General features: G+C 52.4%; 48 protein-coding genes, 1 tRNA gene and 1 riboswitch (1 of these 50 running past the window's edge). Of the genes, 19 read left to right on the forward strand and 30 right to left on the reverse strand.

Annotation, left to right across the window (positions count from 1 at the left end):
- The 7 genes from BIT28_RS10565 to lptD all read right to left on the reverse strand — a co-directional run.
- Positions 1-237: helix-turn-helix domain-containing protein (locus BIT28_RS10565; protein ID WP_139310457.1), on the reverse strand; the 237-nt coding region annotated here is incomplete at its 3' end.
- Between the two features lie 215 nt (positions 238-452).
- Entirely contained in the window at positions 453-1,274 is an 822-nt protein-coding gene (locus tag BIT28_RS10570) for a symmetrical bis(5'-nucleosyl)-tetraphosphatase (protein ID WP_075763520.1), read from the reverse strand.
- Between the two features lie 8 nt (positions 1,275-1,282).
- Positions 1,283-1,666 carry a Co2+/Mg2+ efflux protein ApaG gene (gene apaG, locus BIT28_RS10575; RefSeq protein ID WP_075763521.1) on the reverse strand — a complete coding sequence of 128 codons (384 nt, stop codon included), beginning with the start codon at positions 1,664-1,666 and terminating at the stop codon, positions 1,283-1,285.
- Between the two features lie 74 nt (positions 1,667-1,740).
- Positions 1,741-2,559: a 16S rRNA (adenine(1518)-N(6)/adenine(1519)-N(6))-dimethyltransferase RsmA gene (rsmA, locus tag BIT28_RS10580; RefSeq protein ID WP_075763522.1), complete on the reverse strand. Its 819-nt coding sequence runs from the start codon at positions 2,557-2,559 to the stop codon at positions 1,741-1,743.
- Complete coding sequence (pdxA, locus tag BIT28_RS10585) at positions 2,556-3,548, reverse strand: 4-hydroxythreonine-4-phosphate dehydrogenase PdxA (protein ID WP_075763523.1); 993 nt, start codon at positions 3,546-3,548, stop codon at positions 2,556-2,558. The genes rsmA and pdxA overlap by 4 nt, the downstream gene beginning before the upstream one ends.
- Positions 3,535-4,839, reverse strand: a complete 1,305-nt coding sequence (gene surA, locus BIT28_RS10590; protein ID WP_075763524.1) for a peptidylprolyl isomerase SurA — start codon at positions 4,837-4,839, stop codon at positions 3,535-3,537. The genes pdxA and surA overlap by 14 nt, the downstream gene beginning before the upstream one ends.
- Before the next feature lie 68 nt (positions 4,840-4,907).
- The gene (gene lptD, locus BIT28_RS10595; protein ID WP_075763525.1) at positions 4,908-7,265 is read right to left on the reverse strand and encodes an LPS assembly protein LptD; all 2,358 of its coding nucleotides are present in this window, start codon (positions 7,263-7,265) and stop codon (positions 4,908-4,910) included.
- Between the two features lie 192 nt (positions 7,266-7,457).
- Here lptD and djlA point away from each other — a divergent pair, with 192 nt between their 5' ends.
- Positions 7,458-8,303, forward strand: coding sequence for a co-chaperone DjlA (gene djlA, locus BIT28_RS10600; RefSeq protein ID WP_075763526.1), 846 nt, complete (start codon positions 7,458-7,460; stop codon positions 8,301-8,303).
- 73 nt (positions 8,304-8,376) lie between these two features.
- Here the strand turns inward: djlA and BIT28_RS10605 are convergent, their stop codons facing one another.
- From BIT28_RS10605 to rapA, 3 genes are all read right to left on the reverse strand, one after another.
- The gene (locus BIT28_RS10605) at positions 8,377-9,330 is read right to left on the reverse strand and encodes a D-2-hydroxyacid dehydrogenase (RefSeq protein WP_075763527.1); all 954 of its coding nucleotides are present in this window, start codon (positions 9,328-9,330) and stop codon (positions 8,377-8,379) included.
- An 83-nt stretch (positions 9,331-9,413) separates the two neighbouring features.
- Complete coding sequence (gene rluA, locus BIT28_RS10610) at positions 9,414-10,121, reverse strand: bifunctional tRNA pseudouridine(32) synthase/23S rRNA pseudouridine(746) synthase RluA (protein ID WP_075763528.1); 708 nt, start codon at positions 10,119-10,121, stop codon at positions 9,414-9,416.
- Between the two features lie 161 nt (positions 10,122-10,282).
- A complete protein-coding gene (gene rapA / locus BIT28_RS10615; RefSeq protein ID WP_075763529.1) occupies positions 10,283-13,201 on the reverse strand; it encodes an RNA polymerase-associated protein RapA in 2,919 nt (972 codons plus the stop codon).
- 308 nt (positions 13,202-13,509) lie between these two features.
- On the opposite strand from rapA, the gene BIT28_RS10620 reads away from it, so the two are divergent.
- Positions 13,510-14,886: a PhoH family protein gene (locus tag BIT28_RS10620; protein WP_075763530.1), complete on the forward strand. Its 1,377-nt coding sequence runs from the start codon at positions 13,510-13,512 to the stop codon at positions 14,884-14,886.
- Positions 14,887-14,933: 47 nt separating this feature from the next.
- On the opposite strand, the gene thiQ is transcribed toward BIT28_RS10620, so the two are convergent.
- The 8 genes from thiQ to leuA form a co-directional block, all read right to left on the reverse strand.
- Positions 14,934-15,659 carry a thiamine ABC transporter ATP-binding protein gene (gene thiQ / locus BIT28_RS10625; protein ID WP_075763531.1) on the reverse strand — a complete coding sequence of 242 codons (726 nt, stop codon included), beginning with the start codon at positions 15,657-15,659 and terminating at the stop codon, positions 14,934-14,936.
- Complete coding sequence (gene thiP / locus BIT28_RS10630; protein ID WP_175577517.1) at positions 15,659-17,215, reverse strand: thiamine/thiamine pyrophosphate ABC transporter permease ThiP; 1,557 nt, start codon at positions 17,213-17,215, stop codon at positions 15,659-15,661. The genes thiQ and thiP overlap by 1 nt, the downstream gene beginning before the upstream one ends.
- 46 nt (positions 17,216-17,261) lie before the next feature.
- Positions 17,262-18,215, reverse strand: a complete 954-nt coding sequence (gene thiB / locus BIT28_RS10635) for a thiamine ABC transporter substrate binding subunit (protein WP_217696625.1) — start codon at positions 18,213-18,215, stop codon at positions 17,262-17,264.
- 140 nt (positions 18,216-18,355) lie between these two features.
- Positions 18,356-18,459: riboswitch (TPP riboswitch) on the reverse strand.
- A 74-nt stretch (positions 18,460-18,533) separates the two neighbouring features.
- Positions 18,534-19,316: a DUF547 domain-containing protein gene (locus BIT28_RS10640; protein WP_075763534.1), complete on the reverse strand. Its 783-nt coding sequence runs from the start codon at positions 19,314-19,316 to the stop codon at positions 18,534-18,536.
- 150 nt (positions 19,317-19,466) lie between these two features.
- Entirely contained in the window at positions 19,467-20,069 is a 603-nt protein-coding gene (gene leuD / locus BIT28_RS10645) for a 3-isopropylmalate dehydratase small subunit (protein ID WP_075763535.1), read from the reverse strand.
- A 15-nt stretch (positions 20,070-20,084) separates the two neighbouring features.
- Positions 20,085-21,524 carry a 3-isopropylmalate dehydratase large subunit gene (gene leuC / locus BIT28_RS10650; RefSeq protein WP_075763536.1) on the reverse strand — a complete coding sequence of 480 codons (1,440 nt, stop codon included), beginning with the start codon at positions 21,522-21,524 and terminating at the stop codon, positions 20,085-20,087.
- A 23-nt stretch (positions 21,525-21,547) separates the two neighbouring features.
- On the reverse strand, positions 21,548-22,636 hold the full coding sequence (leuB, locus tag BIT28_RS10655; RefSeq protein WP_075763537.1) for a 3-isopropylmalate dehydrogenase: 1,089 nt from the start codon (positions 22,634-22,636) through the stop codon (positions 21,548-21,550).
- Between the two features lie 2 nt (positions 22,637-22,638).
- A complete protein-coding gene (leuA, locus tag BIT28_RS10660) occupies positions 22,639-24,189 on the reverse strand; it encodes a 2-isopropylmalate synthase (protein ID WP_075763538.1) in 1,551 nt (516 codons plus the stop codon).
- A 583-nt stretch (positions 24,190-24,772) separates the two neighbouring features.
- Here leuA and BIT28_RS10670 point away from each other — a divergent pair.
- The 10 genes from BIT28_RS10670 to BIT28_RS30185 all read left to right on the forward strand — a co-directional run bounded on the left by BIT28_RS10670 (position 24,773) and on the right by BIT28_RS30185 (position 38,363).
- Complete coding sequence (locus BIT28_RS10670) at positions 24,773-25,423, forward strand: TetR/AcrR family transcriptional regulator (RefSeq protein ID WP_075763539.1); 651 nt, start codon at positions 24,773-24,775, stop codon at positions 25,421-25,423.
- A complete protein-coding gene (locus BIT28_RS10675; protein ID WP_075763567.1) occupies positions 25,413-26,783 on the forward strand; it encodes an efflux RND transporter periplasmic adaptor subunit in 1,371 nt (456 codons plus the stop codon). The genes BIT28_RS10670 and BIT28_RS10675 overlap by 11 nt, the downstream gene beginning before the upstream one ends.
- Positions 26,780-29,902 (forward strand): efflux RND transporter permease subunit, encoded by a 3,123-nt coding sequence (locus BIT28_RS10680; RefSeq protein WP_075763540.1) that lies wholly within the window; start codon positions 26,780-26,782, stop codon positions 29,900-29,902. Before BIT28_RS10675 ends, BIT28_RS10680 begins: the two co-directional genes overlap by 4 nt.
- Before the next feature lie 174 nt (positions 29,903-30,076).
- A complete protein-coding gene (locus tag BIT28_RS10685; protein ID WP_075763541.1) occupies positions 30,077-30,586 on the forward strand; it encodes a phosphatase PAP2 family protein in 510 nt (169 codons plus the stop codon).
- The gene (locus tag BIT28_RS10690; protein ID WP_075763542.1) at positions 30,583-31,695 is read left to right on the forward strand and encodes an MJ1255/VC2487 family glycosyltransferase; all 1,113 of its coding nucleotides are present in this window, start codon (positions 30,583-30,585) and stop codon (positions 31,693-31,695) included. Before BIT28_RS10685 ends, BIT28_RS10690 begins: the two co-directional genes overlap by 4 nt.
- A 345-nt stretch (positions 31,696-32,040) precedes the next feature.
- Positions 32,041-32,997 carry a transcriptional regulator LeuO gene (gene leuO, locus BIT28_RS10695; RefSeq protein WP_075763543.1) on the forward strand — a complete coding sequence of 319 codons (957 nt, stop codon included), beginning with the start codon at positions 32,041-32,043 and terminating at the stop codon, positions 32,995-32,997.
- Between the two features lie 270 nt (positions 32,998-33,267).
- Positions 33,268-35,100 carry an AMP-dependent synthetase/ligase gene (locus tag BIT28_RS10700; RefSeq protein WP_075763544.1) on the forward strand — a complete coding sequence of 611 codons (1,833 nt, stop codon included), beginning with the start codon at positions 33,268-33,270 and terminating at the stop codon, positions 35,098-35,100.
- Positions 35,101-35,702: 602 nt separating this feature from the next.
- Positions 35,703-37,421, forward strand: a complete 1,719-nt coding sequence (locus BIT28_RS10705) for an acetolactate synthase 3 large subunit (RefSeq protein WP_075763545.1) — start codon at positions 35,703-35,705, stop codon at positions 37,419-37,421.
- Positions 37,421-37,918, forward strand: coding sequence for an acetolactate synthase small subunit (gene ilvN / locus BIT28_RS10710; RefSeq protein WP_075763546.1), 498 nt, complete (start codon positions 37,421-37,423; stop codon positions 37,916-37,918). Before BIT28_RS10705 ends, ilvN begins: the two co-directional genes overlap by 1 nt.
- Positions 37,919-38,234: 316 nt before the next feature.
- Positions 38,235-38,363 carry a hypothetical protein gene (locus BIT28_RS30185; protein WP_255724956.1) on the forward strand — a complete coding sequence of 43 codons (129 nt, stop codon included), beginning with the start codon at positions 38,235-38,237 and terminating at the stop codon, positions 38,361-38,363.
- Positions 38,364-38,417: 54 nt separating this feature from the next.
- On the opposite strand, the gene BIT28_RS10715 is transcribed toward BIT28_RS30185, so the two are convergent.
- Positions 38,418-39,083, reverse strand: coding sequence for a GntR family transcriptional regulator (locus tag BIT28_RS10715; protein ID WP_175577516.1), 666 nt, complete (start codon positions 39,081-39,083; stop codon positions 38,418-38,420).
- Between the two features lie 422 nt (positions 39,084-39,505).
- Entirely contained in the window at positions 39,506-40,918 is a 1,413-nt protein-coding gene (pykF, locus tag BIT28_RS10720) for a pyruvate kinase PykF (RefSeq protein ID WP_075763548.1), read from the reverse strand.
- A 1,012-nt stretch (positions 40,919-41,930) separates the two neighbouring features.
- Here pykF and BIT28_RS10725 point away from each other — a divergent pair.
- Positions 41,931-42,788, forward strand: a complete 858-nt coding sequence (locus tag BIT28_RS10725) for a DUF2608 domain-containing protein (RefSeq protein WP_075763549.1) — start codon at positions 41,931-41,933, stop codon at positions 42,786-42,788.
- Positions 42,789-42,865: 77 nt separating this feature from the next.
- Here the strand turns inward: BIT28_RS10725 and BIT28_RS10730 are convergent.
- The 5 genes from BIT28_RS10730 to rpsU form a co-directional block, all read right to left on the reverse strand.
- A tRNA-Ile gene (locus BIT28_RS10730) sits at positions 42,866-42,941 on the reverse strand.
- A gap of 201 nt (positions 42,942-43,142) precedes the next feature.
- Positions 43,143-44,987 carry an RNA polymerase sigma factor RpoD gene (rpoD, locus tag BIT28_RS10735; RefSeq protein WP_075763550.1) on the reverse strand — a complete coding sequence of 615 codons (1,845 nt, stop codon included), beginning with the start codon at positions 44,985-44,987 and terminating at the stop codon, positions 43,143-43,145.
- A 92-nt stretch (positions 44,988-45,079) separates the two neighbouring features.
- Entirely contained in the window at positions 45,080-46,834 is a 1,755-nt protein-coding gene (gene dnaG, locus BIT28_RS10740; protein WP_075763551.1) for a DNA primase, read from the reverse strand.
- Positions 46,835-46,951: 117 nt separating this feature from the next.
- On the reverse strand, positions 46,952-47,395 hold the full coding sequence (locus BIT28_RS10745; RefSeq protein WP_075763552.1) for a GatB/YqeY domain-containing protein: 444 nt from the start codon (positions 47,393-47,395) through the stop codon (positions 46,952-46,954).
- A gap of 27 nt (positions 47,396-47,422) precedes the next feature.
- A complete protein-coding gene (rpsU, locus tag BIT28_RS10750) occupies positions 47,423-47,638 on the reverse strand; it encodes a 30S ribosomal protein S21 (RefSeq protein WP_005301411.1) in 216 nt (71 codons plus the stop codon).
- Positions 47,639-47,820: 182 nt separating this feature from the next.
- On the opposite strand from rpsU, the gene tsaD reads away from it, so the two are divergent.
- A complete protein-coding gene (gene tsaD / locus BIT28_RS10755; protein WP_075763553.1) occupies positions 47,821-48,840 on the forward strand; it encodes a tRNA (adenosine(37)-N6)-threonylcarbamoyltransferase complex transferase subunit TsaD in 1,020 nt (339 codons plus the stop codon).
- Positions 48,841-48,885: 45 nt separating this feature from the next.
- On the opposite strand, the gene plsY is transcribed toward tsaD, so the two are convergent.
- A complete protein-coding gene (gene plsY, locus BIT28_RS10760; protein WP_075763568.1) occupies positions 48,886-49,509 on the reverse strand; it encodes a glycerol-3-phosphate 1-O-acyltransferase PlsY in 624 nt (207 codons plus the stop codon).
- A 239-nt stretch (positions 49,510-49,748) separates the two neighbouring features.
- Between plsY and folB the strand changes: the two genes are divergently transcribed.
- The 3 genes from folB to BIT28_RS10775 are packed head-to-tail and all read left to right on the forward strand — an operon-like array spanning position 49,749 to position 51,398.
- Positions 49,749-50,102 carry a dihydroneopterin aldolase gene (gene folB / locus BIT28_RS10765; protein ID WP_075763554.1) on the forward strand — a complete coding sequence of 118 codons (354 nt, stop codon included), beginning with the start codon at positions 49,749-49,751 and terminating at the stop codon, positions 50,100-50,102.
- Entirely contained in the window at positions 50,099-50,584 is a 486-nt protein-coding gene (folK, locus tag BIT28_RS10770) for a 2-amino-4-hydroxy-6-hydroxymethyldihydropteridine diphosphokinase (RefSeq protein ID WP_075763555.1), read from the forward strand. The genes folB and folK overlap by 4 nt, the downstream gene beginning before the upstream one ends.
- A 10-nt stretch (positions 50,585-50,594) precedes the next feature.
- On the forward strand, positions 50,595-51,398 hold the full coding sequence (locus BIT28_RS10775) for an undecaprenyl-diphosphate phosphatase (protein WP_075763556.1): 804 nt from the start codon (positions 50,595-50,597) through the stop codon (positions 51,396-51,398).
- Between the two features lie 112 nt (positions 51,399-51,510).
- Here BIT28_RS10775 and BIT28_RS10780 read toward each other — a convergent pair whose 3' ends face one another.
- The gene (locus BIT28_RS10780; RefSeq protein WP_075763557.1) at positions 51,511-52,737 is read right to left on the reverse strand and encodes a multifunctional CCA addition/repair protein; all 1,227 of its coding nucleotides are present in this window, start codon (positions 52,735-52,737) and stop codon (positions 51,511-51,513) included.
- A gap of 164 nt (positions 52,738-52,901) precedes the next feature.
- Here BIT28_RS10780 and BIT28_RS10785 point away from each other — a divergent pair, with 164 nt between their 5' ends.
- Together BIT28_RS10785 and BIT28_RS10790 are read left to right on the forward strand one after the other, a co-directional pair.
- On the forward strand, positions 52,902-54,578 hold the full coding sequence (locus tag BIT28_RS10785) for an ExeA family protein (protein ID WP_083651786.1): 1,677 nt from the start codon (positions 52,902-52,904) through the stop codon (positions 54,576-54,578).
- The gene (locus BIT28_RS10790; RefSeq protein ID WP_075763558.1) at positions 54,578-55,498 is read left to right on the forward strand and encodes a general secretion pathway protein GspB; all 921 of its coding nucleotides are present in this window, start codon (positions 54,578-54,580) and stop codon (positions 55,496-55,498) included. Before BIT28_RS10785 ends, BIT28_RS10790 begins: the two co-directional genes overlap by 1 nt.
- 65 nt (positions 55,499-55,563) lie before the next feature.
- Here the strand turns inward: BIT28_RS10790 and BIT28_RS10795 are convergent, their stop codons facing one another.
- The 3 genes from BIT28_RS10795 to BIT28_RS10805 form a co-directional block, all read right to left on the reverse strand.
- Complete coding sequence (locus BIT28_RS10795; RefSeq protein WP_075763559.1) at positions 55,564-56,181, reverse strand: TIGR04211 family SH3 domain-containing protein; 618 nt, start codon at positions 56,179-56,181, stop codon at positions 55,564-55,566.
- Between the two features lie 114 nt (positions 56,182-56,295).
- Entirely contained in the window at positions 56,296-57,564 is a 1,269-nt protein-coding gene (locus BIT28_RS10800) for an inorganic phosphate transporter (protein WP_075763560.1), read from the reverse strand.
- Positions 57,565-57,596: 32 nt separating this feature from the next.
- Positions 57,597-57,671, reverse strand: the final stretch of a protein-coding gene (locus BIT28_RS10805; protein ID WP_075763561.1) for a TIGR00153 family protein. It continues 606 nt past the right edge of the window; 75 of the gene's 681 nt are visible here — the last part of the coding sequence; its start codon lies beyond the right edge, outside the window; it ends in the stop codon at positions 57,597-57,599.

The raw sequence follows: 57,671 nt of genomic DNA on the forward strand, positions 1-57,671 counted from the left end.
GGCAGGTGTTTCTTTGGATTTAGACATTGGAGAGTGCTCTATTGGCTTCGACCAATCCAACTTACCATGCTTTCTGAGCCAGACAAGAACGGTACTTCGCCCTTGAATGCCATAGTGAGCCTGGGCCTGCTTGTATGTCATCTCGCCCTTTTCAACTTGGGCAACAACAGCTAATTTAAAGCCCATTGTGTAATCTCGCTGAGAGCGCTTTGCGACTGTTTTATTTGAAGAGTTCATTGATAAGTCTCCAAAGTGTCAACTTATCTCAGGACGGCACANTTGGGCAACAACAGCTAATTTAAAGCCCATTGTGTAATCTCGCTGAGAGCGCTTTGCGACTGTTTTATTTGAAGAGTTCATTGATAAGTCTCCAAAGTGTCAACTTATCTCAGGACGGCACATTATTAATAACTAAAAAGGCCTGGTGGTAACCAGGCCTTTTAATATGTCGTTTATTCAGCGTGAACCGGGCAGGGTTTGACGAACCTGGCTCCGTCTTCCCAGCGCAGCAGTGTCATGCTGTTACCCCAGACACAGCCTGTATCCAGCCCTATGACTTGCTGGTCCTCATGACCCATAAGCGCCGCCCAGTGGCCGAAGATCACCTTTTTGCCGAGTGGTTGCTGTCTTGGTAGTTCAAACCAAGGCTGAAGCGGTCCGGTTTCAGGGTGATCCGGCGAGAGCTTGCAGTCCATATCGAGTCTGCCGTCCGGATAGCAAAAACGCATCCGGGTAAAGGCATTGATCGTGTAGCGGTACTGTTCGATCCCGCTAAGATCCGGTGTCCAGTAATCAGGACCGTTACCGTACATGTTTCTCAGCAGCCATAGATAGTCATCGCTTCGCAGGCAGGCCTCGACCTCTCTGGCTTGTTGGCGGGCTGTCGTCAGATCCCATTGGGGAGAAATACCGGCATGGGCCATGGCCAAAGGGTGTTGCGGGTGCTCGGCAAGCAAGGGCTGCCGGCGTAACCACTCGAGGAGCTCTTCGCAGTCCGGTGCATCTAGGATCGGTTGGACTTTATCCCGGTTCTTTACCTTGGCAAGACCATTGGCGGCGGCAAGCAGGTGAAGATCATGGTTGCCGAGAACGGTGGTTGCCCTGTCGCCCAGTTCTTTGACAAAGCGTAGTGTTTCCAGTGATTTTGGGCCTCGGGCGACGAGATCGCCTGACAGCCATAATTCATCCTGTTGCGGGTTAAACTTGGCCTGTTCAAGTAGATCGCAGAGATCGTCAAAGCAGCCTTGAATATCACCGACAAGGTAGGTCGACATAGCAAACCTCAGTGAAGAAGATTGGGAATAGAGAGTCTAAATGGCGATATTTCGGCCTTGAACTCGTCTCCCTGTTCATTGACCATGCCGTAGTGACCTTGCATGACCCCGAGTGGGGTTTCGATAATGGTACCGCTGGTATAGGTATATTCTTCATTGGCCGCAATTTTCGGCTGCTCGCCAACAACGCCTTCACCGTCAATAACCAGTTTTTTGCCATTGGCGTCCGTGATCAGCCAGTGGCGATTGAGTAGCTGTGCCTCACCATTACCCAGGTTTCGGATAGTAATGGTATATGAGAACACATAGCGCTGGTTTTCTGGTTCTGATTGATCTTCGATGTAGTGGGTCACTACTCTGCACTTGATTGTGGGGATAGCCTTGGTCGTCAATGTCTTGCTTCCTTTCGTAGGCAGCTCGTCAGGGCCCGCCTAGTATTACAGCCAAGCCCTGATGATCTAATCAATTATTTTGATGGGGTGTGATTGGCATCCAGCCAATTTGCCATAGCAACAAACTGCTCCAAGGTGAGATTTTCAGGACGCATACCCGGATTAATCCCCAACTCTTCCAGTTGCTCAACACTCATTAGTGCTTTGTAACAGTTGCGAATTGTCTTACGACGCTGGTTGAAGCCTTCACGGCAAACACGGTCTAACCACTTAAGGTTAGTACATGGATGCGGCAAGGTTTCATATGGTGTTAGACGGACTACTGCTGAATCTACTTTTGGTGCAGGCTTGAATGACTCAGGCGGCACTTCCAGTACAGGCATAACACGGCAGTAGTATTGGGTCATCACAGTTAGACGACCATACGCCTTACTGCCCGGACCGGCTGCCAGACGGTTAACCACTTCTTTTTGTAGCATGAAGTGCATGTCTTCAACGTGCTGGTGGAATGACAGCAGGTGAAAGATCAGTGGTGTCGAGATGTTGTACGGCAGGTTACCAAAAATACGTAGCTTATTGTTTTCCTTGATCAGCTGCGTGAAATCGAAACGCATCGCATCGCCTTCGTGGATAGTTAGCTTATCTGCTAGATCCGGGTGATTACGAAGACGTTCTGCCAAGTCGCGGTCAAGCTCGATCACAGAGAATTTATCAACCAGTTTACCTACTGGCTCTGTGATGGCACCAAGACCTGGGCCGATCTCAATCAGGTTTTGACCTGGTCGAGGATTGATAGCCGATACAATGCCATCAATGATGTATGGGTCGTTCAAAAAGTTCTGGCCAAAGCGCTTACGGGCGCGGTGACCTAGGTGGACTTGATCGCTGCTCATGCTTGTTTTTCTACCAATTCGAGGGCGTGTGATAGCGCTGTCCAAAGGCTACCCGTGTCCGCCTGTCCAGTACCTGCGAGTTCCAGTGCGGTACCATGATCTACTGAGGTTCTGATAAAGGGCAGGCCTAACGTAATGTTGACTGACTTGCCAAAGCCTTTGAATTTAAGCACTGGCAGCCCCTGATCGTGATACATGGCCAACACTGTATCAGCATCGGCCAGATATTTTTCCTGGAAGATAGTATCTGCTGGCAAGGGGCCGACAAGATCCATACCTTCCTGTTGGCGAAGTTGCTCAAGAGCTGGCGAGATCACGTCTATCTCTTCCGTTCCCAAACAGCCATCTTCGCCTGCATGCGGGTTGAGGCCGCAGACATAAATTTTAGGTTGTTCTATACCGAATTTGCTGACCAAGTCGGCGTGCAGAATACGAATAACCTGCTGCAGCCGTGCCTCTGTGACGGCCTTGGACACATAAGCCAGCGGGATGTGAGTCGTCACAAGTGCCACTCGGAGCCCTTCGGTTGCCAGCATCATGACGACCTGAGCGGTATCTGAACGCTGAGCAAAAAATTCGGTATGACCGCTGAAGGCAACCCCGGCACGGTTGATGACTCCTTTATGCACAGGACCGGTCACTACCGCAGAAAATTCGCCGCTCATACAACCATCGGCTGCCAGGCCTAGAGTCTCAAGGACATAGTGGCCATTGAGCTCATTCAGCTCTCCGGCCTTGACTGGAGCCTTTAGCTCATGATTGGCGATAACCAGGGTCCCGGCCTTGTGAGGCTGGGCCGGTTGCGCCGGATCATAGTCAACAACAGTCAGTGGCAATCCCAACTGGGCTGCACGTTCTACCATAAGCTGGGCGTTAGCACAAATAACCAGTTCATGGGGCCAGTCATGCTGGGCGAGGGCAAGCACCAGATCGGGACCAATTCCCGCAGGCTCACCAGGAGTTATTGCTATACGTTTAACCTTGGTCATTGGCGTTTTCCGGTTGTTCGATATAGGCACCGGCGCGAAGTTCTTGCAACCAGGCCTGAGCTTCTTCGTTAAATTTACGGCTGAAGAGGATACGGTATGCTCGGTTCTTGACAGCAGCATCAGTACGATCGACATCACGGCGTTCAATCACTTCCACAATGTGCCAGCCGTGAACGGTCTTGAACGGCTCGCTGATCATGCCTGTTGGGAGTGTTTCCACTTTATCTTTAAATTCAGGAACATAAATATCAGGTGTTTGCCAGCCCAGCTCACCGCCGTTTGCGGCCGAGCCCGGATCGACGCTGAGTGCCTGTGCCGCATCAGCAAAGCTCTGTTCCCCGGCAAGGATGGCGCGGCGCGCTTTTTCTAACTGGCGCTGGGCCCCTTCGTCGCTCATGATCACAGAAGTTTTCACCAGAATATGGCGTGCATTCACCTCGGTAACAGAAATGGTTTCCAGCCCCTGAACGTCGTTGATTTTCAGAATGTGGTAGCCCACACCGCTGCGGAACGGACCGATAATGGCGCCTTTTCCGCCGGATTTGATTTGGTCGGCAAAGATGGTCGGCATCTCTTCCTTGCGCATCCAGCCCCATTCACCACCCTGCAGAGCCTTAGGCCCCTTGGAATAGCTATAGGCAAGGTTGGCAAAGTCAGCGCCGTTGTTGAGCTCTTTGACTAGCTGGGTCGCCTGAGACAATGCCTCGCTCTTCTCGGCCGAACTGGCATCTTCGCTTACGCGTAGCTGAATATGGCTGATGTTAAAGCTGACGCCTTGCTGGGTCTGCTTTTCGAGCTGCTCGGCTAGGGTATCGACTTCCTGTGGCAAGATATTAATCCGTCGGCGAACCTGAATGGTTCTCGCCTCGCTGGCGGTAATATCACGTCGCATCTGCTCGCGGAATACGGCAAAGCTAATTCCATTGTCGACAAGCATTTGCTGTAATTGGGCTACGGTCATATTGCGCTCAGCGGCGATTTGATTGATAGCCTGATCAAGGCGGGTATCATCAATTCGGATCCCGAACTGCTGTGCCTGCTGAAGCTGAAGCGTCTCGATGATCAGCTTTTCCATGACCTGTTCAGACAGGATATCGCTCGACGGCAACGGCTGGTTTTGACGGGCTGCATTCATCTGGACGGTTTTGAGCATCGCATCAACGTCACTTTGCAGGATCACACTGTCGTTGACGATAGTCACAACCTTGTCAAGTTCTCGCGGGGCAGCAATGCTGCCGGCAGCCAGGCTCCATAGGGTCAGGCCTAGCAGTGAAGACTTCCACTTTTTCATACATCTTTCCATTATGCGCTGAGGCGCGTTAAATCGGCTTACATCGTGGCCAAATGCCACGACGCCTGTTAGTTGTTGAGATAGAACGGTCTACCGTACGCAATTGCGTTACCGCTGGCTGTTGCTGCGCCTACTGCAGGAACACCGGCTAGTCCCAGCAGGCTGAACGAGATACTGAAGTTTTGCTCATATTCAGCCGGAGCAGTATTTACGTTGCTGCGCGACATCAGGTATTCGTTATAGCCAAGGCTGATCATCCAGCAGGCAGAGCGGTAGTTCAGAGTGATCTGGCCTTCCAGCATCTGGTTCTCAGTCAAGTCATGGTAATAGTCACCACGCAGGCTCAGGCCACCATAGACAGGGAAGCCAGCCGAGAAACCGAGCTGCGAGATCCCGTCTTCAGTGTAGTTATCTATCTGGTTATTATCAGGCAGGCTTTGCTTGATATAATCTTTCGAGACATAGCGATAGTTTAGCTGACTAAAGAGTGCGTTCTCGCGATATTCCATAGCCGCATTGGCTAGCTGCATTTCCCGCTTGCTGGCATCATATTGAAGCCCGCCATGGAAGAAGAGCCAGTCATCGTAGTTAAAATCAGATTCGAAGGCTGTCGCCGAATAGTTCGGTGTTGACTCACTGTCTTCGGTCAGGTTACGGCCAGCGTCATTGAGGTAGAAAATCTGACCGAATGACAGGTTGAAGCGCTCGACAAAATCTTCGTCAAAGAAGCGGGTGCTGGCCCCGACGGTAAACTGGTTGGCCGCGGCAATGCGATCGACGCTGGAGTAGCGTTTATCACGGAACAGGCCGTAATAGTCTGTCTGTAGCAGCGTTGTATCATAGCTGCCAAAGATATCCTGTTGTTCGACATCTTTGACAAACAGGTACTGCACTTGAGGCTCCAGGCTCTGGGTGTAGTTCTCGCCCCATAACAGGGCATCGCGTTCCAGATAGAGGCCACTGTGGATCCGTATACTTGGTATAGAACGCGTTGCGGTTTCTTCGAGTGTTTCCAGGCCGGCTACGCTGCTGTCGAAGTCCTGATTATAGTAGGTATACATCAGTTTGGCCTCGGAGGTGATAGACCACCAAGGGGTTGAATACGGCAGAGTTAACGTTGGCTCGAGGTGAACACGATCGGCAGAGGGTTTCTCTGCGGCATCGTTTTCAAAACGGCTGACATGGCTGTGTAGATTGAAATCCAGCCCATAGCCCATATTCGGGCGATAATAGTTAAACTCCAGCTGTGGCATCAGGCGATAGTTGGAAGACACCCCCAGCGTCAAAGGCTGGAAGTCACGTACTCGCAATGTCGAGTCCCAGTACAGGTCACGATAGGAAACCTCGCCCTTTTGAAGCAAGTTGTTGTCTTCGCGCTCGCCAATGCTGGAGTCGATATCGGAGAAGTAGGTGACATCACTGACCTTGCTATAGTCGATATCAAACAGCCAGTGTCGGTTATATGTACCGCCGTGCGACCAGTTGAAAGCCCAACGAGCATCTTTGTCTGCGGCATTTTTATCATCACCAAGATATTCGCCACTTAAGCTGCCACTGCCCGCTTCGGTCAGGTAACGAAACTCCGAATTAAGCTGCAGGCCCCGGTTACTCATGTACTTTGGGGTAATGGTCATGTCGTAGTTGGGGGCGATGTTCCAGTAAAACGGCGTTTCCAGCTCAAAACCATCGCGAGAGCCATAACTCAGTGACGGATAGAGGAAACCGGTCAGACGTTCGTCACCGACGGGTACCCGCAAGTATGGCATATAAAATACCGGCACATCAGCGACTTCAAAGCGGGCATTATATAAATCGGCAAACGGCGAGTCGCTTTCACGTTCGATGCTGGTAGCCGAGAACTGCCAGCTCTTGTCGCCAGGCGGGCAGGTGGTGTAGGTGCCATTTTTCAGTCGGTAGTAGGAGATACCGTTTTTAGTAATTCGCTCGGCCTCGCCACGTCCTGCTTCACAGGTCATGTTGTACACCGCGTTATCCATTTCAGAGTCTTCGGTGTCGAGGTTACTTTGAATACGGTCGGAATAGACCTCTACCGTGCCGTCATGGAAGTAGACGTTGCCTTCAGCCGTAACGATATTTTCTGGCTGGTGCAAAGTTGCGGTATCGGCAGCGACGGTACGATTGCCTTGCTGCAGTACGACATCACCCGAGTAGGTGAGCTTCTGGTTCGGTTTGGCTTCTGCTTTGTCGGCTGAGACCTTGATGGGCTCGTTGTTGACATCCTCTGGCATATCCTGAGGCGCAATACAGACGCCTCTAACCATTTCCAGTTCGCTATTTTTGCCATTGACAGCCGCAGACTCATCATTGACATCTTCGCTTGGTGCGGGGTTTTCGTAAGCCATTGCGGGACCATAAAGCGCAAGGCTGATCATGGTGGCCAATAAGCTGCGGGAGGTTAATGACATCTAATTAAACTTTCCTGTATTCAAGTTTCAGCGCATATCAGAAACGAATCGGTGGCGCTTTTTACAAGCTTTCCCGATAAATGACAGCTATCATAATGCAAATTCTGTCCGACGGCATCTTTTCGCGTTATTGTGTCGGGGATATATCAGAAAAAAATTTTCTAAATTTAGCAAATTACCAGAGAGTAGAGAATGCAGGTTTGGGGTAAGATTTTAGGCGCATTTTTTGGTTTCCTTCTTGGTGGGCCGTTCGGTTTGTTGTTAGGCCTCTTTTTGGGCCATAAGTTCGATAAAGCCAGATCAAAAATTTACACTCGCGGCGGATTTGGCGGTTTCGGTAGCAGCCAGGCAGGTAGTGCCGAGCGACAGGCGGAATTTTTCCATGCCGGTTTTGCCGTTATGGGCCATATGGCCAAGGCCAAGGGCCGGGTTACCGAAGACGAAATCCGGGTTGCCAGTGCAATTATGGACCGCATGAGCCTGCATGGCGAATCTCGCCGGCAGGCCCAAAACGCTTTCCGGGAAGGCAAGGAGGAAGACTTTCCGCTGGAGGAAACCCTGGCAAAAGTGCGGATGAGCTGTGCTGGCAGGGCTGATCTTCTGCAGTTCTTTCTTGAGCTGCAAATCCAGGCAGCATTTGCCGATGGCAGCCTGCATTCGAGCGAGCGTCAACTGCTGTATGTGATTGCCCGTAGTCTTGGCTTCTCTGAGCGTCAGCTTGAGCAGCGTTTGCATATGCAGGAAGCGGCTTTCCGTTTTCAGCAGGGGGGCTTCAACCAGCAATATCAGCAACAGGGCGCGTTCCGGCAGGCACCTACCAAGGATCAGCTTGCTGATGCCTATGAATTGCTGGGAGTCTCTGAGTCAGCCTCGGCGCAGGAGCTAAAGCGGGCATACCGTAAGCAAATGAACGAACACCATCCTGACAAGCTGGCCGCCAAGGGGCTGCCGCCGGAAATGATGGAGCTGGCTAAGGAGAAAACCCAGCAACTGCAGGCCGCCTATGATCTGATCCGCAAAGAGAAAGGGTTAAAGTAAGAATATTGGCCCCCTTCCCCCCTTGAAAAAAAGGGGGGGGGATTTTGAGCCCATACAGGAAGTTGTGTGTTTCTTAAACCACGTTCTGTGGCTTCCCTTCAACGAACCGGTTTAGGTTGTCGATAAGCTGATTGGCAAGAGTCTGAATGGCTGAATCAGATCCCCAGGCTACATGGGGAGTGAGTAGCAGATTTGGCAAATGGGCGTGGGCAACCAGCGGGTTACTGTCATCGGCTGGTTCTTCGGTAAAGACATCGACACCGGCACCGCCAATTTCTCCCTGCTGAAGCGCATTGACCAGCGCCTGTTCGTCAACGAGGCCGCCTCGCCCGGTGTTGATTAACAGGCTAGATGGTTTCATTTGCCTCAGTTCTTGCCGGCCTATCAGGTTGGCTGTCTCTGCCGTCAAAGGACAGTGCAGCGTCAGGATATCAGCCTGTTCCACAACGTCTGAAAACGGGGTGTAGCCCTCTCGGCACTTCGATTGACCTTTGCGTTCGGCAAACAGTACTTTCATTCCTAGCGCTTGTGCCAGCTTTGCGACTGCCTGTCCCAGGCTACCGCTGCCGATGATCCCCAATGTCGAGCCATTGATGTCGCCGATTGGGTGGGTGAAAAAGCAAAACTGTTTTTTCTGTTGCCAAACGCCTGCCTGGATATCCTGATGGTAGCCCATCAGGTTCCGTCGCAGGGCAAACATCATGGCAATGACATGTTCCGGTACCGAGTCGCAGGCGTAGCCGCGGATATTGCTGACGGTAATGCCGTGCTGGTGGCAGTAGTCCAGATCGACATTGTTGGTGCCGGTGGCCGCAATGGCGACCATCTTCAGGCGAGGAAGCTGGCTCAGTATATTGGTATCAAGCACGACTTTATTGCTGATGGCAATGGTGGCCTGCTGCAGGCGGCTGAGGACCTGCTGCGGTGCCGTTGCCGGGTACTGGTGCCATTCGTGGCTAAAATTCGGCTGAGGCAGTTGGATATGGGCGGGAATTGTGTCCCGATCGAGAAAGACTATGTTTTCCATAGGCTGGCAGCAGGCTCCAAAGTTGGTCTGATTTTGGTATCAATCAGTTAACACCAACTTTGGGGCCAATCTCAACCCGGAGGTTAATTTTCTTGATCCGGGAGAGTCTTGCAAGGTGCACCCGGATAAAAGTCACACGGTGCGAACAGGTGCATTGGTTGCTCTGTGGTGGGCTGAACAAAGGTCAGTTCGGCGGCATGGAGCTGCAGTCTCGGGGCGGCCTGCCGGGCTTCCTCATGGGCGTAGAAGCGATCGCCTAGGATAGGGTGGCCCAGCGCCAGCATATGGACTCTGAGCTGGTGAGAGCGACCAGTAACAGGGCGCATGCGCACTAGGGTTGCGTTGTCTTCGCGGGCGATGACCTGATAGTGGGTGACCGAAGGCTTACCGTCGTCGAAACAGACTTTTTGCTTCGGGCGATTTGGCCAGTCGCAGATCAACGGCAGGTCAACGGTACCGCTGTCTTGCTCAACATGGCCCCAGACTCTGGCATAGTAAACTTTTTCTGTCATGCGCTCGCGAAACTGCTTCTGCAGGTGACGTTCGGCCTCTTTGTTGATGGCAAGCACGATCAAGCCCGATGTGGCCATATCCAGGCGATGAACAAGATGCGCTTCGGAATATTCCTGAAGTACCCGGCTGTACACGCTGTCGTGGTGGATAGGATCACGGCCAGGGTTTGAAAGCAAACCGGATGGTTTGTTGATGGCAACAATATCGTTGTCGAGATGCAGAACATCCAGCCACGGCTCAACGGGCGGATTATAGTCCAGCAAAGGCAATGGTTTCATGGTTCGCTCGGGCTGACTGATTTCGAAGCGGGGGATAATAGCACGGTGGCAAGCCTCGAGTATGGAAAAAGGCGGAAAAAGAAAACCGCCTGGCAGCGATGGGCTGCCAGGCGGTTAGTTCGTTAGAGTTGCTTCACTATGATTGTTGGTCTTGGCGGGTATTAGCCGTGGCTGACAACAATCAGACGTAGCGAGTCCAGCTGAACCTGGGCTTTGGCAATATAGCCTGTCAGCTCCTGGATCTGGGACTCAATGAGCTCCAGCTCGTCATCACGGATGTTCGGGTTGACGGCTTTCAGCGCCTGGAGACGATCGAGCTCTGCACGCAGGTTAGCTTCCATATCGGCTTGGGCTGTATCGCGCACGGTGACCAGCTCTTTGGCGACAGCCTGTTCGGCATGTTCGATCAGGACGTGAATATCTTTCTGTACCGAGTTAACCAGCTTGCTGGCCAGATGACGGTTCACCGGGCTCAGCTGACGGTTAAAGCCTTCGAACTCCACGTTCGCCGATAGGTTGTTGCCTTTGGCATCAAGCAGAATACGGATTGGCGTCTGCGGCAGGAAGCGGCCGATGCCGGACTGTTTCGGTGCCTGCGCATCCACGACATAGACCAGCTCAAGCAACAGGGTACCGGCAGGAAGTGCCTTGTTCTTCAGCAGGGAAACGGCTGTTGTGCCCACACCTTCTGAAAGCAATAAATCGATACCGCCCTGAATCATCGGGTGTTCCCAACTGATAAAGTGCAGATCTTCGCGAGATAACGCGGTTTCTCGCTCAAAGGTGATGGTACAGCCGTCATAAGGCAGACCCGGGTAGCTGGCAACCATCATGTGCTCTGACGGCGTGACGACAATGGCATTTTCACCTTTGTCATCCTGGTTCAGGCCGATGGTATCGAACAGGCCGAGGGCGAAGGTGACCAGGTTGGTATCCCCGTCCTTGGCTGCGATTTGGCTAACCAGCTCGTTTGCCGTCTCGCCACCGTTGGAGTGAATTTCCAACAGGCGGTCACGGCCTTGCTCAAGCTTGCCTTTCAGTTCGCGGTGCATTGTCGCACTGCGCTCAATCAGCTGTTCTAACGCTTCGCCGTCATGGGTATCACTGGCCAGCAGGGAAATAAGATCGCTACTGAATGCATCGTAGATGGCGCGGCCTGTCGGACAGGTTTCCTCGAAGGCATTGAGGCCTTCGTTATACCAGCGCGCCAACAGGGCCTGAGAGGTGCCCTGCAGGTGAGGAACATGAATTTCGATATCGCGCTTTTGGCCAATGCGGTCGAGACGGCCGATACGCTGTTCTAGCAGATCCGGGTTGTTCGGAAGATCGAACATCACCAGTTGGTTGGCAAACTGGAAGTTACGGCCTTCCGAGCCAATTTCCGAGCAAAGCAGCACCTGGGCGCCGGCCTCGTCCTGGGCAAAGTAAGCTGCTGCCTTATCACGTTCGATGATCGACATGCCTTCATGGAAGACGGTTGCCCGGATCCCTTCACGCTCGCGCAGTGCCTGCTCAAGAGTCAATGCCGTTTGGGCGCGGGAGCAAATGACCAGTACCTTCTCATTGCGGTTTGCCATTAGCATATCCAGCAGCCAGTTCACGCGTGGATCAAAGTTCCACCAGGTCGCTGATTCACCCTCGAATTCCTGGTAGATGTCCTCTGGGTACAGCAGTTTGATTGCCTTTTGCTCTTCAGACATTTTGCCACCCATCATGCTGGCAACACGCATGGCCGTCTGGTACTGGCTCGGTAGAGCAAGCGGGTACATGTTCAGGTGACGCTGCGGGAAGCCTTTGACGGCGGCACGGGTATTACGGAAAAGCACCCGGCCGGTACCGTGGCGGTCCATCAGGTTGTCAATCAGCTCCTGACGGGCCGTGCTTTGCTGTTCTTCATCGATATCCTGAGATTCGATGATCCGCAGCATCGGTTCGATATCCTGCTCCGGCAGCAGCTCGGTCAGACTGTTCTGGGCGGCATCATCGAGCTTCTCGCCCGATAACAGGCGGGAGACGGCATCCGCTACAGGGGCGTACTGGCGCTCCTCCTCGACGAAGGCTGCGTAATCGTAGAAGCGATCGGGATCGAGCAGGCGCAGGCGGGCAAAGTGACTCTCGTGGCCCAGTTGCTCTGGCGTTGCGGTTAGCAGCAGGACGCCCGGACTTTTTTCTGCCAGTGCTTCAACCACCTGGTATTGGCGGCTAGGAGCATCCTCGCTCCATTCCAGATGGTGGGCTTCATCGACAACCAGCAGATCCCAGTCGGCTTCGAGGGCTTGCTCGAAGCGACGACGGCTCTTGCGCAGGAAATCCAGCGAGCACAGGACATACTGTGCGGTATCAAACGGGTTGGCCGAATCAGCATAGGCCTCGACACAGCGCTCTTCGTCAAAGATTGAAAAGTGCAAGTTGAAACGGCGCATCATCTCGACCAGCCACTGGTGCTGCAGGGTCTCCGGCACCAGGATCAGAATTCGTTCTGCACGGCCAGACAGTACCTGCTGGTGGATGATCATACCGGCTTCGATGGTCTTACCCAGACCGACCTCATCGGCAAGCAAGACACGCGGCGCATAGCGGCGACCGACCTCGTGGGCAATGTACAACTGGTGCGGGATCAGGCCGGCACGCATGCCACACAGGCCACGCAACGGACTTTTATGTTGTTCGTACTGGTTCTTTAGTGCGCGGTAGCGAAGGGCAAAGCGATCCATACGGTCGATTTGGCCGGCAAACAGCTTGTCCTGCGGCTTGTTGAAACGGATTTGGTTGCTGAGGAAGATCTCGCGAAGCTGAACATTTTCCTCATCGGTATCGGTACGGGTACCGATGTAGGTGAAGACGCCGCCGGCTTCTTCGACCTGTTCGACCTTCAGAGACCAGCCTTCATGGCTTTCAACCACATCGCCGACATTAAACATTACGCGGGTAACGGGGGCATCATTTCGTGCATACAGGCGGTTCTCTTCACTGGCTGAGAACATCAAGGTGACAGTACGGGCATCAGCCGCAACGACTGTTCCCAAACCCAGATCACTTTCAGTATCGCTGATCCAACGTTGACCCAAAGCAAATGGCATAGTGGTTAAAACCTTCTAATTATTTGATATTAAGGAGAATGCTAAACCGATGCTCTAACATTTTTGAACTACACTGAGATTAAGTGTAAGCCAGAATCTGCACCGGTAAAAAAGGGGACCAATGTTACTGCATGCTGTGAGTAAGGTCACGGTGAAAGTGACCAGAATTCGCCAAAGTATCTTTAGGCATGATTGTCACAATTCTTTAATTATCTCCGGTCATTAATAGTAACCACATTAATTTGGCATACGCTTACTGAATGAGAGCAATTATTAATTGCTGTCTGCTTGTTACCAAGGAGGTACCTATGGACGATGCTGAACGGAAAGTGTTTGTATTAGATACGAATATTCTGCTTCACGAACCCCTCGCCATTTATTCCTTTAAAGAGCACGATGTCGTTATTCCGATGACAGTGCTAGAAGAGCTGGATCGCATCAAGGACAGCAAGCGGGATGTCTCGCGTGATGCCCGAATCGCGATTCGCGCGCTGGAAGATATCTTTCATGATGCCACCCCCGAACAGATTTCTGCCGGGATCCCTTTTTCTGACCAGGGAGAGAATCAAGGAACCATTGCCATCTTTGCCGACTATGAAGTGACCGAGACCGTGCATGCCTTTGCCGACAAGGCGGGAGACAACCGGATCCTGAACGGGGTACTTTTCTTGCAGGCAGAGTACGCGCCGCGGGAAGTGGTACTGGTCACCAAAGACATTAATATGCGGTTACGGGCCAAAGGAGCCGGCGTTTATTATGTTGATGACTACCGTTCTGATCAGTTAATTGATGATGTCAAACTCCTGACCAAAGGATTTCATAAGTTCTCGGGTGATTTCTGGGAACGGGTTGGCGAGTGCCAGTCAGAAAGCCAAGGGCGCTCGACATTGCATACCTTACCGTCCGAGCTGTTTGAAATGCCGTTTATCAACCAATATCTACTGGACGAGGGATCGGATTTTGCCGCCCGGGTCCATGCGATTGACGGTGAGACGGTGACGCTAAAGGATATTGGCCAGGAGCGATTGATGCATCGCCAGGCCTGGGGGATCCACCCTAAGAATGTCTATCAGGGTATGGCGCTGGATGCGATGATGGATCCGGCTATTGATCTGGTGATCCTGACCGGCCCGGCCGGGTGTGGTAAAACTATTCTGGCCATGGCGGCAGCCCTGGAGCAGGTGATTGAAAAAGGTATGTATGACAAGATCCTTGTCACCCGAAATACACCGGAAATTGCCGAGTCGATTGGTTATCTTCCGGGTACCGAAGAAGAAAAAATGATGCCATGGCTAGCGGCAGTTACCGATACCATGGAAGCGTTGCACAAAAATGATGTCTGTACCGATGGCTCAATGAAGTACATCTACGACAAGGCCAATATTCAATTCAAATCCATTAACTTTATGCGCGGCCGTTCCATTCAGAATGCCTTTGTTCTGTTGGATGAGTGCCAGAACCTAACCGCCTCCCAGATCAAAACCATTATTACCCGTTGCGGGGAGGGCACCAAGATAGTCTGTTCCGGTAACCTGGCACAGATTGATTCCAGCTATTTGTCTCCGGTCACCTCGGGCTTGACGTATATCGTTGAGCGTTTTAAAAATTTCGAGGGCAGTGCCAACATTTATCTCAACGGCGTGGTCCGCAGCCGGTTGGCTGAATTTGCGGAAGAAAACCTGTAACCAATATTTGTGTAGCGAGATTTGAGGGGACGCCTCGAACCTCGCTACTAGCAACCCAGATATTTCTTCAATTCTTTATCTTCCGGCTCTTCCAGTATTTGCTTGGTAGGGCCGAAAACCCTGATCTTCCCTTGTGAAATAAACGCGCACTTACCGGCAATTTTGAGGGCATCTTCCGGGCTATGGGTGACCATGAGCACGCTTGTCTGTTGTTCCCTCGCAAGCGTCTTAACCAGTTCCAGCATCTCTTTGCGCAGTGCCGGATCCAGAGCCGAAAACGGTTCGTCGAGCAGCAGCAAGGGTCTTTTTCGGATCAGGCACCGGGCCAGGGCTACTCGCTGTTTCTGGCCGCCCGAGAGTTGCTCAGGCAGACGATCAAGGTACTTCTGGATCCCGACTCGTGAGGCAGCTACAACAATGTTCTCCTTGTCTTCCTGGCTAAGTTTGAGTCCCGGGTGAAGCCCCAAACCGATATTTTCGAACACGCTTAGATGCGGAAACAGGTTGTGATCCTGAAACAGCAGCGAGAGCGGTCTTTCGGACGGCAGCTGACGGTCGATCGTCTGTCCGGCAATGGTGAGCGTGCCGCTGTCGGGGGCAAGAAAGCCGGCTACCATGGCCAGCAGGGTACTTTTTCCGGCACCGCTCGGACCGATCAGGGCGACGATATCACCGGCTTCGACTTCTAGGTCAAAGGTGAGCCGGGTAGTGTCAGCCTGTCGAGGCTGGTTTGGCTGGGCGTAGCTGTGGGTGAGTTGGTTCAGGGTCAGCATCATGGCGTCCGGATCAGTAATTTTTCAACCAGGGTAAAAATCCCCAGGCTGAGCAGTAGCAGGAACAGAGCAGCAACGGCAGCGGCATCCATCTGGTAGCTGCCAAGTAGCTGGAACAGATACAGCGGCAAGGTTTGAAAGCCCTGGCTGCCAAACAGGGCGATGGCCCCCAAATCTCCCAGAGACAGTACAAAGCCCGTCGCCAGTGCCTGAGCAATGGGCTTGCGCAGAGCGCGCCACTCAACGAGACGCAGACGGGACAGCCCGTACATCCCAAGGCTCTGGCACAGCGGATTATATTGCTGGGCAACATGCAGCATTGGTTGGCTCAGCGTCTTGATCACATAGGGCAGCGCCATCAAGGCGTTGACCCCGACAATAACCCAGAAGGCGGCAGCAAACGCATCGGTGTACTGACGCAGGAGCAGAAAAATGCCGGTACTGAGCACCAGCCCCGGGGTGATCAGGATGATTGTGCCGAGCAGCTCAATACCGTCTGCCGGTAAGTTTTTTTGTTGCAGTCGCCATTGGCGGCTGGTGAGTAAAATAGCGATACCACTGACAAGGGCTATCAGGCAGGATAGCGCAGCAATTTTGAGTGAGTTCAGGATTGCCTGCCATAGCGCAGGCTCGGCTAGCAAACTCGGGAGCTGGCGATTGAGCCCGGCTCCGATCACTGCCAGCAGCGGCGGGATCACCAGCAAGAGGGCAAAACCGATCCACAGTCCGTCCCAGGCCTTTGATTGCCAGTTGTCAAACTGGTTGAGAGGGCGTTGGGTGGTTGAGCCGCTAAGGGTTGGCAGGGGCTTGGCAAAGCGCTGGGTAAACAGTACCAGGCTGCTGCAGATCAGCATTTGCCACAGGGCCAGAATGGCTCCGCCAGCCAAGTCAAAGTCATAGCGAAGCGCCTGATAGATTGCCAGCTCGATGGTTGTGGCTTTCGGGCCGCCGCCCAGTGACATGATCACCGCAAAGCTGGTAAAGCACAGCATAAAAATCAGGCCGATAACATGCGGCAGTTGCTGGCGGATCCGTGGCCAGGCGATAAAACGGAACTTACTCCAGCCCTTAATCCCCAGATGCGTTGCCAACTGGTGCTGCTCGAACGGGATCCCCTCCAGGCTTTGCAGCAAAAGGCGAGTTGCAAGCGGGTAGTTGAGAAAGACATGGGCCAGCAAGATGCCGTTCAGGCCGTAGATTGAAAAGGGCATGGAATGGCCGTAGGCATTGAGCCACCCAGCCAGCAGGCCGCTTTTGCCATAGATAGTCAGCAGGCCGAAAACGGCTACCAGTACTGGCAGTACTAGTGTCATCGCAAACAGACGCAGCAACAAGCCCCGGCCGGGAAACTGGCGCCGTGACAGGGCATAGGCAGTCGGAATAGCCGGGATGATGCTCAGCAGGGTTGATAGCAGAGCCTGGTAGAAGCTAAAGCCGGAGACATGGCGCAGATAAGGGTCCCGCCAGATTTGCAGTGGATTTAGCTCGTTGGCCTGACTGATCAGGGCCAGAATGGCGCTCAGTACCAGAGCGACAATAAGCCCGGCAGAGATCATGCCGGGCAAAGTTTGGGTAACGCGTGTATTCAAAGGAGGGCGGCCATTATTGGGTCAGGGCGTGTTGCCATTCTCGGATCCATCCACGACGCTCGGCAGCCACTTCCTCGGCACCAAATTCCAATGACTTGGCAGGCAGAGTCAGTTGCTCAAACCCTTCAGGCAGGGGCTGCTTGGTGACTGGGTACATCCAGTTACCTGTCGGGATCACTGACTGGAACGCCGGCGTCAGGATAAAGGCCATAAACTGATCGGCCAGTTTCTGGTTCGGGCTGCTTTTCAGCTTGGCCGCCACTTCAACTTGCATGTAGTGGCCTTCGCTGAAGTCTGCGGCTTTGTACTGGTTCTTGTTTTCGGCAATGATGTGGTAGGCCGGTGATGTCGTATAGGACAAGACAAGATCAGATTCGCCCTTGAGGAACATATTGTAGGCTTCCGACCAGCCTTTGGTGACTGTGACCGTTTTCTTCGCCAGTTGCTGCCATGCCTCAGAGGCGTTATCGCCGTAGACCGACTTCATCCATAGCATCAGGCCCTGGCCCGGTGTCGAGGTGCGCGGATCCTGGTAGATCACGCTCAGATCTTTGCGCTCAACCAGCTCTTTCAGGCTTTTCGGCGGTGTCGCCAGTTTTTCTGAGTCATAAACGAATGCAAAGTAACCGTAGTCATACGGTACAAAGGTATCGTCGTTCCAGCCGTTAGGCAGGGTGACACTGCGGGTATCGACGCTGTGCGTTGCCAGCAGGCCGGTTTTTTTTGCTTCGCTGATCAGGTTATTGTCCAGACCCAGCAGGATGTCGGCCTTGGCGCTGCTGCCTTCAAGGCGCAGACGGTTGAGGATGGAGACGCCGTCGTCCAGCGCCACGAACTCAAGGTTACAGTTGCACTCGGCCTCGAAGGCTTTTTCAATCGCCGGGCCCGGTCCCCAGTCAGAAGCAAAAGAGCTGTAGGTATAGACGGTTAGGGTATCTGTCGCTGCCCATGCTGAGCCTGCAGCCATAGACAGAGTTAGAATTGGAAGTAGTTTTTTCACTATGCGCTCCTGATGCCCTTGCATCCTGCAAGAGGGAAATAAATCGAATGAGCGGCACAGGGTTGAGAAAGGTATGCAGCATCGTGCTGCAACGTTGACAATAATGGTGGTCAGATTATCTCAATTCCTACGCCAGCATGACCTGGTTCAGGTTCAGTGGGTCCCGCAAAAAGCAATCTCAGTCTGGTATCAGACTCCCCAATGAGAACGATAGCTATTGTAATGCGCTCTGCAGTCCGTTGCCAGCGCAATACTACGTTGTGTCGTTTGGCCCTGTATTTTGAGCTAGCGGGCTTCGTTGAGTGCCCAGTCGTAGTCATAGCTGACGTTGTTGAGCTGAACCGGCTGGCCCTGGCGGTACCTATTAAGGTGCTTTTGCAGGTTGCTCTTACTGCCAAAGTCTACACCGTACCAATCATAGATTGAGGACAAACGGACGTTGTCGCCGCTTACCCGAATCCCTTTGGCACTGTTGATAAAGCGACGGGCACTCTGCTCAAGCAGCTTTTCGCTGTTGCTGGCGGTAAAGGCCGTCGGCTGGAGGTCGGGGCAACCCAGGCTGGCACAGTTGACGACATAGTGAATGCGGGGATCATTCCAAATCGGGCGCAGGATCCGGTGTTCGATATCATTGAGCGATAGGTTATTGCCATTAATGGTGACGAGCTTTTCATCCCAGGGCCCGAAGCTGAACAGGCCGCCTAGCTTGGTAATGGATTTCAGTGGGTAGTTGTCGAGGATCAACTGAACGGTCAGGGCATTGTAAAGGTTCACCCAGTAGGCGAATTGTTCGTCTTTGCTATAGCGGCGCGGATCGGTCGCGGTTAGCTTGCGGATATAGCGGTCCAAATCATACTTGTCGCTGCTGGACACGGCGCGGTAGCGGAACAGCGTCTGTTTGGGCTGCGCGACCAGGTAGCTATCCAGTGTCTGTTGCCAGAGAGAGTGGTCGATCGTCGCGGTATTGGTTTCATTGCTCTGTTGCCAGTAGGGCCACAAGTCAGCTCTGGGCGCGGCGCAGCCTGTTGCGGAAACCAACAACAAGAAAAGGGTGAATATAGTACGCATGCTAAGTCCTTGCGATCACTGAGTTGGAAGTTGCTAGATGATATGACCTGTATCGTCCTGTTTTCTTGCAGCAATTTTCTGCTATCCCTTTGCCAGATATAAAAATGCCCCGGCAGCTGAGGGCCGGGGCATGGTGAACAGCAAGGCTAGTTAAGCCAGAAAAGCCGGGATCTTGCTTTCATACTCGGCAATCTTGCCCTCGTGTTGGAGGGTCAGGCCGATGTTGTCCAGGCCGTTTAGCAGGCAGTGGCGGCGAAACTCATCGATTTCAAAGCTGTACTGTTTGCCGTTGGCGGTGACTTGCATCGTCTCAAGATCGACTGTGATTTGTGCCCCTTCGGTATTTTCGACAAACTGGAACAGCTCGTCGACTTCCTGCTCGCTCAGGCGCACAGGCACCATCTGGTTATTGATGGAGTTGCCATAGAAGATATCGGCAAAGCTTGGGGCGATCATCACCCTGATGCCGTAATCGGCCAGTGCCCACGGTGCGTGCTCGCGCGAAGAGCCGCAGCCGAAGTTTTCACGGGCCAGCAGGATGCTGGCACCCTGATAGCAAGGGGCGTTCATCACGAAATCCGGGTTTGGCTTCTCGCCGGCATCGTCGAGAAAACGCCAGTCGTGAAACAGATGCTTGCCAAAGCCTGTCCGGGTTACTTTCTGGAGAAACTGCTTGGGAATGATAGCGTCAGTGTCGACGTTCGCCGCATCCAAAGGAACCACCAAACCTGTATGTTGTTTAAAACCTGCCATTTTTTGTTCCTTCTGTTAAGCGGTTGCGGTTTCTGAGTCCAGTTCACGGATATCAACGAAGTGGCCGGCACAGGCGGCTGCTGCAGCCATCGCCGGGCTAACCAGATGGGTACGACCATCGCGTCCCTGGCGGCCCTCGAAGTTACGGTTACTGGTTGATGCACAGCGCTCTTTCGGACCCAAGCGGTCGTTGTTCATTGCCAGGCACATTGAGCAGCCCGGCAGGCGCCATTCAAAGCCGGCTTCAATGAAGATTTTGTCCAGCCCTTCAAGCTCGGCTTGTGCCTTGACCTGCTCAGAGCCCGGAACAACCAGTGCCTGGATATTCGGGGCTACCTGGCGTCCCTTGGCCACGGCTGCCGCGGCGCGCATATCTTCAATGCGAGAGTTGGTGCACGAGCCGATAAAGACTTTGTCGATACTGAAATCGGCCAGCGTTTTACCTGCTTCCAGCCCCATGTAGGCCAGGGCTTTTTCTGCCGAGGCTTTCTCGACTGGATCGCTGAAATCATCCGGCGACGGGATTGGCTCGTCGACGGCAATCACCTGGCCCGGGTTGGTGCCCCAGGTAACCTGTGGCCTGATGTCTTTGGCATCTAAGGTAACAACGGCGTCAAAGACGGCGTCGTCGTCGCTTTTCAGTGTCTTCCAGTACTCGACTGCAGCCTCGTAGTTTTCGCCGGCAGGGGAGAACTTACGATCCTTGATGTAGTCGAACGTGGTCTGATCCGGAGCGATTAGGCCGGCCTTGGCACCCAGCTCAATCGCCATGTTACAGACGGTCATTCGTCCTTCCATCGACAGATCCGTAATCGCCTCGCCGCAGAACTCGACCACATAGCCGGTACCGCCGGCTGCCGTCGTTTTGCCGATGATCGCCAGAACGATATCTTTGGCGGTAATGCCTTCTGCGACCTTGCCCTTGACTTCGATTTTCATTGTCTTGGCACGGGCCTGCTTCAGTGTCTGGGTGGCCAGAACGTGTTCGACCTCCGAGGTACCGATGCCGAAAGCCAGCGAGCCGAAGGCGCCATGGGTGGCGGTGTGTGAGTCACCACAAACGATGGTCATGCCCGGCAGCGTAATGCCCAGTTCTGGCCCCATCACATGCACGATACCCTGGTATTTGTGGTTCAAATCATACAGGGTGACGCCGAATTCTTCGCAGTTCTTGGCCAGGGTCTCCATCTGGATCCGGGCCATTTCGCCAGAGGCCTTGATGTCCTTGGTCTGGGTTGAGACATTGTGATCCATGGTGGCAAAGGTTTTGCCAATCTGGCGAACCTTGCGACCTTTTTCGCGCAGGCCGTCGAAAGCCTGCGGTGAGGTCACCTCGTGTACCAGGTGACGGTCGATGTATAAAATCGGGTTTTCGCCTTCCGCCTCGACGGCAACGTGGGCATCGTATACTTTTTCATAAAGCGTCTTTGGCGCTTTTGCTTCGGTGTTTGACATTGCTCGATTGCTCCTCGTTTGTCTTATGCTTGGCGGATGTAGGCGGCAATCTTGTCGCCCATTTCGCTGGTGCTCAGTGCCGGGGCATCACCGGCCAGATCGGCGGTTAGCTCACCAGCTTCCAGAGCCTGGGATACGGCCTGCTCAATAGCGCGTGCGGCCTGTTCTTCACCCAGGCTGTAGCGCAGCATCAGGGCGGCAGAGAGGATTTGTGCGACCGGATTGGCAATATTCTTTCCTGCAATATCAGGGGCTGAGCCACCGGCAGGTTCGTACATGCCGAACTTGTCCTGGTTCAGGCTTGCCGATGGCAGCATTCCCATTGAACCTGTGATCATCGCGCATTCGTCGGAGATGATGTCGCCGAAGATGTTCGAGCACAGCATGACGTCGAACTGTGACGGATCCTTGATCAGCTGCATGGTCGCGTTGTCGATGTACATATGGTTCAGGGTGACGTCCGGGTAGTCCTTGGCGACTTCCTCGACCACTTCGCGCCACAGGATCGAGCTCTGCAGCACATTGGCCTTGTCAATCGAGTAGACGTTCTTGTCACGCAACTGCGCCGACTCGAAGGCAATACGGGCGATACGTTCGATTTCGTAGCGGTGGTATACCTCGGTATCAAAGGCTTTCTCTTGCGGACCTTCGCCTTCGCGGCCTTTCGGTTGGCCAAAGTAAATCCCGCCGGTCAGCTCGCGCACCACGACGATGTCAAAGCCGCGTTCTGAAATATCGGCACGCAGCGGTGAGAAGTTTTCCAGACCACTGTGGATTTGCGCCGGGCGCAGGTTGCAGAACAGCTGGAAGTGCTTGCGCAGCGGCAGCAGGGCACCGCGCTCTGGTTGGTCGTTCGGTGGCAGATGCTCCCATTTCGGGCCGCCGACAGAGCCAAACAGGATCGCATCGGCGTCTTCACAGCCCTTTAGCGTCGAGTCGGGTAGCGGGCAACCATGGTTGTCGATGGCGATACCACCGACATCAAACTCGTTGCTCTCTAGGGTAAAGCCAAACTTCTCTTGTACAGCGTCTAGCACCTTGTGTGCTTGCTGCATGACTTCTGGGCCAATACCGTCACCCGGTAGAACGGCAATCTTATATGTACCTGCCATGGTTATACTGTCTCCATATGGGATTTTTGTTTAAGTTCTGCAATTTGATCGGCGCGGTGAATACTGTTGATGACGTGAAGCAGTGCCTGCCCCGATGCCTCGACAATATCGGTGGCCAGGCCCGTACCGTGGTACTTGCGGCCTTTGTAGTTGGCGATAATATCGGCCTGTCCCAGTCCGTCCTCACCTTCACCCTTGGCGGTCAGGTCGAACTTGTCCAGTACGATCTCGTAGCCGGTCAGGCGGTAGATACACTGGTATAGTGCGTCAACCGGGCCGTTACCGACAGCGGCTTCGCACTTCTCTTCTTCACCGCACTGCAATTTGATACTGGTGGTTGCCATCACGCTGCCGGACTGAACACTCAGGTAGTTCAGCTTGAAGAAGTCATCTTCCTCGCGCAGGTTGGCAAAGTGCATCAGGGCTTCCAGGTCGTAGTCGAAGACCTGCCCCTTGCGGTCGGCCAGCTTCAGGAAGTCGGCATACAGCTCGTCCAGGTTATACTCGTTTTCGGTATAGCCCAGGGTGTCCATATGGCTCTTCACCGCGGCACGACCAGAGCGGCTGGTCAGGTTCAGCGCCTGATTCTTAAGACCAATCGACTCGGGCGTCATGATCTCGTAGGTGTTTTTGTTCTTCAGCATCCCGTCCTGGTGGATCCCCGAGGAGTGGCTGAAGGCATTGGCACCGACAATGGCCTTGTTGGCCTGGATCGGCATGTTGCAAAGCTGGCTCACCATCTTGCTGGTACGGTGGATCTCATCGTGCTTGATGTTGGTATGGACACCCAGGAAGTCGGCGCGGGTTTTGATGATCATCGCGATTTCTTCCAGCGAACAGTTACCGGCGCGTTCACCGATACCGTTGATGGTGCCTTCTACCTGACGGGCACCGGCCTGGACGGCAGCCATTGAGTTAGCAACGGACATGCCCAGATCGTCATGGCAGTGTACCGAAATCACGGCCTTGTCGATGTTAGGAACACGTTCGAACAGTTGGGAGACAATGCCGCCGAATTCGTTCGGCAGGGTGTAGCCGACGGTATCCGGGATGTTGATGGTATTGGCTCCGGCATTGATGGCGGCCTCGACCATCCGGCACAGGTTGTCAATCGGGGTACGGCCGGCATCTTCGCACGAGAACTCGACATCGTCGGTATAGTTGCGGGCACGCTTGACGGCGGCAACCCCCATCTCGATCACATCGTCATAGCTGCGGCGCAGTTTGTCCTGAACATGGATGGTGGAGGTCGAGATGAAAGTGTGGATTCGGAAGGCTTCGGCAACTTTTAGGGATTCGGCGGCGACATCAATGTCTTTGGCTACGGCACGGGACAAGGCGCAGACCCGGCTGTTTTTGATGTGCTTGGCAATGGTCTGCACCGATTCAAAATCGCCCGGGGAGGAAATCGGAAACCCCGCCTCAATCACATCGACGCCCATTCGCTCCAAGGCATAAGCAATCTGCAGTTTTTCTTTTACCGTCAAGCTGGCGGAAAGTGCCTGCTCACCGTCGCGCAAAGTGGTATCGAAAATAATGACCTGATCTTTCATTGCTTCTTCCTTATGTTGGCCTGCCTGTCTAGGCATTGTCTGCATCCGCTTGCGCCGGCTCTGTTATATAAAAAAACCCGCGCTTTCTGCGCGGGTTTTTTAGAATTCTTGGTGGTGTTTCTCACCCATCAGCTACCCGCGCGAATTATTCACGATAATGAGGAGGCTAAGGAGCAGAGAGAAACGATTTTTCATTTTTTAAATGATATCCACAAAGTTGATTAACAAATGAATACCAAATAGACAGGTTAAACGTCAACCACTAATTGAATATTTATTTTTCAAATGTAGCTATTCATATGATTAGTAATGGATTTATTCTTTGGTGCAGTTAGGGGGATGGCGGCTGCAGAAATGGTTACGGTGAATGACTGGCTAAAAGTGATAGCCCTGGCTGATTTGGGTAACTACCCGATTTGTTAACAGTGTGCCGGTGTGAAGAGGATAACGGCAGAAATTTCTCGCTGATATAAAATTAATCAAATGATTAATTTGATGTGAATAAATTCGTTACAGCCAAGGTAGAAGTATGAAGTAAATTATTAATCAGGTGATTAATTAACAATGAGTGATAGAAGGAATTATGTCGGGAAAAGCAGGTCGCCCCAGCGGGGATTCTGATGCGCGGGAGAGGTTAATAACAGAGGCGAGAAAGCTCTTTGTCGCCCTTCCCTACAGCAAAGTATCGACCCGGATGATTGCGTCACGGGCTGATGTCAATGTGGCGCTGATCCGTTATTACTTTGGGAACAAGGCTGGCCTGTTTGAGACCATGTTACGTGAAACACTGGAGCCGATCCGTGCCCAGTTAAAGCGGGTGATCAAGGTCGGTGATGCGGACAGTGTGGGCGATCTGATGCGGACCTACTACCGAATCATGGCGCCAAGTCCTGATCTGCCGAAATTGATTGTACGTACGATGATGATGGAGCCCGGAGATTTGCAGCGGCGTTCCATGGAAAAGATTTTCAGCGAAATAGCGTTTCCGGCAGAAGATTTAATGTTGGAGCAGATGAGCCGTGCCGGGATATTACGTGATGATGTGTCGCCGAAAAAGGCAAGGATGACCTTTATCAGCATGATGGTTTTTCCGTTTCTGGCCCCGCCGGCTCTGCTTGGGTTGCAAGGAATTGAATTGAATGAAGAGTGGCTGATGGAACTTGCTGATCATAATGTCGATGTGTTGCTTCACGGTATTTTAGCGCAGGGGGGCCGTACCAATGATGAAGCTTAATAGAAAACTATTGATTTTGCCGGCGATACTGGTTGGTGTGGCCGTGTTGGCGCTGGCGATTAATCTGCGCTCGACCCCGGCAGTCAAGCCGGTGTTGAACAAGGCGCGGCCGGTTGATGTGATTAGCCTGCAGCAGCTGCCTCTGGCCCCTGTGGTGACCGGATTTGGCCGGGTTAAGCCCAAAGTCGAATGGCAGGCCATTGCCGAGGTATCCGGCAAGGTGGTGTATCGCCATCCCGGGCTGGAGAAAGGTCGGGTACTGGATGCTGGCACGACCTTGCTGAAAATTGATCCCCTGGATTACGAACTCCGTCTGGCCCAGGCCGAAGCGGATGTTAGTTCAAGTCAGGCTCAGCTAGCCAAGTTGGCCCAGGAAGAGCAGAACCTGAAAACGACGCTGAAGATTGAGAAAAACCGGTTGGCCATCAGCCAAAAAGAGCTGACCCGCAAGAAAGAGCTGCGTGGCAAGGGGCTAACCTCGCAGTCTGCTGTTGATCTAGAGTTGCAAAACACCCTCGCCAGCCAGAAGGTGGTCCAGGATATCGAGAATCAGCTGATTGTGCTGCCCAATGAACGCAAAGTCACCGTCGCACAGCTGGAAGTTAACCAGTCTCGGGTTGCCGAGGCCAGACGCTCGCTGGAGAAAACCGTGATCACTCTGCCAGTGGATGCTCGGATCTCCAGTGTCGATATCGAACAGGATCAGGTGGTCAATGCCCAGCAAAGTATGGTGATTGCCCACGGGATTGATACCGTGGAAATCGATGCTCAGGTTGCGCTCCATGATATGCAGGTATTGGCATCGAGCCTGACCCAGTATACGGCACATGCCGATGGCCGTCCGCGGGCTGATCAGCTTGATCTGACGGCGAGTATCCAGCTCTCTAGCGGTAGCTTCCAGCAGCAGTGGCCGGCGAAGGTTACCCGGATCAGCGATACCGTCAGTGCCAATCAGGCCACGGTCGGGGTGATCCTCGAGGTGGATCAGGATTACAGCCAGCTTTCCCCGGAAGATGCGCCGCCATTGGTCAACGGCATGTTTGTCGAGGCGCGTTTGTCCGGACAGGACAATGCCCACTGGGTGATCCCGGAGCGGGCACTGCATGGTGATAAGATTTACCTGGTTGCAGAGAATAATACGTTGCAGATTCAGTCAGTTACCGTGCTGTTCCGCCGGGCTGGCAAGGTTGCTATCGCGGGTGAGCTATCATCCCGGCAGCAGCTTGTCGTTAATGATTTGCTGCCGGCGGTGTCCGGTATGGCACTTCAGGTGGTCACTCGAAATGGTCTGGCGGTGACAGAGGCGAGTCAGCAAGACAATGACGGGGCAAGCCAGAAGGATGAGGAGCCTGCGTTATGATCCGTTATTTTTCTCGTCATCCGACAGCAGCCAACCTGTTGATGTTGGCCCTGCTGATCTTCGGCCTGGTCTCCCTGCCGCAGATCAAGCGGGAAACTTTTCCTGAATTCTCGCCGCCTTACATTATTGCTTCAGTCGTGTACCCGGGGGCTTCGCCGCAGGAAGTCGAAGAGAGCATTTGTATGCGGATGGAAGATGCGGTCGATGGGTTGGCGAATATCGAGGAGACCCGCTGCGAGGCTGTGGAGGGGGCTGCTTCGCTGATCCTTAAGTTGACCGGCAGTGATGTGGTGTCGCGGATGCTGGTGGATGTCCAGACCCAAATCAACGCCATCAATGACTTCCCGACGCAAATCGAATCACCGATCGTCCGCGAGCTGGACTGGAACGAGCCAGTCGTTGATGTGGCTATCAGTGCCGATACCAGCTGGCCACACCTCAAGGCCTATGCCGAGCAGCTGAAGCGCAAGCTGAAGCTGGATTACGGCGTATCCCTGGTTGAAGTGGCCGGTTTCTCCGATCACCAGCTTCGGGTGGAGCTGAAAGAAGCCCCGCTGCGCCAGTTGGGTCTCAGTGTCGGTGATGTTGCTGATCGCCTTTCGCGTCAGAACTTGAAGTTACCGAGCGGCAATATTGAGCTGGCGGAGAAAAACCTGTTGATCCGGTTTGATGAGCAGAAGATCACTCCGGACACGCTGGCCAGCACCGTGATCGGTGCCGATAGTGAAGGAGCCCTGCTGCGGCTGGGAGACATTGCAACCATTACCGACCGGTTCGAGCTGGATGAACAAAAAGTGCTGTTCGACGGCCAGCCGTCGGCGCTGCTGAAGATCAGCAAGAACAAGGCAGATGATGCCTTGCGGATCAAAGAGCGGGTGGTGCAGTTTGTCGAGGATGAGAACCAAATCGCGCCGACCGGCGTCACGCTTAATCTGACCAACGATATCTCCTCGGTCTTGTGGGATCGCCTGACCATGATGGTGAAAAATGGCTGGCAGGGGGTGGTGCTGGTATTTGCCACCATGTGGCTGTTTTTCACGTTCCGTTATTCGTTCTGGGTGGCGGCCGGGTTGCCGGTGGCCTTTCTTGGCAGCCTGTTCCTGATGGCTGGCCTTGGTTTGTCGATTAACATCATGTCGTTGGTCGCTCTGCTTATGGCGATTGGTATCATGATGGATGATGCCATAGTGATTGCCGAATCGATTGCTGCCCACCTCGAGCGAGGGCTGACGATCCCCGATGCGGTTTCCGATGGGGTGAAGAAAGTCTTCCCTGGTGTGCTTTCCTCTTATCTCACGACAGTGTGTATTTTTGGAAGCCTGCTGTTTTTGGAAGGGGAGATGGGGGCCGTTCTCAAGGTGGTCCCTATGGTGCTGATCCTGGTGCTGACCATCAGCCTGGTTGAGGCCTTCCTTATCCTGCCTAACCACCTGAGCCATTCGCTGCAAAAGCAGCAGGCAAGAGGCCGGCATGAGCGGCCGCCGCTGGCATTCAAGGCCCGTTTTCTCAAGCGCTTTGAGACATTTCGTAACAACCAGTTGGTGACTGCGGTCGATACCGTGGTGCGCTGGCGCTACCTGTTTCTGGGCTGCGTGATTGCGATGTTGTTGATTTCTTTCTCCTTGCTCGCTGGCGGCGCGCTGAAGTTTGTCGGCTTCCCCGAGCTTGACGGTGATATTGCCGAAGCCCGGGTGATCCTGCCGCCGGGAGCGTCATTGGCCCAGACCGAACTGGTGGTCGATGAAATCATCACGGCCGCTGAAAAGCTTAACCGTGAGTGGAGTGACGAGCGGGAAGGCGGGCAGACGCTCGTCGAGCATATTACTGCGCAATATAACTTCAATGCCGACGCCGATGAAAACGGCCCGCATGTCGCCACGGTAAGGCTGGATATGCTGGGCGCTGAATCGCGCAATAGCCTGATCGATGAGTTTATTGCTGCCTGGCGTGAGGAAGTCGGGGTGATTGCCGCGCCGGTGTCCATGGTCTTTAAGCAGCCGATGGTCGGGCCGGGTGGCCGGGCGGTCGAAATTCGGATGCAGCATGACGATCTTGAGATGCTCAAGGGCGCTTCGATTGAACTGCAGCAGTTCCTGAATGAGTTTGACGGTGTGTCCGGTGTGCTGGATGACATGCGGATGGGTAAGCAGGAGGTACTGGTCAAACTGCGTCCGGGGGCCGAAAGCTTCGGCATTGACGGTCAGATGATTGCCTCTCAGCTGCGGGCGGCCTACTTTGGTCAGACAGCCGATGAAATTCAGATTGGTCCGGAGAATATCGAGGTCGAGGTGCGCTTTGACAAGCAGGAGGCGGCCAACCTCCAGACGTTGGCAAGCTTTCCGGTGATCCTGGGCGATGGCAGTCAGATCCCGCTAGCCTCGGTTGCCGTGTTGGAATATCAGCGTAACTTTGTCCGTATTCAGCGGATCAACGGGGTCCGGACGCTGAGTGTGTTTGCCGATCTCGATAGTAGCAAGATCAGCTCGACGGAAATTACCCGTCAGTTCCGTAATCGCCTGATGCCCGAGTTGCAGCAAGCATATCCGGGCCTGCGGTTTGATTTTGAAGGCGAGGCCAAAGATACGGCGCAAACCGGTCAGTCGATGGGGATTGGTTTTATGCTGGGTATCTTCGGGGTGTTTGTGATCCTCAGCTACCAGTTCCGAAGCTATCTGGAGCCGTTCGTGGTGTTGTTGGCGATCCCGTTGGCATTAATCGGCGTTTTCTGGGGGCACTGGTTATTGGGCTTTGCCCTGAGCATGCCCAGTATCATGGGCTTCGTTTCCCTTGCGGGGGTGGTCGTCAATGACTCTATCTTGCTGGTGCAGTATATCCGCCACCATGTCGATGATGGTGACAGCGTGCATGATGCCGTAGTGAAAGCGAGCCGGGAGCGTTTTCGTGCCGTGTTCCTGACCTCTCTGACAACGGCGGCCGGGTTGCTGCCGCTGCTGCTGGAAACCAGCTTGCAGGCACAGGTGATCCAGCCGCTGGTGATATCAATCGTATTTGGGATCTTTACCTCGACCCTGCTGGTACTGTTTATGATCCCGGCGGCCTACGCCATTCTTGCCGACTTCAACCTGGTGCGAAAGCACGAGGAACTTGTGCCGGCCTAGACCGCTATTGCCATCACACTCTCAAACGGGACCAGTTGGTCCCGTTTTTTTGTCTGATGCCTGGCCAGGCTTTCACACTGGCGTGTTTTGTCATTGAGCCTCCTTGAAAACGTCACGGCACTGTCATCTCGCTTTTTTAGTCTGACGATAATTTAATCAGTGAAGGACTCAATGATGGCCGTTCTCGCACCGATACAGCGTTTTGATAATGCCTTTTCTACTCTTTGCCTGTGCCACCGGTTTAATTATCAGGTGGCTGCTATGAGCCGGGCGGTTTCTCGTTCGGGAGACGGCCCGCTGTATGCCGTTTTCGGCATGACGGTATGGCTGACCGATGAACAACAAGGCAGTCAGGTGCTCGTTCTCGGCTTGCTGGCATTTTTAATCGAGCTGCCGGTGTATTGGCTGCTTAAAAACGCATTCAAGCGCAGTCGGCCCAGCCACCTGCCGAGCTTTATTAAACCCTCCGATAAATACAGTTTGCCTTCCGGGCATACGGCTGCCGCGTTCATCATGGCCTCGCTTATCTCGGCGTTTTATCCGGCAGCGGCTTGGCTCGTGTGGCCATGGGCGGCACTTATCGGCTTGTCCCGGGTACTGCTCGGGGTGCATTTCATCAGTGATATTGTGGCGGGCGCATTGCTCGGACTGATCTGCTTCGATTTCGTTCAGGGGACATTATGAAGATACTTTACGGTGTACAAGGTACCGGCAATGGTCATATTTCACGGGCCCGGGAAATGGCGCGGGCCTTTAGTCAGCTAGATGTCGAGGTGGACTATCTGTTCTCCGGCAGGCCGCCGGAGCACTACTTTGATATGGCCTGTTTCGGGAACTTTCAGACTCGTCGCGGGCTGACCTTCGTAACTGAAAATGGCCAGCTCAACCAATGGAAAACCGTGACAAACAATCACCCGACCAAGTTCCTGCAGGATGTGAAGGTCATGGATTTGAACCAGTATGATGTCGTACTGAATGATTTTGAGCCGGTGTCAGCATGGGCGGCCAAGAGGCAGCAGGTACATAGTATCGGGATCAGCCACCAGAATGCTTTCCTGCACCCGGTGCCCAAGAAGGGAGAAGGGTGGAGTGATCGCCTGATCACCCGGCACTTTGCGCCTACCTCGCAGCAGCTAGGGCTGCATTGGCACCATTTCGGGCATATGATTTTGCCGCCGATAGTACCACCAACCCATAGTAGCCAGATCCGCAATGACGGCAGTGTATTGGTATACCTGCCCTTTGAAGAGCTGGGCAAGGTACTGGCATTGTTGTCGCGTTTTTCCCAGCAGCATTTTTATTGCTATCACCCAGCCGTCACCGACGATCAGGAGCTGGAAAATATCAGTATCAGGGCATTGAACCGGGAAAGCTTCCATTACCGTTTGCAACGCTGCGCCGGGGTAATTGCCAATGGCGGTTTCGAGCTGCCGTCTGAAGCCATCGGGTTGGGGAAAAAGTTATTGCTAAAGCCGCTGCAGGGCCAGTATGAACAGCAGAGTAATGTGGCAACGCTGGAGCAAATGGGGCTGGCGATGTCGATGGTCCATCTTGACCCTTCTGCTGTTCGCTTGTGGCTGGACACAGATGCGGCCGGGATGGTTAAAATTCCCGATGTTGCTCAGGCGATCGCACGCTGGGTTATCGCCGGTGATTGGTATAACTGTGATGAATTATGGCAGCGGCTTTGGCAGCAGGTTGAGTTTCCCGATTTGGTGCATGATTTAATGGTCGAGTTTGACTCATCTCAGGAAGCCGAGAAGCGTATATTTTCAATCACTGGGACTTATTGATAAGCCGTAAAATTGCTTTTTCAGTCGAATAGGTGTGGTGATTAATTGCTCAATAAGGCGTCATTTTTTGCTTATAATTGCGCCTTTATTTAATTTATAGAGATTTTATAACTTTTTATAACCACTCTAAGGTATTGATTTCATTTGGTTTGTATTCTGAACTTTAGTATTTGCTTATAAGTCTTTATATTTGCTGAGTTTCGCCTATTGGTTTCGTCAATCTATTTGAATAATACTGGCCGCATCCCGAACAGGGAGACAGTGGTAAGAGCAGAGGAGAAGCTCTTTTATTCAGCGGTGGCATAACGGATTTTGCCCCAAATTTAATTCAAGTAGAGGCAAAATATGACGCGAAAAACTTCATCTATTCATCCGACTGATAGCTATAGAATGGAGTCAAATCTAAGAAGTGTTGACCTGAATCTTCTGACTGTATTTGATGCGGTGATGCAAGAGCAAAACATTACCCGTGCCGCCCATAATTTGGGTATGTCGCAGCCTGCGGTAAGTAACGCTGTGGCACGCCTGAAAGTGATGTTCAATGATGAGTTGTTTATCCGTCATGGCCGTGGGATCCAGCCAACCCAACGTGCGAAGCAATTGTTCGGTCCGGTGCGCCAGGCGCTCCAGTTGGTAAAAAACGAATTGCCGTCTTCTATCTTTTCACCGGAGACGTCAAGCCGTACTTTCAAGCTGGCTATTTGCAGCCCGTCGGACATGCGCTTTGCTCCACGTATTTTAACTAACGTGGCCGAGCAGGCCCCTAACTTGCGTATGCAGCTAGAAGCAGAGCTGGATGCTGAACTTGCCCAGAAGATGCGCTATCAGGAAGTTGACTTTGTGATTGACTATGTACGCTTTGACGAGCCGGGCTTTTGCAGTACCGAGCTGTTCAGTGACGAACTGGTCGTGATTGCGGCCGGTAACCACCCGCGTATTGGCGATACGATCACCGAGGCAGAGTTTGCGGCAGAGAAACACGCGGTGCTGAAGTCGATTCCGGGCGTCAAGCTGTTTGCGGATCATATTTATAACCAGCACAATTCGTACCATGAAGCTTACCAGGGCGCGAGCCTGAGCAACATTATGTATGTGGCTGGCCAGTCTGATTTGATTGCGGTTATGCCGCGTTGGCTGGCTGAGTCGGCTGCCCAGTCGCAGCAGCTGAAAATTCTACCGTTACCGTTTGAATCGGCAAAAATCTGCGGTTACCTGAGCTGGCATGAATCGTCTCAGAAGGACAAAGGCCATATCTGGATGCGAGATCAACTGCTGAACGTCTGTGGTGACAGCTCGTACTAACCACGACTAGCCACTGCTTAAGAAGCCAGCGCCTGCTGGCTTCTTGTGATCGCCGGGCCCTGCCTCCTGCCCGGCGGCCATAATTTCTTACACTTTGTATTATTTCTTTTAATAACTCGTATCAGGCCTGTACCGGCAGGGATAGGGACTGGGATCGCCACGACATAAAAAATAAAATATACCGCTTTACAGTTGCCTTTTCTGGTACCGACTGTAGACTTCGCTATCTCTAATAGGCTTACAGGTGTAAGCCAGAATGGCAGAGTAGTTATGGCTGAACGTGATTTTCATATCGTAAATCGAATTCGTGCCCAGATTGCCCGTTTGGGTGATCGGGTGGCATTGCGTCATCAGGTCGGGGACCAGTGGCAGGATATAAGTTGGACGGAGTTTGGTGAGCAGATCCACCAACTTGCCTTGGCAATGCTTAGCCAGGGGCTGAATGTCCAGGACAAGGTCGGTATTTTCTCCAACAACATGCCGCGCTGGACCATTGCAGATTTTGCTGCCCTCTATAACCGTTGCGTGACAGTGCCTATCTACCCGACCAGCACGCCGCAGCAGGCTGCCTATATCATTAATAATGCCGATGTTCGTATTCTGTTTGTCGGCGAGCAGGCCCAGCATGATGCAGCGGTAGAAATAATCGCAGAATGCCCGCAGCTAGAGCGTATCGTTGTAATGTCTGATGCTGTCGAGCTGGCCGATCATCCTTTAGTTTGCCGCTACCATGATTTTGCTGGTCAAGTTGCTAGCGAAGCCTCTGCTGACATCGAAACTGAATTGGCACAGCGCCTCGAACAGACTGCAATGGACGACCTGCTGACCCTGATCTATACCTCTGGTACTACAGGGACGCCAAAAGGGGTCATGCTGGATTATGCGAATATTGGCTCGCAGCTGGAAGGCCATGATACCAATCTTGCCCTTGATGAGGGGGATACGTCGCTTTGCTTCCTGCCGCTGTCTCATGTGTTCGAGCGTGCCTGGACCTTCTACGTACTGCACCGTGGCGGCGTAAACTGCTATCTGTCAGATACCAATAAGCTGAAAGAAACCTTGGTAGACGTGAAGCCGAACGTCATGTCTGCGGTACCGCGGGTGTATGAAAAAATCTATTCTGCGGTTCACGATAAGGTGGCGAAAGCGCCTTTCCATCGCAAGGTGATTTTTACCTGGGCGGTCAATATGGGCGCGCGGATGGCCCTGTGTCGTCAGCAGCAGCGTAAACCTTCGCTGATGCTCAACAAGAGCTACAAGCTGGCGGATAAGCTGGTGCTGTCGAAGCTGCGTGAAATTCTCGGCGGTCAGATCAAGTTTATGCCGTGTGGTGGTGCCAAGCTTGATGCCAGTATCGGCCGTTTCTTCCATGCCATTGGCGTTAACGTCAAGCTGGGCTACGGCATGACCGAAACCACGGCGACCGTTTCCTGCTGGGACGACACCTGTTTTAACCCGGACTCTATCGGGATACCGATGCCGGGCGCCGAGGTCAAGATTGGTGGCAATAGCGAAATCCTAGTCCGTGGCCCGATGGTCATGCGTGGTTATTACAAGATGCCGGAAGAGACCGCCAAGAACTTCACGGAAGACGGCTTCCTGAAAACAGGTGATGCCGGTGAGTTTGACGAGGCAGGCAACCTGTTTATCACCGATCGCATCAAGGAGCTGATGAAAACCTCGGGCGGTAAGTATATTGCGCCGCAGGTGATAGAAGGCGCTATCGGTAAAGATCACTTTATCGAGCAGATTGCCGTAATTGCCGATACCCGCAAGTTCGTCTCGGCCTTGATTGTCCCTTGTTTCGAGACGCTGGAAGAGCATGCCCGTGAGCTCAACATCAAATACCAGGATCGCCTTGAGCTGGTTAAGCACAGCCAGATCGTGGAGCTGATCGAGAAGCGAGTGGTTGAACTGCAGAAGGATTTGGCCCGCTTCGAACAGGTGAAAAAGTTCACCTTGCTGCCGATAGCATTCTCGATGGACAAGGGAGAGCTGACTCCGACGCAGAAACTGCGCCGTAAGGTGATCCAGGACCGTTATCATCAGGAAATTGAGCGGATGTATGAAGAAAGCCATAAGAAGTCGGTGAGACACCACTGATACCGCTTTGCAACCCTCTTATAAAGGAGCCTTCGGGCTCCTTTTGTGTTTTATTCGTCCCTGTTATTCCTCTATAGCCGTGGGAATCAAGAGTCGCTGTGCGAAGAGCTCCTGGTTTCGCCTTTATCTTTTCCCTTTCCTTCAGATGAATCTTCTCATTGTTACATTATATTCAGCCCATGATCTCTATTGCATAGCTCTCCGGCCGAAGGAAGCTGACGTATTTCACGGTGTTGCAGAGGAATAATGTGAACTGCTTTTAGCCAATAGACTTGATTGATAAAAAAGCGTTACAGTTGTTGCGGGTTACCGTTGTTTGTTATGGCAGGCGGCGGCTCACATAGCATGAAGAAGTAAACATGATTTCAATTTAGGCTAAAAATAAGCCCTAACTATGTTATATCAGCCCGTATAGCTAATTGATGTGGTGTAAACACCTAAAAGTCCGGCCACAACAAGGCGATTGTGCTACCCATACTGTCTCTTTCTGTAAACGCGTCACTGACTCCTGCGGTTTACGGCATTGAACAGGTTACAGTCGCTTGGTTGGGTCCGGAGAATTAGCTATATGGGATGATATACGCGACCTGGAGGCAAGAAATATGGAAATGTTGTCCGGCGCTGACATGATCGTTCGCTCGATGATCGATCAAGGCGTAAAACATATCTTCGGATACCCTGGCGGCTCGGTGCTTGATATCTACGATGCACTGCATGAGAAAAGCGATATTGAACACGTTCTCGTCCGTCACGAACAGGCTGCAGTACACATGGCCGATGGTTATGCCCGTGCAACGGGTGAAGTCGGGGTGGTGCTGGTTACATCCGGTCCCGGTGCAACCAATGCGGTTACCGGTATTGCGACAGCCTACATGGACTCAATTCCAATGGTGGTTTTTTCCGGCCAGGTAATGAGTAACCTGATCGGCAATGATGCCTTCCAGGAGTGTGACATGGTGGGGATCTCCCGCCCGGTCGTCAAGCACAGTTTCCTCGTTAAAAACCCTGAAGATATCCCGGATATCGTCAAAAAAGCATTCTACATCGCATCCAGCGGCCGACCGGGCCCTGTTGTCATCGATATCCCTAAGGATATGCTGAACCCGGCTGAAACGTATCCCTATAAGTATCCCGAGTCGATCGCGATGCGCTCGTACAACCCGACGACCCAGGGTCACAAAGGGCAGATCAAGCGCGGTGTCAAAGCTTTGCTGGCAGCCAAGAAGCCGGTGCTGTACGTTGGCGGCGGTGCGATTATGTCCGACTGCGGTGAGCAGATCCTGAAGCTTGCCGAATCGCTGAACATTCCCGTTGTTAATACCCTGATGGGGCTGGGCGCTTTTCCGGGCTCGCACAAGAATTGCCTGGGCATGTTGGGGATGCACGGCACCTATGAAGCCAATATGGCGATGCACAATTCGGATCTGATCTTCGGCATCGGGGTGCGTTTTGATGACCGGACCACCAACAACGTCGAGAAGTACTGCCCTGACGCCACTATCATGCATATTGATATTGATCCGTCTTCAATCTCGAAAACCATCGCGGTGGATATCCCGATTGTCGGCTCGGCCGATACGGTACTCAATAGCATGCTTAAGCTGATTGATGACCAGAGTGGTACCAGCGACGAGCAGGCGATTGATAGCTGGTGGAGCGAAATCGAGTCCTGGCGTGCCCGCAAGTGTCTGAGCTATAACAAGAACAGTGAGCGGATCAAGCCGCAGGAAGTGATTGAAGTTCTGTACAAACTGACTGACGGTGATGCCTACGTGGCATCTGATGTTGGCCAGCACCAGATGTTTGCCGCGCTGTACTACCCGTTTGACAAGCCACGTCGCTGGATTAACTCCGGCGGGCTGGGCACCATGGGCTTTGGCCTGCCTGCTGCAATGGGCGTGAAGTTTGCGCTGCCGGATGCCGAAGTGGTTTGTGTCACTGGTGACGGTAGTATCCAGATGAACATCCAGGAGCTGTCGACGGCGCTGCAGTATGATATCCCGGTTAAGATCATCAACCTCAACAACCGCTTCCTGGGCATGGTGAAGCAGTGGCAGGATATGATTTACCAAGGACGCCACTCCCATTCCTACATGGACTCCGTACCTGACTTTGCCGCTATCGCCGAGGCCTACGGCCACGTCGGGGTCCGGATTTCCGATCCTAACCAACTGGAAAGCGAGCTGGAAAAAGCACTGGCGATGAAAGACAAGCTGGTCTTTATCGATATCAGTGTGGACGAGACCGAACACGTGTACCCGATGCTGATTCGTGGTGGTTCAATGAGTGAAATGTGGCTAAGCAAAACGGAGAGAACATAATGCGCAGGATTGTATCAGTACTACTTGAAAATGAATCGGGCGCATTATCACGGGTTGTTGGCCTGTTTTCCCAGCGAGGCTACAACATTGAATCGCTAACGGTAGCGCCGACCGATGATCCGACCTTGTCCAGGCTAAATATTACCACCAATGTGGAAGATGATGCTGCGCTAGAGCAAATTGAAAAGCAGCTGCACAAACTGATTGATATTCTCAAAGTCAGCAATGTGACCGAAACGGACCATGTCGAGCGTGAGCTGATGCTGGTTAAGGTTAAGGCGAGTGGTTTTGCCCGCGCCGAGGTTAAGCGGACTGCTGATATCTTCCGGGGGCAGATAGTCGATGTGACGACTCAGATCTACACCATTCAGCTGGCGGGAACCAGTGACAAGCTGGATGCGTTTATTTCAGCTGTCGCCGAAGCTACAGAGATTGTTGAAGTGGCCCGAAGTGGTGTGGTCGGTATTGCTCGCGGGGAGCGGGCACTGAAAGCCTAACGTTCTGAACGACAGCTAGTTGTATCAAGCCCGGCTCGGGAATCCTGAGCCGGGCTTGTGCTATTTGGAGCCAACAAAAACATGGTTCTCGGTCAGCCTCTGTCTAACAGCTTGCCCGGAAAGGCTCTGCATCTTAGACTAAAGTCTAATAGGTGATAGCATGAAATATCGGGCTGCGAGGGCTTCTCTTGCCTGGCAGTTACCGCCTGATAGCTATCGCAAAACTGTCATACTCGCTTGTTGCTTTCGACTTAAGTCGCTGCTGCGATAGCGGACAGTTTGGCGGGAAACAATGCGTGGCAGAGGAGTTGGGGCGATGGTGAATAAATTTTTGGTTAGGCTAACCACCCTTGGATTATTTTTGCTGGGATTTAATGTCAGTGCGCTGTACTTCTTGTTGGCAGTGCTGCTGCTAAACACTCACCATAAAGAGATCTTCTGGTGATCTGGTCTCATGATGGAGTGTTAGCAAGCAAGAATAAGTACGAAGAGTAAGTACTTACAGATAGGTTTTGATCATCTCAATGGCACGTTGTGAGTGGGTACTTAGAAGCGCCTGCGCTTCATGGTGATTGCGGCTGAGTACAGCCTTCATCATCGCTTCATGTTCGCCGTTGTCATGGTAACGCTCCTCATAATGACGTGTCTGGCTAACCCAGATATGCCGATAGCGTTCTATTTGCTCGTAGACATCACGATAGAGCCCAAGCATGACGGTTGACTGACTTCCCTCCAGCAAGGCAAGGTGGAAATCGCTATGGCGCTTTTCCCATTCGTTGAAATCGACATCTGCATCTGCAGGGTTGATTCGACTGAGCTTGTGATAGCTGGTCAGGATATTGAGCTCCCAAGCCTCATCGCCGTTTTTCATCGCTCGCTCAAGTAGGGCTTGAGACAGAAGCTGGCTGGTTTCAAATAGCTCTTCAAGCTCGGCAATTGATACGGGTGCGACCCAACAGCCCTTCTGAGGGGCAAAAATAACATATTTCTTCCACGACAGTTGTACCAGCGCTTCCCGGATAGGGGAGGCACCGACGTCATAACGGGCTTTTAAGTCAGCAACAACAAGCTTTTGTCCCGGAGCCAGTTCACCGAGCAAGATATCTTGTCGGATCATTTCCATGACTTTGTTGGTCAAAGTAGGACTAGACACTGCGTTCCTCATTTTTTATTGTTTTTTATACTAGGCATTACCGCCTAGGGGGTATTAGTAGTAGCTGATTGAATTTAATTGGTAAAAAAGCATCAGCCAATCCAATCGTAGCCAGAAAAGAGTTTGGTCGTTCGGGATTATACCTTGCGGGAATCTGCTACAAAATGAGTATACGACGGAAAAACTAGTGGGGCGACAGCGAACCCTTGGTTCTGTGAGTCGTTTCAGCTTATCACTACAGATTTATACTATGGAGATAAGTTATTGATCATTATTGACGGCTAAAAGCATCGATAAGTGAATCAAAGTGCAGGTCTTTGGGGGGAATGCCTTCCTTCGGTTCGGGCTGGCGGTGTGAGAGAGAAAGAGAGCGTTGGCTGGATGGGATAAAAAAGGGAGCCTCAGTGGCTCCCTTTTTTGATTCAGTATTCGTCTTATAGTACGTGTACTGAAGCAGTGTTAGTTGTACCAGAAGGTACTAGCGCACCAGATACCATAACAACGATATCGCCTTTCGCGCCCAGGCCAGTTTCAAGAGCAAGATCTTTACCGCGGCCGTAGAAAGCATCAGTGCTGTCGATAGATTCAACAACAACAGGAGTAACACCTTTAGTCAGTGCTAGCTGAGCAGCTGTCTTAGTGTTCGTTGTTACCGCTAGGATGTTTGCAGTTGGGAAGTACTTACGTACAGAACGTGCAGACTTACCAGCTTCGGTCGCAACAACGATTAGTGGTGCGTTTAGCTTCTCAGAAGTGTCTACAGCGCCTTTACATACAGCTTCTGTAATGCGAAGACGAGAGCTGTCCAGGCGAGAGCCTAGCTCGGCTTTAAGAGCTGCATCAGTACGCTCACAGATCTGAGCCATGATAGTAACAGCTTCGATTGGGTATTTACCCTTAGCAGACTCACCAGAAAGCATTACTGCATCAGTGCCGTCCATGATTGCGTTCGCAACGTCACCCGCTTCTGCGCGAGTTGGACGTGGGTTCTTGATCATAGAGTCAAGCATCTGAGTTGCAGTGATAACTACTTTACGTGCACGGTTACACTTCTCGATCATCATCTTCTGCGCGAAGATAACTTCTTCAACTGGGATCTCAACACCTAGGTCACCACGAGCAACCATGATACCGTCAGAAGCTTCTAGGATAGCGTCGAAGTTATCAACACCTTCCTGGTTCTCGATCTTAGAGATGATCTGGATCTTCTCGCCGCCGTTTGCATTTAGCAGTTCGCGGATTTCTTTTACGTCTTCTGCTTTACGGATGAAAGAAGCAGCAACGAAGTCAACGCCTTGCTCACAGCCGAACTTAAGGTCAGCTTTGTCTTTTTCAGCAAGAGCTGGAAGTTTTACAGAAACGCCTGGTAGGTTAACACCTTTGTTTTCACCCAGGTCACCGTTGTTAAGTACTTTACACTTAACTTCAGTTTCAGTTGTTTCTAGTACTTCCATCTCGATCAGACCGTCGTCAACCAGGATAGTGTTGCCTTTAGTCAGGTCTTTAGCGAAACCAGGGTAAGTTACCGCCACGCGGTCTTGGTTACCGATAACAGAAGTGTCTGTAGTGAAAGTGAACTCCTGGCCTGCAACCAGAGAAAAGTCTTGACCGTTTTCTAGCTTGATTGTACGGATCTCAGGACCTTTTGTGTCAAGCAGAACAGCAAGTTGCTTGCCAGTCGCTGCCATTACTTCACGCAGGTTGTTGATACGCTGACCGTGCTCTGCGAAGTCACCGTGCGAGAAGTTAAGACGCATAACGTTCATGCCAGCGTTAGCCAGCTTAGTTAGCATCTCTACTGATTCAGTTTTAGGTCCAATCGTACATACGATCTTAGTCTTTTTCATTGAGGATTGTCTCCGGACGAACTTTTACCCAAGGGAAATTTGAATCACAGAGTTATACCTGAAAACGGACGTGCATTTATGTTGAAATACGCCTACAAACTGCGGGCCAGATCAAAAAAACGCAACTTCTCATGTTCAGTTCTAAGTGATAATACAAATTTTTTACAAAAATATTGCCTTATGAAAGCATCGGGTTGCTTTCATAAGGCAGCTCTTGTGTCCATGTTTTGCTTATGTCGTCCGTCCTTGAAAGATGTTCTCACGCCAGCATGACGAAAGTGTGTCGAGCAGCCATAAAATTGGCTAACAAACAAGCTCAGTATTATAGCACAGCTCGATTCTTTTATCACCTTGTGATGATGCGCAAACTTTTCATCAATGATTTTATTGAGGGTGAGATTATCTACTTATTTCACAGATTTTTTTTGTTATGTATCAATAGTTGATTTATTTCTAACCCCAAAATAAATCAAAAGCACTGAATGTGTTTTAACGTAAACAGTGTGTTTATTGCTGTGACTATAAATGAAATAAGCCTTCCGGGTATTAAGGGCGATTACATTAACTTTGAAGGTATTACATGTATGCTTTCTGGGAGTTTATTAGGTGTGACTGGTAACTTGAGGGTATGTCTGAATATGGAGGGCAAGGTTCTGTAATGTACCGAGTTAAGTGGAACCCTGGTTTCTGGCGGCCAAGTGTATGATGGAAGCCGCTTTAACATGTGATGGATTTCCATATAGGAAGTAGCTTCCGGTTAATCCATCCAAATACCACTTTGGTATTAAAGGAATTTGTTGGTTTATCGTTTGCGTGTGATTTAATGGAAATTCATCGTGGTATGTTGCGCTAACTTCTTATTTGAATGTGATCTGCCTCTGTTTTATTTCTCTTTGTATCATAAATACTTACCGCTCGCTTAAATGTTATAACATAACAGTTTCCCTGTTATGTCAGCTGTATTCTGATCATTAACCCATTTATTCATATGGATTGAAGTTAAGGGAATTCCATGAAAATAAGAACAATAGCATCTCTGTGTACTCTTCTTTTTGCTGCCAACACCTTTGCTGACGTTGTTGTAAAAGAGACAGATAAATTTCAAGACGTTGCGGACAAAGTTAGTGCGTTGACTGCCAAGGCCGAAAATCCTTTGGTGGTGATTGATATCGATAATACCCTGCTGACAACGACCTCTGATCTTGGCGGTGACATTTGGTACCAGTGGCAGCGTGGAAAACTGGATGTGAAACCGGCAGATGGCGCTAAGGTTGATTGCTTATTTCAGGACTCTATCGGCCTGCTGTATGAGTTGGTTCCGATGAAAACGATTGAAGATAATGTTCCGGCAACAGTTCGAGGCTGGCAGGACAGCGGGGTGACGGTAATGGCACTGACGTCGCGTTCGCCGAACTATCGCTATGCAACTGAGCGAGAGATGTATCGAAATCAGTTTGACATGACAATATCTCCGCTAAAAGAAAAGGCCTCTGATGATATCCCGGTGTATATCGACAACCCTAAGCGAGCGTTAAGCTACATCAACGGCATCATGATGACGACCGGTATGAACAAGGGCACCATGCTGAAGTATGTGCTTGATAAGACCGACCAGAAATTCAGTCAGGTCGTATTTGTCGACGACAGCAAGAAGAATGTCGTGAATATGGAAAAAGCCTACAAGGATGATGCATCCGTTGATATGACTATTTTCCACTACACCAAGGTTGAAGATGATCGCGTGGAGAAATACGGCTCGGTGCTCACTCAGGCTCAGGCGAGCAAAATGGCTAGCGACTGGAAAGAGCTGAATCAGATTCTGGACAAGGTTGCACCAGCACGTATCGGAGATACGTGTCTAGGACGTTAATGACGGGACGAAAAACGCAATAGAATGCCCAGAAACAGAAAAGGCTGATAGGTTTCCCTATCAGCCTTTCTTCAATCTGGTGGCCCCTCGCAGACTTGAACTGCGGACCAAGCGATTATGAGTCGCCTGCTCTAACCACTGAGCTAAGGGGCCAGTGTGCGGGAAATTATATGGGATGGTCTGGCGCTTGTCTAGCGAATAAATAGGGTGTTTTGTTTGCTTTTTAAGCAGTTAAAGAAAAAATACTCGTGTTGGATGGCCAGTATAAGATGTTGATCTTCAAACCAAATCGCAGAGACAAAAAAGCGAGCCGTTCGGCTCGCTTTTGGATTGTTATCGGCTTGGGCCCGGCGATTATTCGTCAAGGAAGCTGCGCAGAACGTCTGAGCGGCTTGGGTGACGGAGTTTACGCAGTGCCTTGGCTTCGATCTGACGGATACGCTCACGGGTAACGTCGAACTGCTTACCAACCTCTTCCAGGGTATGGTCAGTGTTCATGTCGATACCAAAGCGCATACGCAGTACCTTCGCCTCACGAGGCGTCAGGCCGGCCAGAACATCATTGGTTGCGCCACGCAGGTTGGTTGCCGTCGCAGCATCCATTGGTAGCTGAAGCGTGGTATCTTCAATGAAGTCACCTAGGTGCGAATCTTCATCGTCACCGATAGGGGTTTCCATTGAGATTGGCTCTTTGGCAATCTTCAGAACTTTGCGGATCTTGTCTTCCGGCATTTGCATGCGTTCAGCCAGTTCTTCCGGCAATGGCTCCCGGCCCATCTCCTGAAGCATCTGGCGAGAGATACGGTTCAGTTTGTTGATGGTCTCGATCATGTGAACAGGGATACGAATGGTACGTGCCTGGTCAGCGATAGAACGGGTGATTGCCTGACGGATCCACCATGTTGCGTAAGTCGAGAACTTGTAACCACGGCGGTATTCAAACTTATCAACGGCTTTCATCAGGCCGATGTTACCTTCCTGGATCAGGTCCAGGAACTGCAGTCCACGGTTGGTGTATTTCTTGGCGATAGAAATAACCAGACGCAGGTTTGCTTCAACCATTTCTTTCTTGGCACGGCGAGCCTTGGCTTCACCGATAGACATGCGACGGCTGATGTCCTTGATACGCTCAATAGACAGGCCTGTCTCTTCTTCCAGTAGACGTAGCTTCAGGGCAGAGCGGCGAAGATCTTCTTCGTAGTTCTTCAGGCGCTCGGCATAAGGTTTGCCAGAGTTCAGTGCTTCGTCGATCCACTCGCTAGAAGACTCGTTGCCTGCAAACAAGCTAACGAAGGTTTTCTTCGGCATCTTGCTGTTATCGACACACATGCGCATGATAATGCGTTCGTTAGTACGCACTTTATCCATTGATTCACGCAGTGAGCTGACCAGGCGGTCAAATTGTTTCGGGATCAGACGGAACTGTTTGAAGATGTCGGAAAGCTCTTCGACAGCCACTTCGGTTTTCGCATCATGACGACCGTGTGTATTGATTGCGATAGCCATCTTCTCGTAAGAATCACGAAGTTCCATGAACTTCTCACGGGCTAGTTCCGGATCAATACCAGCGTCTTCTTCGTCTTCATCGTCGCTGTCGTCGCCGTCTTCAAGATCTTTGTCTTCGTCTTCAAGATCAGACTCGCTCAGCTCGGAGCCGATATGGGTTGCTGTCGGTGCTGTTGTTTCCTCTTCGTTCGGATCAACAAAACCGGAAATAATGTCGGTAAGACGAAGCTCATCGGCTTCAACTTTGTCGAACTGCTCAAGCAGGTGCGCAATAGCTGTCGGGTATTCGGCAACTGAACACTGAACCTGGTTAATACCATCTTCAATGCGCTTGGCGATATCAATTTCGCCTTCACGGGTCAGTAGCTCTACGGTACCCATTTCACGCATGTACATGCGTACCGGATCGGTAGTACGGCCGATCTCGCTTTCCACGCTAGACAGGGCTTGAGCGGCGGCTTCAATCGCGTCTTCGTCCGCATTATCTTCAGTCATCATCAACTCATCGGCATCAGGGGCTGTTTCAACCACCTTAATACCCATGTCATTGATCATCTGAATAATGTCTTCAACCTGATCGGAATCGACAATGTCTTCCGGTAGGTGATCATTTACTTCGGCGTAGGTCAGATAGCCTTGTTCTTTGCCTTTAGCGACAAGTAACTTAAGCTGAGACTGCGGATTTTGCTCCATAGACGATATCCAACTTCGGGTCTGAGTGAAAATGTAGTATGCAAAAATGCAAACCAATAATTATAACAAACTTCTTAATTGTTGACCACTTACTAGCCGGGACGGTTGAGTAATAATAACTGCAACTCCCGCTTCTCTTCGACTGATAAGCCGACGGTATTCGATTTAGCCTGCAACTTTTCAATTTGTTGTTTGACGCACTGGCCTAAAACTTTGTCCATTGCGTCCATAAATACATCTAGAGTGTTGTCCTCGTCTTTAGCGAGGGGCAGCTCCCAGGCGGCGAGACGCGCCATCATGTTCTCGTTTTTGCTGCCACGCCAGTACTCTAGTAGCTGGCCTGTAGTGATATTGGGGTTCGATCGGCATTTATCAACTACTGATATCAATAAATTTAGCCCAGGGACCGAATTATCTTCAAACGCCGCCATATCAAATTCGAGGCTGCTGACAAAACGCGGGTTTTGCAGCAGCAGGGCGATAACGTCACGCATCGGCGTTCGCTTGATGTTTTGCTGGGGCTGTCGTGGCCGTTGCGTGTCATCTCGCTTTAGTTCAAGCCTGATCTGATCGGGTGGTAACCCTAAATTATAGCCTAGTGCATTTAGCAGGTATTCTCGCAGGGTTTCACCGGCTACTTTTTCCAACAGCGGCTTGGCCAGCGTTTTCAGCTTTGCCTTGCCTTCCTTGCTGCTCATGTCAACCTGGGCAACCAGCGAATTGAACATGAACTCCGACAGTGACATGGCCTCGTCGACCTGGCGTTCAAAGCCCTCTTTGCCGAACTGGCGGATATAGGTATCCGGATCCTCGCCGTCGGGCAGGAACATGAATTTCAGCTGGCGGCCATCGGTAAGGTAGGGCAACGCCTGCTCCATGGCACGCCAGGCTGCATCGCGTCCGGCCCGGTCACCATCGTAGCAACAGACAACGGTACCGGTCTGGCGGAACATCATCTGAATATGATCGCCGGTGGTAGAGGTACCTAGCGAGGCGACGGCGTAGTCAACGCCAAACTGGGCCAGGGCGACCACATCCATATAGCCTTCGACAACTAAAAGCCTTTCTGGTTCACGGTGGGCCTGCAGGACCTCATACAGGCCATAGAGCTCGCGCCCCTTGTGGAAGATCGGGGTTTCCGGCGAGTTGAGGTACTTGGGCGTGCCGTCACCCAGTACCCGGCCGCCAAAGCCGATCACCCGGCCGCGGCGATCATGAATCGGAAACATCACTCGGCCACGGAAACGGTCATAGCGACGACCATTATCGTTTTCGATCAGCATGCCTGCTGTAACAAGTGATTTTTGCGATTCAGCATCCCGGCCAAAACGGGTACGGACCATATCCCACTGATCAGGAACAAAACCGATTCCGAACTTCTTGACTACTTCCCCTGACAGGCCGCGGTCTTTGAGGTAGTCAATGGCAACCTGGCCTTCCTGGGTACGCAGCTGTGACTGATAGAACTGGGAGATCTGCCCCATCATTTCGTACAGGCCGAGCTTTTCCTTGCTGCGCGGGGCCGAGGCACCGCCGCCGCTGCCTTGTTCGCGGGGAACTTCCAATCCAAGCTGAGAGGCGAGCTCGTCAATGGCCTCGACAAAATCCAGGCGGTCAAACTCCATGACAAAATCAAGCACGTTACCATGGGCACCGCAGCCAAAGCAGTGGTAGAACTGTTTTTCCTGGCTGACAGAAAAAGACGGGGTCTTCTCATTATGGAAAGGACAGCAAGCTCCGAAGTTCTTGCCTTGCTTCTTCAGTTTTACCCGGGCATCAACAATATCCACGATGTCATGTCGTGCAATGAGATCATCGATAAAAGTACGAGGGATTTTTCCTGCCATAGAGAGAGCATTACCTGAAGAGTTCGGGAGTAAAATTGTAATTTATTGACGCTAAAATACAAACAAGCCGCGCATTCCTGGATGGATAGCACGGCTTGTTGCAGAATTGGGTTAGTTTTAGCTAAGCTTCGCTTTCACTAACTGGCTAACTTTACCCATATCGGCACGACCCTGAACTTTAGGCTTTAGCACACCCATCAGTTTGCCCATGTCTTGCATGCTGGCAGCACCGGTCGCAGCAATTGCCTCATCCAGCAGAGCAGCAACTTCGTCGTCGCTCAGTGGTTGTGGCATAAACTCTTCCAGCACCTTAATTTCAGCAAGCTCTACATCAGCAAGATCCTGTCGACTTGCAGCTTCGTATTGAGCTACAGAGTCACGGCGTTGCTTGACCATCTTGGTCAGTACTGCCAGCACGTCGTCATCGGAAAGAGTGATCTTTTCGTCAACTTCACGCTGTTTAACGGCAGCAAGAGCAAGACGGATGGTACCAAGACGAGGTTTGTCCTTCGCCTTCATCGCCGCCTTTTGTTCGTCTTTTAGACGTTCAGTCAGAGTCATAACACGTTCCTTCTGTTAATCGGTCGATTAGTACAGACGAACGCGACGCGCGTTTTCGCGAGCCAATTTCTTCAGGTGACGCTTAACTGCCGCTGCTTTCGCACGCTTACGTACAGTAGTAGGCTTTTCGAAGTGCTCACGACGACGTACTTCTGAAAGGATACCTGCTTTTTCGCAAGAGCGCTTGAAACGACGTAGTGCTACGTCAAACGGTTCGTTTTCACGTACTTTGATTACTGGCATGTAATACTCACCTCAGAGTGATTCGGTTAACGCTGACGTTCAAAAGTGTCAGCTGATTAAAAATGGTGCGAAATTCTAATCTGATCTGGGGGCATTTGTAAAGCATTCTGCAACCCTGAACTGGTTAATTTCTGTCAAGGACGGTAGTATTGCCCCCAATTACCATAAGTATAGAGGTTGTTATGCGTATACTGGGCATCGAAACCTCCTGTGACGAAACAGGCGTTGCAATTTTCGATGATGAAAAAGGCCTTTTGGCACATGAACTTTACAGCCAGGTAAAACTGCACGCGGACTACGGTGGTGTAGTTCCTGAGCTGGCTTCACGTGACCATGTAAAGAAGACCATTCCGCTGATCAAGGCAGCATTGGCTGATGCCGGACTGACTCCGGACGATCTTGACGGGGTTGCCTATACTGCAGGACCGGGCCTGGTCGGTGCCCTGCTGGTTGGTGCGACAATCGGCCGCAGCTTGGCGTACGCATGGGATTTACCCGCGGTAGCGGTTCACCATATGGAAGGCCACCTGCTGGCGCCGATGCTGGAAGATAATCCGCCTGAATTCCCGTTTGTGGCCCTGCTGGTATCCGGCGGTCATACCATGATGGTTGAAGTAAAAGGCATTGGTGAGTATCAGATTCTGGGTGAGTCGATTGATGATGCCGCCGGTGAGGCGTTCGATAAGACGGCCAAGCTGATGGGGCTGGACTATCCGGGTGGCCCGCTGCTGTCGCGTCTGGCTGAAAAAGGTACGCCGGGGCGTTTTAAGTTCCCGCGTCCGATGACTGACCGCCCGGGACTGGATTTCAGTTTCTCGGGGCTGAAGACATTCGCGGCGAATACGATCCGGGCCAATGACGACGACGAGCAGACACGTGCCGACATTGCATTCGCGTTTCAGGAAGCGGTAGTGGATACGTTGGCGATCAAATGCAAGCGTGCCCTCAAGCAAACGGGGTTCAAGCGCCTGGTGATTGCCGGTGGTGTGAGCGCCAATAAATACTTGCGCCTGGAGCTGGAAAAGCTGATGACCGGAATGAAAGGGGAAGTCTTCTACCCTCGCACTGAGTTCTGTACCGATAACGGAGCGATGATTGCGTATGCAGGAATGCAGCGCCTGAAAAACCATGAAACCATGGATTTGAGTGTGAAGGCGCATCCTCGTTGGCCTATCGATCAGCTACAACCGATCAGCGAGTAAGCGTGTAAGTTTATCGGCCGCAATAACCGGTATCGGAGAGCAGCGCTACGAGTTGTTACCCGAATGCTTGGAGTTGCGGCTGAATTTATTCCAGATTTTCCCTTCTTTTCCTTCCAGCAGGCGACGTACATTGTCGTGATGGCGAAGGACTATCAGGCAAGAGAGCATGGATACCGGCATGGTGTATTCAGGTTTGACCAACCAGGTAAGCATGGGGGCTGCCAGTGCCGTGATCAGCGAGCCGAGTGACGAGTAGCCCGAGATCAACACGGTCAGCAACCAGGTCCCAATCAGCATCCCGCTCAGATCCCAGCCTATCGGTGCCAGAGCCCCCAGGGCTGTAGCGACGCCTTTGCCACCACGGAAGTGGAAGAAGATCGGATAGATATGGCCGAGACAGGCGGCGATGCCGATAATACCGAGCAGGAACGGGTTGATACCGATCCAGTAGCTAAGCCAGACCGGCAGCATGCCCTTGAGGATGTCGCAGACCAGCACCATGGCGGCTGCGCCGCGCCCGCCAAGGCGCAGGACATTGGTGGCTCCCGGATTGCCGGAGCCACTGTCCCGGGGATCCGGCAGGCCGTAAAGTCGGCAGATCAGTACGGCGCTTGATATGGAACCAAGCAGGTAGGCGGCAATAATGATCAGAAGCGCGAGTGGTGTCATGCAAAATTCCAGTTGCTGGTGACAAAGTATTGCTGGTAAATAAGTATCGTCTTTACGCCAGATCTGACCCTGACTTTCATTCCGCTTTGGCACAATGACTGTGGTATAGTGCTTGCGACCTGCTTGCGGCGTTATGCCGAGCAAGGGATGAATGTCATCATTTTTGACGATTACGACCTGATAATACGCGTTTTTGCTCAAATTAGGTATCCGACCTCTAACAAAATTAGCGATTGAACATGGATTCAGTATTTATCGAACATCTTGAGGTTATCGCCACTATTGGGGTGTATGACTGGGAACAGACTATTAAGCAGAAGCTTGTGCTTGACCTGGAAATGGCGCACGACAACCGTCCTGCGGCCGAGAGTGATGATGTGGTCTATGCCCTGGACTACGCCGCGGTTAGCGAGGCGGTGACCGAATATATTCAGGGCGGCCGCTTTTTGCTGGTCGAGCGTGTGGCCGAGGAAGTTGCCAGCCTGATCATGACGAAATTTTCCGTGCCGTGGATCCGAGTCCGGGTCACCAAGCCGGGGGCTGTGGCCAACGCCCGCGGAGTCGGGGTGCTGATTGAACGGGGCAGCAAGTGATCACCGCTTATATCAGTCTTGGGTCTAACATCGACCGCGAATACCATATTCGTGCCGCTATTACCGAACTGAAAAAACTGGGCACTGACTTTCAGGTCTCACAAATTTTTGAAGCCGAGCCTGTCGGTTTCTGCGGGCCGAACTTTTACAACTGCGTTGCTGCTATCAATACGTCATTGCCGCTTGATAGGTTGCAGCAGATCCTGAAGCAGCTAGAGCTGCAGTACGGACGGGCGCCTGATGCCCGGAAAAACCAGAGCCGGACCCTGGATCTGGATATCTTGCTGTTTGGTGACGTGGTACAGGCTGAGGCCCCGATGTTGCCTCGGTCTGACTTGTATAAGTTTGCCTTTGTTTTACGGCCTATGATGGAGCTGTGTCCGGATCTGGTTATTCCCGGTGACGGTCGGACCATTGCCCAGTTATGGCACTCTTTTGAACCCTCTCAGGCCCTATGGCCTGTAGAACGGATTGCATGTTGAAGGATAAATGATGAGTCATTTTGAAGCCTTTGTGTTGGCACTTATCCAGGGGCTGACCGAGTTTTTGCCGATTTCAAGCTCGGCCCACCTTATTTTGCCTTCCGAGGTCTTTGGTTGGGACGATCAGGGGCTGGCTTTTGATGTCGCGGTACATGTCGGCACGCTGGCGGCTGTCATGCTGTATTTTCGCAAGGAAGTTGTTGCATTGCTCGGGGCCTGGATCGGCTCTATTTTTCAGGGCAGGCGCTGCGCCGAAGCCAAGCTGGCCTGGATGATCGTTCTTGCGACGATCCCAGCCTGTGTTTTCGGCCTCTTCATGAAAGACATTATCGAGATTTATTTGCGCTCGGCCTGGGTCATTGCGGCGACGACTATCTTTTTTGGTCTGCTGTTATGGTGGGTCGATGTCCGGGCAACCCAGCAGGACAACGAATATCAGGCTGACTGGAAGCGCTCGTTGTTTATCGGTCTGGCACAGGCGGCAGCGATGATCCCGGGTACCTCTCGCTCGGGGGCTACCATGACGGCGGCACTCCACCTTGGGTTTACCCGCGAGGCCGCCGCGCGCTTTTCGTTCCTGATGTCGATTCCGATTATTTTGCTGGCGGGCGGCTACCTTGGCACCAAGCTGGTGACCAGTGGCCAGGCGATTGAATTTGGTGCGCTGGGCATTGGCCTGGCAGTCTCGTTTGTCAGTGCCTATGCATGTATCCACGTATTCCTTAAGCTGGTGACTCGCCTCGGTATGCTGCCGTTCGTGATTTACCGTCTGCTGCTGGGCGCTGGACTGATTGCCTTTCTGCTGAGCCAGTAAGCGTAAGCCTTGAGTTAGCAACCGCAGCACTTGATACCAATGAGAAAGCCCGACGTGATGTCGGGCTTTTTGATCGTATTAGCCTGGCCTGTTGTGGTGCCAGCGTAGTTTCTTAGCCGAAGGTGGCAAGACAGGCCTTCACCGCATCGGCGCGATGCATTGCCAGCTGCTCCTTGATGGCCTTGCCGGTAAAGCCCGCCTCGACGATAGGTTTGACGGCAACGTTTTGGGCGGCGGCAAAAACAGCCTGCAGAATATCGGCCTGACGGTAGGGATCATCTTCATGGCCTGTTCGTCCGCGAACATCGGCGCGGCAGCACAGGGCCAGTTGCTTGATCCGTTCTGGCTTACGCCAGGCGTCGACCTGGTCGAAGATTTTGATGAAAGTGCCAGGCCGTAGTTCGTTGGCATGGTGTACCTTGGTGTGCTGGGCGCAGACCACCAATGCAATGTCACGGTATTCATTGGGGATCCGGAGCCGTTGGCAGAGCGCCTTGATAGCCCCAAGGCCTGTCTGGCAGTGCATTTTGTGGCTCGGCCACTCCTCGGGCGGGGTCAGGGCCTTGCCGAGATCATGAACCTGGGCGGCAAAACGAATCGCCGTATCCGGGCTGAGCTTGGCGGCTTGCTCGGCAACTAATAGGGTGTGCAGGCCGGTATCGACTTCCGGGTGCCATTGCTCGGGCTGCGGTACGCCAAACAGGGCGTCGATTTCAGGCATGATGACACCAAGGGCCCCGCACTGACGCAGTACCTTGATAAAGACGTCCGGGTTTTCTGACGACAGGGATTTTTCCCATTCTTTCCAGACCCGTTCGGGGGTCAGGGCGGAAAGCTCGCCAGCCACGACCATATCCTGCATCAGGGCTAGAGTCTCCGGTGCCACGGTAAAGCCCAGGTGGGCAAAGCGGGCGGCAAAGCGGGCGACCCGAAGGACCCGCAGCGGATCTTCGACAAATGCGGGTGAGACATGGCGCAGCTGCTTGTCGAGCAGATCCTGCTGACCGTTGTAGGGGTCAACCAGCGTGCCGTTATCGGTCTGAGCGATGGCATTGACGGTGAGATCCCGTCGCATCAAGTCCTGCTCCAGCGTAACGTCCGGTGCGGAGTGGCAAACAAAACCGGTATACCCCTTGCCTGATTTTCGCTCAGTGCGGGCGAGGGCAAATTCTTGTTTGGTCTTCGGGTGGAGGAAGACCGGAAAGTCACTGCCGACCTGGCTAAAGCCCAGATCGAGCATCTGTTGAGGCGTCGCCCCAACCACGACCCAATCTTTGTCTTTTACTGGCAATCCCAGCAGCGCATCACGAACGGCGCCACCCACAAGGTAGGTCTGCAAGTTTCACTCCTTTTGTATAACAACAGCAAATTTGGGATATCGTACTGATATCCTTTGCATCATAGATCGCTTCATCACGGTATCAGGGTATACAATCTTGAGTAGCAAGGGTAATTTAATCATCAGAACTAGTATCATTCTAATCTGGAACAAGAGTATCAGGCATGTACAAGGATTTCTTCGGGATCAGTGAGTCCCCCTTTTCAATTGTACCCAGCGCTCGCTTCCTCTATCTCAGTGAGCGCCACAGGGAAGCGTTAACCCATATGTTGGCCAGCTTATCTGGGGGCGGGGGGTTTGGGTTGCTGACGGGCGAAGTGGGAACCGGAAAAACCACCGTATTGCGGGCACTGGTGGCTCGCCTGCCCCAGGAGACCCAGGTTGCGATAATCCTGAACCCGGCATTGTCAGCCCATGACTTGCTGGCCACTATCTGTGACGAGCTGGGTGTCGACTATCCGGATGATGCCAGTTACAAGGTTCTGACAGATCGGATTTACCAGCATTTGCTGGCCAACCATAGCGAGGGCAAGCAAACCCTGCTGCTGGTCGACGAGGCGCAGCACCTGATGCCGGATGTCCTCGAGCAGCTCCGCTTGTTGACCAACCTGGAAACAGACAGCCGCAAACTGTTGAAAGTGGTGCTGGTCGGTCAGCCAGAGCTGCAACAGTTGCTGCAACAGGAGCGGTTGCGCCAGCTGGCGCAGCGGATCACCTCTCGTTACCACCTGTTGCCGCTGACGGCGGAAGAAGTAGATGAATACATTAATTATCGCCTGAGAGCCGTTGATTGCCTCTATGCCGTGTTTGATCCGGCGATGACGCGCCAGGTCGCCAAGGCAACTAACGGTATTCCGCGCCTGATCAACCTGGTGTGCGACAAAGCCATGCTACTTGCCTGCCAGCAGGCAATACATCAGGTTAACAAGGCGATAGTCAGCCAGGCCTGTGAGGATGTGCTGAGCTGGCAGCTGCCAACGGCTGACAGGATGAAAGTGAATACCGGCGGCGGCAATGGCAGCCGGGCCGCGACTTGGGGAGGTGCCCTGATACTTGGCGGGGTGCTCTCTGCTGGTCTGTGGTATTGGCAAGGACAATCTCTGGTATCACCAGTGGCTGTTGCCCCAGCAGTATCAGAAGCCCAACCATCAGTTGCTCAGCCAGAGCCTGCCGCAGTGGCTGTGGTCCCTCAAGTTCAAGTGGCTAAGCCAGAACCGGTGGTGGTCGACCTGGCCGCTAAATGGCAGCAGTTGATGGAGCACAGCCGCTCAGAGCGCAAGGCGATGCAAACCTTATATCGGCTGTGGGGCTATGAAACGCATCTCAATCAGGCGAACTGCGAAACCAGTCAGCGAGTCGAGCTGAGCTGTCATCAGGGCAAGATCAGCCTAGAGCAACTCAGTATTATCAACCGCCCCATTATCGTGCCGTTGCAGGAAGACGGAAAGCCGCTCTTCTATGCCGTGGTATATGCCCTGGATCAGGACAGCGTCGAGTTGCTATTGGGAGAGGAGCGCATTGCGGTCAGTTATGACTGGCTAGAGCAGCGCTGGCAGCAGGAATACACCCTGTTGTGGCGGCCTCCACTGGGGGACAAGACCACGATTCGCTATGGCCAGCAGGGCCCGCGGGTTGTGTGGCTGAATCAGCAGCTGAGCTTGTTGCTGGGCGAGAAAATTACCCGGGACGATCGTTTTGATCAGGTGCTGCTGGATAAGCTTCGCCGCTTTCAGCGGGCTCAGGATCTGAGCGCGGACGGCATTGCCGGGCCCCGAACCCTTATGGTCATTGATTCGGCGTTGAACTTGCCGGGACCGACGCTGCAACCGGAGAGAAGTTAATGTCCAATTTGCTCAATGCTATTGCCCAGTCTGATCAGCAAAATCAGCTGCAGCCTTCTTTGGCGAGCAGGCCTGTGCGCCAGGCGGCGGGGGCCCGCCGTGTACCGTCATGGCTGTTGCCTGCCGTGCTAGTGTTAACACCGGTTGCGGCAACGTTGGCATACATGCACTATACCCACTCTTCCTCTTCGGCCGCTGTTATGCCTCTTCGGGAAACCAGGGGCGCGGAGGCTGTGGCTACAGCGTCCAGACCGGTTATCGTGACCGAGCCGCAGGTTGTAAGAGCGGAACCTGCCTTGCCGACGGCAACTATGATGACAACAACCGTGACGGCGGCAACTGAGCCAAGGCGTCTGCCACAGATACTAGGTGAGGGAGAATCACAAATTCGTTTCTTGCCATACCCTGAGCTGCGAACCGAGCCGTTACCGTCGTTAAATCGCCAGTTGGCCAGCCAGACGCTTGCTGTACCGCCGAGTTCAGGACGGGCGGGAGGCAACCTCGAAGAGCCAAAGATTATCTCCTCTGAGCCGAGAGAAACGGAGTGGGGGCTGGACGGGCTCGATTATTCGGAGCTATCACCGCAGCTTGCACAGCAGTTGAAGTCCGCTATTGCTGCGACGGACAACTTGCCGGTTGATATACCGCCCGAGCCGGAGGAAATCGCAGCGCCAGTTATTGAGGCCGTGGCACTTGGCGAGTTGCCGGCTTCGGTACAAAATCGCATTCCGCCGCTGAATTTTGAAACTCATATCTATTCGTCGGTTGCCAACAGCCGTTGGGTCAAGGTGAATGGACACGAGGCTTTCGAGGGTGACGAAATTGCACCGGGTGTGGTGCTACGCCGGATAGAGCCGAGACAGGTTGTATTTGACTTCGAATCCTATCTGATCGAAATGCCTGCTCTGTCAGAGTGGTAAAAGGGAATACCGGAGACAAAAATGGCAGCCACTGGCTGCCATTTTTTTATGTGTTTTTTCAGACCTTATGCCCAGCCGTTGTTACGCTTGCGACGGCGCGGGATCAGGTGTGGCAGGATCAGGCCAAATAGCAGGCCAGCTCCGGCAACCATACCGCCGTAGGTGAACCACTTCATCAGCAGGTCATCTTTCTGGGTATCAATTTTGGCGCGTAGCTCACGAATTTCAGTCTGTGAGGTCATCAGCTGCTCGTTTAGCTGGCTGTTTTGCGATTCCAGCTCGGTAATTTGCTCGGTGCGCATTTGCAGCGAGTTTTGCAGGCTCTTGGTTTTTTCATCACCGGACATCTGAGCATCCGCCAACGCCGCTTTGACTTCTGTCAGCTCTTTTTCAAGCGCAGGGACACGCTCTTTCAGGCCAACCTGGCGAGAGATAAAGTCGGAATTAACCCAACCGCTACGCCCGCGGCTGTCAGTGATTTTGCTGAAGCCATTTTCCTTGTTGACTTCCAGCAAGGTGACCTTGGTGCCTGCATTGACACTGCCCATAATACGGAACTGAGTACTAGGGCCGCGATGCATATAGGTAAACAGGTCGTCAGAAATGTAACGAATCTGTTCAGCTTTCGCCGGCAGGGTTGCCGCGGCGCAAGCGAGTAATAAGATGCTGATTAGATGCTTCACAATATGATCCTTGAGGAGCCTGTATTCTTTAAGAGCACAAATACTAAAAACTTTGTCCTTCGGGTGCAAGAAAAGAGGGAGGCAAAGCCTCCCTCTTTTGAACCTGTACCACTTTTAGCCAAAGAATGCTTGCATCGCGTAGAAGAAGATGACAGCAAGCAATGCCCCGGCAGGAAGGGTAACAACCCATGAGGCCACAATGTTACGAACCACACCCAGGTTTAGGGCGGCAATACCACGTGCAAAGGCAACGCCGATCACACCACCAACCAAGGTTTGAGTTGTTGAGATAGGCAGGCCTGTACCCGATGCCAACACAACCGTTGATGCGGTTGCCAACTGAGCGGCAAAGCCACGGCTAGGTGTCAGTTCCGTAATACCGGTACCGACTGTCGCCATTACTTTGTGGCCCATCGTTGCCAGACCAATGACGATACCGACACCGCCTAGCGGTAGGATCCACCATGCGATCGTACTTTTCGCAGCAAGTTCACCCATATGCTCAACCGTAGAAACAACAGCAGACAGTGGGCCAATTGCATTGGCAACGTCATTAGAGCCATGGGCAAATGCCATTGCACAGGCGGTAACCACCATTAGCAGGCTAAATACGCGTTCAACACCGGCATAGCCATTGCTATCAACAGAGCTACCATCATCAGTGTACTTCTTACCGATGTAGATGTAGCCGAAAATCATAACAACAGTAGAAACAGCTACTGCGGCCATCCATGCTTCACCCCCCGTAAGGTGCAAGCCGACGTGTTTCAGACCTTTCTTGATTGTTACCAACGCAATGACCATCGCTGTGATAAACATATAAACAGGTACGAAACGCTTGGCATTTACCAGCGGGTTATCAGTATCAAAGATTAAACGTTGGGCACTGATAAAGATCACATAGGCAAAGAAGCCAGAGATCAGAGGGGTGATAAGCCAGCTACCGACGATACCTTGCACCGAAGACCAGGAAACAGACTCGGTTCCTGCAGATACACAGGCAAAACCGATGATAGCACCGATAATTGAGTGTGTTGTAGATACAGGCCAGCCCATATAAGACGCGAGCAGAAGCCATGTACCTGCAGCAAGAAGTGCAGACATCATGCCGTAAACCAGTACTTCTGGTTGATCGGCAAAAAATGACATATCGACAACACCTTTACGGATGGTGTCTGTTACTTCACCACCTGCAAGGTATGCACCGGCAAACTCAAAAATCATCGCGATGATAATTGCTTGTTTTACCGTTAGCGCTTTTGACCCTACTGAAGTACCCATAGCATTGGCAACATCATTTGCACCAATACCAATCGCCATCAAAAGACCAAAGATAGCCGCCACCATGATAATCATGGTGCCGTAGTTAGCCAGGATTTCCATTGTAAAACCTTGTTTTTGTTACATTCTCTCGCTTATGAACGCGATAGCATGATTTCTAGTCGCGAGCCGACACGTTGTGCCTGGTCAGCGATACCGCCAACCCACTC

This window comes from Photobacterium proteolyticum (genome assembly GCF_001939735.1).
GTDB lineage: Bacteria > Pseudomonadota > Gammaproteobacteria > Enterobacterales > Vibrionaceae > Photobacterium > Photobacterium proteolyticum.

Bases quoted from the DNA above. Each gene is read 5' to 3' on its own strand.
- BIT28_RS10570 (WP_075763520.1), bottom strand. From the start codon at position 1,274: ATGTCGACCTACCTTGTCGGTGATATTCAAGGCTGCTTTGACGATCTC.
- rsmA (WP_075763522.1), bottom strand. From the start codon at position 2,559: ATGAGCAGCGATCAAGTCCACCTAGGTCACCGCGCCCGTAAGCGCTTT.
- pdxA (WP_075763523.1), bottom strand. From the start codon at position 3,548: ATGACCAAGGTTAAACGTATAGCAATAACTCCTGGTGAGCCTGCGGGA.
- surA (WP_075763524.1), bottom strand. From the start codon at position 4,839: ATGAAAAAGTGGAAGTCTTCACTGCTAGGCCTGACCCTATGGAGCCTG.
- lptD (WP_075763525.1), bottom strand. From the start codon at position 7,265: ATGTCATTAACCTCCCGCAGCTTATTGGCCACCATGATCAGCCTTGCG.
- djlA (WP_075763526.1), top strand. From the start codon at position 7,458: ATGCAGGTTTGGGGTAAGATTTTAGGCGCATTTTTTGGTTTCCTTCTT.
- BIT28_RS10605 (WP_075763527.1), bottom strand. From the start codon at position 9,330: ATGGAAAACATAGTCTTTCTCGATCGGGACACAATTCCCGCCCATATC.
- rluA (WP_075763528.1), bottom strand. From the start codon at position 10,121: ATGAAACCATTGCCTTTGCTGGACTATAATCCGCCCGTTGAGCCGTGG.
- rapA (WP_075763529.1), bottom strand. From the start codon at position 13,201: ATGCCATTTGCTTTGGGTCAACGTTGGATCAGCGATACTGAAAGTGAT.
- BIT28_RS10620 (WP_075763530.1), top strand. From the start codon at position 13,510: ATGGACGATGCTGAACGGAAAGTGTTTGTATTAGATACGAATATTCTG.
- thiQ (WP_075763531.1), bottom strand. From the start codon at position 15,659: ATGCTGACCCTGAACCAACTCACCCACAGCTACGCCCAGCCAAACCAG.
- thiP (WP_175577517.1), bottom strand. From the start codon at position 17,215: ATGATCTCTGCCGGGCTTATTGTCGCTCTGGTACTGAGCGCCATTCTG.
- thiB (WP_217696625.1), bottom strand. From the start codon at position 18,215: ATGGCTGCAGGCTCAGCATGGGCAGCGACAGATACCCTAACCGTCTAT.
- BIT28_RS10640 (WP_075763534.1), bottom strand. From the start codon at position 19,316: ATGCGTACTATATTCACCCTTTTCTTGTTGTTGGTTTCCGCAACAGGC.
- leuD (WP_075763535.1), bottom strand. From the start codon at position 20,069: ATGGCAGGTTTTAAACAACATACAGGTTTGGTGGTTCCTTTGGATGCG.
- leuC (WP_075763536.1), bottom strand. From the start codon at position 21,524: ATGTCAAACACCGAAGCAAAAGCGCCAAAGACGCTTTATGAAAAAGTA.
- leuB (WP_075763537.1), bottom strand. From the start codon at position 22,636: ATGGCAGGTACATATAAGATTGCCGTTCTACCGGGTGACGGTATTGGC.
- leuA (WP_075763538.1), bottom strand. From the start codon at position 24,189: ATGAAAGATCAGGTCATTATTTTCGATACCACTTTGCGCGACGGTGAG.
- BIT28_RS10670 (WP_075763539.1), top strand. From the start codon at position 24,773: ATGTCGGGAAAAGCAGGTCGCCCCAGCGGGGATTCTGATGCGCGGGAG.
- BIT28_RS10675 (WP_075763567.1), top strand. From the start codon at position 25,413: ATGAAGCTTAATAGAAAACTATTGATTTTGCCGGCGATACTGGTTGGT.
- BIT28_RS10680 (WP_075763540.1), top strand. From the start codon at position 26,780: ATGATCCGTTATTTTTCTCGTCATCCGACAGCAGCCAACCTGTTGATG.
- BIT28_RS10685 (WP_075763541.1), top strand. From the start codon at position 30,077: ATGGCCGTTCTCGCACCGATACAGCGTTTTGATAATGCCTTTTCTACT.
- BIT28_RS10690 (WP_075763542.1), top strand. From the start codon at position 30,583: ATGAAGATACTTTACGGTGTACAAGGTACCGGCAATGGTCATATTTCA.
- leuO (WP_075763543.1), top strand. From the start codon at position 32,041: ATGACGCGAAAAACTTCATCTATTCATCCGACTGATAGCTATAGAATG.
- BIT28_RS10700 (WP_075763544.1), top strand. From the start codon at position 33,268: ATGGCTGAACGTGATTTTCATATCGTAAATCGAATTCGTGCCCAGATT.
- BIT28_RS10705 (WP_075763545.1), top strand. From the start codon at position 35,703: ATGGAAATGTTGTCCGGCGCTGACATGATCGTTCGCTCGATGATCGAT.
- ilvN (WP_075763546.1), top strand. From the start codon at position 37,421: ATGCGCAGGATTGTATCAGTACTACTTGAAAATGAATCGGGCGCATTA.
- BIT28_RS30185 (WP_255724956.1), top strand. From the start codon at position 38,235: ATGGTGAATAAATTTTTGGTTAGGCTAACCACCCTTGGATTATTTTTG.
- BIT28_RS10715 (WP_175577516.1), bottom strand. From the start codon at position 39,083: ATGAGGAACGCAGTGTCTAGTCCTACTTTGACCAACAAAGTCATGGAA.
- pykF (WP_075763548.1), bottom strand. From the start codon at position 40,918: ATGAAAAAGACTAAGATCGTATGTACGATTGGACCTAAAACTGAATCA.
- BIT28_RS10725 (WP_075763549.1), top strand. From the start codon at position 41,931: ATGAAAATAAGAACAATAGCATCTCTGTGTACTCTTCTTTTTGCTGCC.
- rpoD (WP_075763550.1), bottom strand. From the start codon at position 44,987: ATGGAGCAAAATCCGCAGTCTCAGCTTAAGTTACTTGTCGCTAAAGGC.
- dnaG (WP_075763551.1), bottom strand. From the start codon at position 46,834: ATGGCAGGAAAAATCCCTCGTACTTTTATCGATGATCTCATTGCACGA.
- BIT28_RS10745 (WP_075763552.1), bottom strand. From the start codon at position 47,395: ATGACTCTGACTGAACGTCTAAAAGACGAACAAAAGGCGGCGATGAAG.
- rpsU (WP_005301411.1), bottom strand. From the start codon at position 47,638: ATGCCAGTAATCAAAGTACGTGAAAACGAACCGTTTGACGTAGCACTA.
- tsaD (WP_075763553.1), top strand. From the start codon at position 47,821: ATGCGTATACTGGGCATCGAAACCTCCTGTGACGAAACAGGCGTTGCA.
- plsY (WP_075763568.1), bottom strand. From the start codon at position 49,509: ATGACACCACTCGCGCTTCTGATCATTATTGCCGCCTACCTGCTTGGT.
- folB (WP_075763554.1), top strand. From the start codon at position 49,749: ATGGATTCAGTATTTATCGAACATCTTGAGGTTATCGCCACTATTGGG.
- BIT28_RS10775 (WP_075763556.1), top strand. From the start codon at position 50,595: ATGAGTCATTTTGAAGCCTTTGTGTTGGCACTTATCCAGGGGCTGACC.
- BIT28_RS10785 (WP_083651786.1), top strand. From the start codon at position 52,902: ATGTACAAGGATTTCTTCGGGATCAGTGAGTCCCCCTTTTCAATTGTA.
- BIT28_RS10790 (WP_075763558.1), top strand. From the start codon at position 54,578: ATGTCCAATTTGCTCAATGCTATTGCCCAGTCTGATCAGCAAAATCAG.
- BIT28_RS10800 (WP_075763560.1), bottom strand. From the start codon at position 57,564: ATGGAAATCCTGGCTAACTACGGCACCATGATTATCATGGTGGCGGCT.